The following is a 57,671-nucleotide window of genomic DNA, read 5'->3' as shown; positions in this document are numbered from 1 at the left end:
CGGGGTCCGACGAGCCTCAACTGACGCACATGAGAAGGCCGATGGCGAAGAAGTCGAAGAAGCAGCAGGCGGGTGGCACGCCGGCGACGGTGGCCCTGACGGCGGCGGGCGTGGAGTTCACGGTGCACGCCTACGAGCACGATCCGGCGCATCCCTCCTACGGCGAGGAGGCGGCCGAGGCGATGGGCGTGTCGCCCGAGCGGGTCTTCAAGACCCTGGTGGCGGACGTCGACGGCGCGCTGGTGGTGGCCGTCGTGCCGGTGTCGGGCTCGCTGGACCTGAAGGCGCTGGCGACGGCGGTCGGCGGCAAGCGGGCGACGATGGCCGATCCCACGCTCGCGGAGCGCACGACCGGCTATGTCCGTGGCGGGATCTCCCCCCTCGGCCAGCGCAAGAGGCTCCGCACGGTGCTGGACGCGTCGGCGGAGGCGCACGACACGATCTGCGTGTCCGCCGGCCGCCGCGGTCTGGAGGTGGAACTCCCGCCGGGTGACCTCGCGAAGCTCACGGAGGCGGTGACGGCGGCGATCGCTCGGGCGTGACCCTTCCGGGGGTGCGCCTGCGTGTATGCCGGGTGCGGGTAGGTGGGGCTTCTCGCGCAGTTCCCCGCGCCCCTGAAAAGCAGGGGCTGCGCCCCGTGCTTTTCGGGCCCGCAGGGCCTGGTCTTTGGCTTTAGGGGCGCGGGGAACTGCGCGAGAAGCTCCACCGGAGCCGCACCCGCCGACGAGACCCGCCCTCCCGAGCCCATAGGCGCCCGGCGTCAAGCAACGCCGTACCCGTCCTTGTCCTCCCCGGAGGGCCCCGGCTCCGGATCCCGCGGCCCGAACATCGCCGTCAACCCGAGGTGCACCAGCAACCCCGCGAACGGCCACACCAGCAGCGCCCCCTTCGCCCCGAGCTTCAGCGGCGCCGAGAACGTCACCCCTCGCCCGACCTCCTTCGCCCGCGCGGCGACATCGGTCCCGGGCCCGAGCCACACCCCGAGCCGCCACGCCAGCACGGCCCCGAGCAGCCCACCGACCATGAGCGCCACGACGAGCGGCACCCCGCCGCGCCGGCGCAGCAGGAACACGACGAGCGCGCTGAGCGCACCCGCGCCCAGGGCCAGCAGCGTGAACGTTCCGTCGACCCCCACGGCCTGCTCGCCCTCGGTCTCCTTGAAGTAGACCGCCGACCCGTCGGAGACGAGCGGCACGTGCGGCGCGAGCCACCACCACAGGATGCCCAGCAGCGCGCCGCCGACCAGCGCCATGACCACCGTGACGACGGCGGCCTCGATCAACTCGGTCCTGAGCCCGGGGCCGGCCGGAGGTTCCTCCGGCCCGTACCAGGATTCCGCACCACTCCCACCGCCGGTGGGCGGCGGAGCCCAGGGGTCGTCCGGGGACTGGTTGTGCGGCGGCGGTGGGGGAGTCAACGGTGCGGTCACCCTGCCATCGTGCCAGGCCCGGCCGTGCGCCGCGTCACCGGACGGCGGCCCGCCGGTACGCCCAGGTGGCGACGGCCAGCGAGACGACCCCGACCCCCGCGCACACGGCGAGGTCCCCGAGCACGAACGCCCAGTCGGGGTGCGGCCCGAAGGTCCGCGCGAGGGCCTCCACGCCGTACGTCGACGGCAGCAGGTCCCGGGCGAACTGGACGAACGTCGGCATCCGGTCGGCCGGTAGCACGCCCAGCAGCAGCGCCGCCGACATGCCGAGCTGTCCGAGCACGGTGGCGAGTTCCGGGCGCGGGGCGAGCAGCCCGAGCGCGGCGCCCAGTCCGGCGAGCGCGGCCCCGGCGAGCGGGATCACGGCGGCGAGCACCCAGAGGTGGGTCAGCGGCAGCCCGAAGAGCACACAGCCGAAGACGGCGGTCACGACGGTCCCCGGCACGGTGAAGGAGGCGTAGGCCCCCGCCGCGCCCAGCACCACGGCCGCCGGCGGCACCGGCAGGGTCGCGTAGTGGTCGAGCCCGCCGCTGGACCGCAGCTGCCCGAAGTACTGCGCCAGCAGATTCAGCGCGACGAAGGCGACGACGAGCACCGCCGAACCGGCGACCACGGCGTGCGCCTCGGCCCCGCCGTCCACCACTCCGCGCATCAGGACCATGATCCCGATCGACTGGAAGGTGGCCACGAACAGCAGCGGGATCCGCGCGACCCGCGCCCGGGACAGCTGCGCCCGGTACACCGCGCAGAGCGAGGGCCACAGGCGCGCGCGGGGCCCGAGCTCGGCGGCTCCGCGCTCCACGCGCTCCTCGACGGCCAGGGCCTTGCCCGGCAGGATCTCGGCGGGTACGACACTCACGTCGAGCTGCTCCTCTTCGCTTCGGCTGTCGCCCATTTTCGTACGGCTGCGGCAGCCCCGGCGTTCACTCGCGCACCGACCGTTCTCCCGCTCACGCCCGCGTCCCTCACCCCTTGACCAGCCCCTGCGCACCGCCCGCGCTGCCGCCGAGCGCCAGGTAGACGTCCTCCAGGCTCGGCGTGGCGAGGGTGAAGTCGTCGAGCGCCACGAAGGCGGCGCCCCCGGTCACGGTGGCCACCACGGCACGCGCCTCCTCGGGCGCGAGCCGGAGCGTCCAACGGCGCCCGGACTCCACGGCGCGCGGGCGCAGGGCCGCGACCTCGGGCACGTCCAGCGGCGCCTTCTCCCGCCACACCAGTTCGACCCGCACCTCGCCCGCGACCCGCTCCTTCAGTCCGGTCGGCGTGTCGCAGGCGATGACCCGGCCCTGGTCCAGGACGGCGACCCGGTCGAGCACGGTCTCGGCCTCGATGACGTTGTGGGTGACCAGCAGGACGGTGGTGCCGGACTCGGCGCGCCGCCGGTCGACGGCGGCCCACACGGCGCGCCGGGCCACCGGGTCCATGCCGCTGGTCGGCTCGTCGAGCACGAGCAGCGGACGCTCCCCGACCAACGCGGTGGCGAAGCAGGCGAGCCGCCGCTGCCCGCCGGACAGCTTCTTCAGCGGCCGCGCGGCGAGCCCGGTCAGTCCCAGTTCCTCCAGCACGGCGTCCCGCTCGGCCCGCGCCCGCCGTACCTCCAGCCCGCGCAGCCGTCCGGTGGTCTCCGCGGCGAGGGCCACGGTCAGTTCGTCCAGGGCGGTCGACTCCTGCCCCAGATAGGCGAGGATCCGCGCGGCCCGCTCGGGGTGCCGCACGATGTCGTGGCCCAGGATCTCGACGGTGCCGTCGTCGGGTCGCATCAGCCCGGTCAGCTGCCGGACGAGCGTGGTCTTGCCGGCCCCGTTGGGTCCGAGCAGTCCGAAGATCTCCCCGCGCCCGACCTCCAGGGCCACCGCGTCGTTGGCCCGCACCTCGGGGGTCCCCGGCGTCCCGCGCCGTCCCCGGGTCGCCGGATAGGTCTTGGTGAGCCCCCGCACAGCGCACACGACATCCCCGCCATGCCGGACCGCCGGTGCCGTACGCGTACTCACGAGGGACGAGCCTACGGGGTCCGGAGGGCCCTCCTGTCTTCGGGGCACTGCAGCGCGCCCCCTTCAGGGGCGCGGGGCTGTCACAGATGCGGCTCCGCCGCGTGGGCGCGACCAGCCACGACGAACGCGCACCTGCCCACGAGCAGGCGTCCCGGAGCTGTCAGGCGCCCTACCGCTCCCCCGCCGGCGCGTGCTCGACCCCCGTCCGTACGTCGATCTCCCGCCAGAACCCGGCCCGGATCGCGTACCGGTCGTGCTCGTCGATCTGATCGTCCTTGTGCGCCAGCAACCCGAACCGGGCGGCGTACCGCAGCAACTCCCCGTCCACCCGGTGCGGTACCCGGGGATACATCCCGGACAGCTTCTGCAGATGCGACTGGTCGGTCAGCCGGGCCATCCACCGCCGGGCGAACACCTGCCCGACCTCGAAGGGGTCGCCCCCGACGGTCGTGATGTCCTCCTCGCGGTCGGCCCATCGCTGCTCCGCCGTGGTCAGCTGCGCCAGTGTCGGCATCGCCGCGGCCTCGGGCGGCTCCGCCGCGCCCCCGGGCCGGTCCACCCAGCCCTTGTCGGAGGACCACCTGAGCGTGGCGGTGGCCGGATGCTGCGCGGCGTGGGCCCCCGGCCCGCGCATCGCCGCCAGGTCCTTCGGTGTCGGTACGCCCTTCGGCGCGGCCGTCCGTTCCTCGGCGCCGTTGCGCGCGGCGCCGGCCCCCGACGCGTGTTCGGGCTCTCCGGGCGCCCGATCGGCGGCCGCCGCGAGCGCCGACTCGGGCAGCGGCGCCGACAGGATCGCGGCGATCTCCGGCCGCGGCACCGGCTGGGGCGCGCAGATCCCGCCGAGGTCCTTGGCGCGTACGGCCTTGGTGATCCACATCCGGTCGAGCACCCGCCGCTCGTCGGCCTCGGCCACCAGGTCCTCGGACTGGTTGTAGTCGCCGTCGGCGGCCTGCACAGCCCAGAGGTGGACGGCGACGCCGTGTTCCTTGGCGGCCATCATTCCCGGCAGCAGATCTCCGTCGCCGGTCACGAGGACCACGTCGGAGCAGGCGCGGTTGCGGGCCAGTTCGGTCAGTTCGGCGTGCATGGCGGCGTCCACGCCCTTCTGCGCCCAGCGCCCGTCGCTGCGGGTCAGCGCGCCCAGCCGGACGGTCACCCGGGGCATCACGCGCAGCCTGCGGTGCTCGGGCTGCGGGACGCGGTCGGGGGCGCCGTCGAACCAGTAGATGCGCAGCAACGGCCGTTCGGTGTCGGCCTCGGCGCGCTCGCGCAGCCCCTGGATGAGGGCGGCGTGATCGACGGTGATGCGGGAGCGGGAGGGTTCCCCGGCGAGGAGGCTGGCGGCCGCGCCGAGCAGATACCCGGCGTCCACCAGGACGATGCAGCGGTCCACGCGATCCACCCTCTTTCCGGGAGGTTTGCTTCGGGCTTCCTTCGAGTCTGCCCGACCGCGCGGAGCTTAACGGCCGGAACTCGATCTTCGGCGTGGCGTATCCGGGCGCGCGCCCCCGTGGCCGCGGCCCACGGTCCGACAACTCTCGTCACGGACGGTGATTTTCCGAAATGCGCGTCTTGTCATGCTATGTGAGTCTGGTCGCGGCCCTGGCCCCTAGATCCCCCACAGGAGGCAGATCACCATGGCCAAGAACAAGAAGCAGGACCGTAAGCAGCCGCAGTCCGAGCGTGGTCAGCAGCAGGCCCAGCAGTCCTCGCTGGAGTCGCAGGCCGAGCAGCGCGCGACCCAGGTGACGCCCGGCGACATGGCCCGCAAGGGCCGGCAGAAGCGCTTCGGTCACAACTGACATTTGCGTGAAGGCTGTTGCAGCCCCGATACACCGAGGGGTGCATCCGGAACTTTGGATGCGCCCCTCGCGCGTTCACGCCCGTCGGACCCCGGGCCCGCCCTGGTCCGCCCCTATCCGCTCAGCCGGCCAGGCAGGACGGTCCGAGCAGTACCTTCAGGTCGCCGAACAGGGCCGGGTCGGGCTTGACCCGGTGCCGGTCGAGGCGGAGGACGGTCGTCCTGGTCGGCCCCTGGAGCCTGATCCGGACCTCGCTGTCGCCCTTGTGGTGGGTGAGGATCTCGCCGAGCCGGCTGACCATGGGCGGGGTGACCCGGGTGGCGGGGATGGTGAGGATCACCGGCGCGTTGGTGCCCGCGTTCGACAGGTCGGGGACCTGCATCTCCATGGCGACCAGCCGCGGCACGTCCTCGCGCTTGTCGAGGCGGCCCTTGACGAACACGACGGCGTCCTCGACGAGTTGCGTGGAGACGAGCTGGTAGGTCGCCGGGAAGAACATGCACTCGATGGAACCGGCGAGGTCCTCGACGGTGGCGATGGCCCAGGCGTTGCCCTGCTTGGTCATCTTGCGCTGGAGGCCCGAGATGATGCCGCCGATGGTGACGACCGCGCCGTCCGCGTGCTCACCGCCGGTGAGCTGGGCGATGCCCGCGTCGGCCTTGTCGGAGAGCACGTGCTCCAGGCCGAAGAGGGGGTGGTCGGAGACGTAGAGACCGAGCATCTCCCGCTCCTGGGCGAGGAGATAGGTCTTGTCCCACTCGTCGGTGGTGAACTCCACGTCGAGCCCGAAGCCCGGCTCGCTGCTGTCGTCCTCGCCCATGCCGCCGAAGAGGTCGAACTGACCCTCGGCCTCCTTGCGCTTGACCGCGACCACGTTGTCGATCATCGAGTCGAAGTGCGCGGTGAGGCCCTTGCGGGTGTGCCCCATCGTGTCGAACGCGCCCGCCTTGATCAGCGACTCCGTGGTGCGCTTGTTGCAGGCGACCGCCTCGACCTTGTCGAGGTAGTCGGGGAAGGATGCGTACTTTCCCTTGGCCTTGCGGCTGCGGATGATCGACTCGACCACGTTCGTACCGACGTTGCGCACGGCTTCGAGGCCGAAGAGGATCACGTCGTCGCCCTGGGCGGCGAAGTTGTGCTCCGACTCGTTGACGTTCGGCGGGAGCACCTTGATCTTCATGCGCCGGCACTCGTTGAGGTAGACGGCCGATTTGTCCTTGTCGTCCTTGACCGAGGTGAGCAGCGCGGCCATGTACTCGGCCGGGTAGTTGGCCTTGAGATACGCCGTCCAGTAGGAGACCAGGCCGTACGCGGCGGAGTGAGCCTTGTTGAAGGCGTAGCCGGCGAAGGGGACCAGCACGTCCCACAGGGCCTGGATGGCCTCGTCGCTGTAGCCGTTCTTCTGTGCGCCGGCCTGGAAGATGGTGAAGTTCTTCGCCAGTTCCTCGGGCTTCTTCTTGCCCATCACACGGCGGAGGATGTCGGCCTCGCCGAGCGAGTACCCGGCGATGATCTGGGCGGCCTTCTGCACCTGCTCCTGGTAGACGATCAGGCCGTAGGTGACCGCGAGGACCTCCTGGAGCGGCTCCTCCAGCTCCTTGTGGATCGGGGTGATCTCCTGCCGGCCGTTCTTGCGCTCGGCGTAGTTGATGTGCGAGTTCATGCCCATAGGGCCGGGCCGGTACAGGGCCGAGACGGCGGAGATGTCCTCGAAGTTGTCGGGCTGCATCTGGCGGAGCAGGGAGCGCATCGGGCCGCCGTCGAACTGGAAGACGCCGAGGGTGTCGCCGCGGCAGAGCAGTTCGAAGGTCTTGGGGTCGTCCAGCGGGAGCGAGAGCATCTCCAGGTCGATGCCCTTGTTGGCCTTCACCATCTTGATGGCGTCGTCCATGATCGTGAGGTTGCGCAGGCCGAGGAAGTCCATCTTCAGCAGGCCGAGCGACTCGCACTGCGGGTAGTCCCACTGCGTGATGGTCACGCCGTCGGTGTGCCGCACCCAGATCGGGGCGTGGTCGACGATCGGCTCGCTGGACATGATCACGCCGGCCGCGTGCACACCCATCTGCCGGACCAGGCCCTCGACGCCCTTGGCGGTGTCGATGACCTTCTTCACGTCCGGTTCGTTCTCGTACATCGCCCGGATCTCGCCCGCCTCGCTGTAGCGCGGGTGGGAGGGGTCGGTGATGCCGTTGAGGTCGATGCCCTTGCCGAGGACATCGGCGGGCATGGCCTTGGTGAGCCGGTCGCCCATCGCGTACGGGTAGCCCAGCACACGCGCGGAGTCCTTGATGGCGTTCTTCGCCTTGATCTTGCCGTAGGTGCCGATCATGGCGACCTTGTCGGCGCCGTACTTCTCCGTCACGTACCGGATCACCTCGACGCGCCTGCGCTCGTCGAAGTCGATGTCGACATCGGGCATGGAGATGCGCTCGGGGTTGAGGAACCGCTCGAAGATCAGACCGTGCGGGATCGGGTCGAGGTCGGTGATGCCCATGGCGTACGCGACGATCGAGCCGGCCGCGGAGCCTCGGCCGGGGCCGACCGCGATGCCCTGCTTCTTGGCCCACATGATGAAGTCGGCGACCACGAGGAAGTAGCCCGGGAAGCCCATCGAGATGATGGTGTCCATCTCGTACTCGACCTGCTTCATACGGTCGTCCGGGATGCCGTCCGGGAAGCGGCGGTGCATGCCGCGCATGGTCTCCTCGCGGAACCAGCTGACCTCCGTGTACCCCTCGGGGATGTCGAACTTCGGCATCAGGTTCCGGGCCTCGAACATGCCCGTGGTGTCGATCTGCTCGGCGACCAGCAGGGTGTTGGCGCAGCCCTCCTGCCAGGCGTCCGAGGAGTCGATGGCGTACATCTCGTCCGTGGACTTCAGGTAGTAGCCGGTGCCGTCGAACTTGAAGCGGTCCGGGTCGGAGAGGTTCTTGCCGGTCTGGATGCACAGCAGCGCGTCGTGGGCGGTCGCCTCGTGCGCGTAGGTGTAGTGCGAGTCGTTGGTGACCAACGGAGGGATGCCGAGTTTCTTGCCGATCTCCAGGAGGCCGTCGCGGACCCGGTGCTCGATCTCGATGCCGTGGTCCATCAGCTCCAGGAAGTACCGGTCCTTGCCGAAGATGTCCTGGTACTCGGCGGCGGACTTCAGGGCCTCGTCGAACTGGCCGAGGCGCAGCCGGGTCTGCAGCTCTCCGGAGGGGCAGCCGGTGGAGGCGATGAGCCCCTCGGACCACTGGGAGATGGTCTCCTTGTCCATCCGGGGCCACTTCTGCAACCAGCCCTCGGCGTACGCGTCGGAGGAGAGCTTGAAGAGGTTGTGCAGACCGGTCTTGTTCGCCGCCCAGATCGTCTTGTGCGTGTAACCACCCGAACCGGACACATCGTCCCGCTTCTGGTGCGGCTGGCCCCACTGGATCTTGCGCTTGTTGCGGCGGGACTCGGGGGCGACGTACGCCTCGATGCCGATGATCGGGGTGACGCCGGCCTTCTTCGCGGAGTGGAAGAAGTCGTACGCCCCGTGCAGGTTGCCGTGGTCGGACATGGCGATGTGGGTCATGCCCATCTCGTTGCACGCGTCGAACATGTCCTTGAGCCGCGCGGCACCGTCCAGCAGCGAGTACTGGGTGTGGACGTGCAGGTGCGTGAACGGCGGCTTTGACACGGCTTCGGCCTCCAGGGGACACAGGGAAAACAGGCGTGAACGACTTCCCCACGGGCTGCGGACAGTCTGGGGGACAGCGTCGAAGTCTATGCCTCGGGACTGACACGGCGAGGGCTCTCCCCCGTACCTTTCGGGGAGGAGTCGTGGGCACTCCCGTGCGCGCTCGCACGTTGAGAGGTCGACCCACCCGTGATCCATCAGGAGGCACCCAGCGATGTCGGTTCCGCAGCTCGACGACGAGCGACGCGGTGAGGAGATCCTCGCCGTCTTCGACACCGCCTTCGGCCAGCTCCTGGCCGCCGACCCGGCCGCGTTCCGCGTGAAGTTCCGGAAGATGGCGGCCTCGGCCTTCGCGTTCTACCGGGGCACGGCGTGCCTGTTCTACAACGACCTGGAGGCGGAGAACGCCGGGCGGGGTGGTGGGAGCGAAGGTGCCGGCCCGTACCTGGACGAGCGCACCTCGCGGGTGTGGATCCACGGCGACCTGCACGCGGAGAACTTCGGCACGTACATGGACTCCACGGGCCGCCTGATCTTCAACGTGAACGACTTCGACGAGGCCTACGTCGCCCCCTTCACCTGGGACCTGAAGCGCTTCGCCGCCTCCGTGGCGCTCATCGGGTATGCGAAGGCGCTCAGTGACGAGCAGATCACCGAGCTGGTGGAGACCTACGCGGCCGCCTACCGCGAGCGGATCCACGCCGTAGCGACCGGCGCCAAGCAGGACGAGGTGCCCCCGTTCACGCTGGACACCGCCCAGGGCCCGCTGCTGGACGCGCTGCGCGACGCCCGCTCGCTGACCCGCTTCGGCCTGCTGGACTCGATGACGGAGATCCGCGACTTCGAGCGCCGGTTCGCGCCGGGCGGAGGCTCCATCGAGCTGGACGCGGCCACCCGCTACAAGGTGCTGGCCGCCTTCGACGGCTACCTGGAGACGCTCCCCGAGTCGTCCCTGACCCGCCCGGACTCCTACCGGGTGAAGGACGTCGTCGGCCGCCGAGGCATCGGCATCGGCTCGGCGGGGCTGCCGTCGTACAACATCCTGTTGGAGGGGCAGAGCGACGCCCTGGAGAACGACGTCGTGATCTACATCAAGCAGGCCCAGACCCCGGCCGTCTCCCGGCACATCACCGACCAGCGCATCCGTGACTACTTCGAGCACGAGGGCCACCGCACGGTGATCTCCCAGCGGGCGCTGCAGGCGCACGCGGATCCGTGGCTGGGCTGGACCGAGCTGGACGGCGCCGGACAGCTGGTCGCCGAGGTGTCGCCGTACGCGGTCGACCTGGACTGGAGCGACATCGACGACCCGGAGGAGATCGCGGCGGTCGTAGCCGACCTCGGCCGGGCCACGGCCACGATGCACGCGGCGGCGGACGACCTGACCGGGCAGTCCCTGGTGCCGTTCTCCACGGAGCGGGCCATCGACGCGGCGATCGCGGCCGACGAGGAGGGCTTCGCGCCGCTCCTGGTGGACTTCGCCCACGCGTACGGGGCCCGGGCACGTGCGGACCACCAGATCTTCGTCGACCTCTTCCGCAACGGCCGGATCCCTGGTCTGTAGCCGCCCCACATCCCCGTCGGGCACTCACAGGGGCCTTTTAGCGGTCCCTTACGGGTGTCCGTGGGAGACTCTCCACGCCATGGACATATCCGGGACCCACTTCAGAGCCGTACGCGCGGCGCTGTTCACGGCTGTCGTCGTGACGCTCGGCACCGCGTCGCACGTGCTGCTGTCCGGGGTCCCGCTCCCGCTGACCGCCGTCGCCGCGATCACCGCCGCCGTCTTCGCCGTCTCGTACGCGCTGGCCGGCCGTGAGCGCGGCTTCGGGCGGATCGCCTCCGTACTGATCCCGCTGGAGCTGGCCGCCGACACGGTGTTCACCGCGGGCCAGCACGCCTGTTACGGCGAGGCGGGCGGTCCGGTCACCGGTCCGCTGCGGCAGCTCGGGCTCGATGTGCTGTGCGGCGGCAGTGTCGGCGCACCGCTGGCGCGGGTCACCGGCGGCTCCGAGCGGGCTGCCGCGCTGCTGGCCGGCGCCGGTCCGACCGCCGCCTGGCTGCTGCTCGCCGCCCACGTCGGCGTGGGGCTGCTGGCCGCCGCCTGGCTGCGCCGGGGCGAGCGGGCGCTGGCCCAGCTGTTGGACGCCGCGGTCGCCGCCGGTTTCCGGCCGCTGCTGCTCGCGGTCGCCTCCGTCCTGGTGCGGCCCGCCCCGGCGGAGCACCGGCCGCGGCGCGTGGCGGACCGTACGGCCACCGCCCGCACCCTTCTCTTCGCCCACTCCCTGGGACGGCGTGGACCGCCGTGCTCGGTCACCTTCGCGTGACCGCCTTCCGAGCACGAGCACATCCCCGTCCTACCCATCCGCGCACATCGGGTGCGCGTTTCCCAGGGAGTCACCCTTATGAGCAAGCGGAACAGCAACGCGGCGAAGTCGGCGGCCCGTGAGCGGCTGCGTCTGGAGCGCGAGCGTCAGGCCAAGCGCGCGAAGGTCAGGCGTCAGGCGATCGTGGCGTCGTCGATCGTCGCGGTTCTCGCGATAGCGGGCGGCGTCGGTTACGCCGTCGTCCAGAACAGCAAGCCCACCAAGTGGGAGGCGGCGGCCGACGCCACGGTGGTCGCCCCCGCCAACACCTCGGGCAAGAACGGCACCACCGTGCTGATCGGCGACTCCAAGTCCGACAACGTGGTGCACCTGTACGAGGACCCGCGCTGCCCGGCCTGCGCCAGCTTCGAGCAGACCGTCGGCGAGACCGTCGACAAGGGCATGGAGGACGGCGACTACAAGCTCTCCTTCACCCTCGGCACCTTCCTGGACGGCAACCTCACCGGCGAGGGCTCGAAGAACGCGCTGAGCGCGCTCGGCGCCGCCCTGGACGTCAGTCCCGAGGCCTTCCTCGGCTACAAGGCCGCGCTGTACTCCGCGAAGTACCACCCGTCGGAGTCGACCGACGATTTCGCCAAGGACAGCTATCTGATCAAGGTCGCGAACACCGTCGACACGCTGAAGAACAACAAGAAGTTCCAGGACGCGGTCGAGAAGGGCACCTACGACGCCTGGGCGATGCGGATGAGCAAGTCCTTCGACGACGCCGAGGGGGTCGAGTCGACCCCGACCATCAAGATCAATGACAAGACGATCACCAACCCCTCCTCGGTCGCGGACTGGGAGAAGGCGCTCAAGGACGCGGGCGTCACCAAGTAGGTACCGCGCCGAGCACAGGGCGGGTGGGTGCCCGGGGACCGGCCCCCGGCCACCCACCCGCCCATATCGCGCTACGGCTACGGCTACGGCTACGGCTACGGCGCGATGTACGGCTTGATCCGCTTCCGGTAGTCCTCGGGCCGGACCTCGTTGTAGTACTTGTCGGCGTCCTCGTCGTCCGAGGAGGTGAAGATGTAGGCCGGGCATTCGTCGGACTCGGCCTTGCCGCTGTGCGCGTACTGCTCCTTGCCGGTGCGCGCCTCGACGACCCGCAGCCGGTACGAGGTGTTGTACGTCTTGATCTTCAGCGGCTTGCCGTCGGCCTCCATGTCGCAGACCTTGCCGGTCGCGGTGACCTTGGTGCGCTCGAGGCAGACGACCAGCTCCGTCTGGGCCGGCTTGTCCTCGTAGCCGAGGAACCAGCCCTTGGGGAAGTCGCCGTCGACGGGCACGCTGCTGCTCCAGCCGTCACCGGTGCTGTTCATGAGCTGCGCCGGGTGCACCGTCTTCTTCGTACGGTCGTAGGCCGGCAGTCCCGCGAAGCCGAGTCCGTCCGTGCAGACCCGCTCCAGGTCCTGGGTGGTCAGTGGAACCTCCGGTTCGTCGGCGGCGGCACCGGCGGACGACCCGCCGCCACTGCCTCCCCCGCTGCTTCCGGTGCTGCCGGTGCTCCCGGTGGATGACGAGCACCCGCACAGGACCACGCCCAGCACTCCGGCGGCGACCCACACCTGGGCACGCTGCATCGACGACCTCCCTGCCGCAAAATGAAAAGAAGCAGGCAGGGCATGTCCCCCCGGGTCATGCCCTGTCCCCCCTGCCCTGCCGAGACATCAGCGTGCCGGACTCCGGGGCGCCGGGTATCGGGGAAGAACCCCCATGTAGTTGTGCGGCCCCTGTGCAACTGGGGGCTACTCTGTACGCGCCTCGATGACGCGTGCGAGGAATTGCCGGCGGGGTGTCGTGCGGGGGCGGCGCCCCTGACGCATACCGGGGGGACGTACGCGAGGCGTACGGGGGCGTGCGGGGGTTGCCACGACCATCCCAACAGGGCGCAGGGGGCCTGGAGTTGCCGTCTTTCTCTTTGGAGCCGTCGTTCTCCGCGGAGCCGTCGTTCTCGTCGCTGTCCTCGCCCGCCCTGATCGGCAGGGAGGCGGAGCGCGAGCTTCTGGCGGCCGTCGTCCGGGCGGCCCGGGACGGGCGGGGTTCGTCGGTCTTCGTGCTGGGCGAGCCCGGCATCGGCAAGTCCCGACTCGTCGAGGAAGCCGCGTCCGCCGCCGCGCACGCCGGGACGCGTGTCCTGCGCGGACGAGCCGCGTCCGCCGGGCGCGCGGTGCCGCTGCGCCCTCTGGCGGAGGCCGTGTTCTCCGGGTTACGGGGCGACGGGGCCCCCTCGGACGGTGAACTGGGCCTCTACGAACCGCTGTTGACCCGGCTGTGCGGGCTGGCACCGCAGGACGGCGCGCCCCTCGTCGGATACGCCGAGGCGGTGCTGCGACTCCTGCACGTCCTCGGCCGGGAGGGCGGCTGTGTCCTGGTGCTGGAGGACCTGCACGACGCGGACGCCGACACGCTCGCCATCGTCGACTACCTGACGGACAACCTCGCCGGGCAGCGGACGGTCCTGCTGGCGACCCTGCGCGGCGAGTCCGGCCCGGCGCTCGACCTCGCCGGGGCCGCCGCGTCCCGTCGTACGGCCCGGACCGTCCGCCTCGCCCGCCTCGGGCCGGCCGGCACCGCCGAGCTGGCGGCCCGCTGTCTGGGCCACGACTCCACCGAGGACGTCCCGACCGCGGTACTGAACCGGCTGCACACCGTGTCCGAGGGCGTCCCCTTCGTCGTGGAGGAACTGCTGCGCGCCATGGTCGACGGCGGCGGTCTCGTCCGGGGCACGGACTCCCGCTGGACGGTGACCGGCTCCCTCGACGCCGGGGTCCCCGCCACCGTCGCCGCCGCCGTCCTGCAACGCGTGGACCAGCTGCCGCCCGCCGGTGTCGCCCTCCTGGAGGCGGCTGCGGTCCTCGGCCGGCGCTTCCCCGTCGAGATCGCCGCCCGCGCCGCCGGCCTGGACCGCGCGACCGCCCTCACCCAACTCCGTCACGCCTCCCACGCCCACCTCGTCTCCGGCGCCACCACCCCCGCCGACCCCGGCTGGCACACCTTCCGCCACGCCCTGACGGCCGACGCCATCACCCACCGCCTGCTCCCCGCCGAACGGGCGGCCCTGTGTCTGGCGGCGGCGGACGCGATCGAGGGGGCGTGGGGAGCGGGCGAGGCGGAACCGGGCCCCGACGGGACCTACGCCGCCCCGGGCATCCCGACACGCCCGCACGACCCGAGCCCACCGGCCCCCGACACGCCGAGCCCGGGCAACGCCCCCGCCTCGAAGTCACCCGGCACACCCGGCCAACGGCACCGCGTGCCCGGGCCGGCCGACCTCCCCGACACACCGAAGCGCTCCCCCCACCGCCCCCTCGGCGAGGACGCCGGTGACGATCTGTACCGGCTCGCCGCGGAGTTGTGTGTCGCCGGGGGACGGCCCGCGCGGGCGGCCGTGCTGCTCGCCCGGGCCGGTCGGCAGGCCGTCGCGCGGGGCGCGCTGCTGACCGCCGTCCAACTCCTCGACCGGGGCCTGGAACTGATCGCCGACACGCCGGACGCACCTCCCGAAGCCGTGGCCCGGCTGCTGGAGGAACTGCTCGGCACGCTCGTCCTCACCGGCGACGTACGGCGCGTACCCGAACTCGGTGACCGGCTGGACCGTGTCCTGACGGTGTCCGGCGCGCCGGCCGGCCGTCGGGCGGCGGGCTTCCTGACCCGGGCCCGGGCCGCGGCGACCGCCCAGCAGTGGGAGGAGGGCCTGACCGCCGTGCAACGGGCGAGGGACCTGCTCGGCGACACTCCCGACCCGGCGTCCCGCGCCGCCCTGGACGCGGTCGCCGCCCACCTCGTGCTCAACTCGCAGCGCCCGGACCGACTGGAGAGCGCCCGCGCGCTCGCCGAGGGTGCCGTCGCGACCGCCGAGGAGGTGGGCCTGCCGGAGGTGGCGTGCAAGGCGCTCAACATGCTCGGCTACTGCCTGCGCCCCCGGGACCTGGGCGAGGCGGAGGACGCGTTCGCCCGGCTGGTCGCCACCGCCGAGACACACGCGCTGCCGGTGTGGCGGATCCGCGGTCTGCTGGAACTGGGCGTGCTCGACCGCGTTCGGTTCACCGGCACGGACCGGCTGCTCGCCGCGCGCGGGGCCGCCGAGGACACCGGCGCGGTGCTCATGACCGCCTGGGCCGACATGCATCTGACCCTCGCCCACATTCTGCGCGACGAACAGGACCGGGCCACGGAGTCCGCGCGTCGCCTCCGGGAGACGGCAGGCCGACTGCGGTTGCGCGAGGTGGAGTTGATCGGCGCCGGCGTGGACGGCATCATCGCCGCCTCGCTCGGGGAGCGCGAGAAGCTCGACGCGACCCTGCGCACGCTGGAGCGCGCGCTCGCCGGGCGCAGCGCCGGGGCGCTCTGGGGGTACGCCGACACCTCCGTGTGGGGCTGGGCCCAGGGCATCTGCTCCCTGCTGCGGGAGGAACCCGACCGCGCACTGGCCGAGTTCACCGAGGCGGACGCCGTCATGCGGGCCCTGCCCAGCACCCGTGGCGTCACCGGCTTCCTCGGCCCGTACCTCCTGCTGCGCACCCTGCACGGCACGGCCGACTGGGGCGAACTCGGCGGTCCCGCCGCCGAACGGCTCGCCCAGGTCCACTGGGACCGTCCCTTCGCCGGCTGGTCCCGGGCCGTCCTGCTGGGCCGCGAAGGGCGGACGGCCGAGGCCGCCAAGACGGCGGAGGAGGCCCTGACCGGCACCGCCGCGATCCCCCTGGCGGCTCACCTCTGCATGCGGCTGGGCGCCCAGGCCGCGCTCGTCGACGGCTGGGGCCGGCCCGTCGAATGGCTGCGCGCCGCCGAGCAGTACTTCCACGAGCGGGGCACCACCCGTGTGTCCGCCGCGTGCCGGGCCCTGCTGCGCGACGCCGGCTCTCCCGTCCCGCGCCGCCGCCAGGGCCACGACACGATCCCGGGAGAACTGCGCCGCGTGGGGGTGACCGCCCGGGAGTACGAGGTGCTGCGTCTGCTCGCCGCCCGGCTCGGCAACCAGGAGATCGCCGAGCACCTCTTCCTGTCCCCCCGCACGGTCGAGAAGCACCTCGCCAGCCTCCGCCACCGCACCGACAGCGCCGACCGCGCGGCCCTGATCGCCCTGGCCAGACGCTACGCCGAGAACCGGTGACCGACACGGGGCGCGGGCTCACCGAAGCCCTGACAACCCCTCACGACGACCGCCCACTTGGGCGGCGTTCGTCCGCTCCCGCCGTGCGCGATCCGACGAACAGCGCACGACCGTCTGAACATTGAGCGGATTTCGGACTTCTGCCTTACATCCGGCCCTACCCATCAGTAATCTCATCGGCCGTGACCAGTCGCAGATCTCACTCCAGACCCGACTCCCCCACTCAGCCCACGAGTTCGTCCGCCCCGAGCCGCCGTGCGGTGGTCAAGGCGGCCACGGCCGGAGCCGTCCTCGCGGCACCGCTGGCGGCCGCGATGCCGGCGCGCGCGGCCGAGTCCCCCGCCTTCCTGCACGGGGTCGCCTCCGGTGATCCGCTGCCCGACGGTGTCCTGCTGTGGACCCGGGTGACGCCCACCGCCGCCGCGCTGCCCGGCTCCGGTGTCGGCCCGGACGTCGAGGTCGGCTGGACCGTCGCCCTGGACAAGGCGTTCACCCAGATCGTCGCCAAGGGTTCGACGACCGCGAGCGCCTCCTCCGACCACACCGTCAAGGCGGACGTACGCGGCCTCGCGCCCGCCACGGACTACTGGTTCCGTTTCTCGGCCGGCGGCACCGACTCCCCGGCCGCCCGCACCCGCACCGCCCCGGCCGCCGACGCCGCCGTCACCGGCCTGCGCTTCGGCGTGGTGTCCTGCGCCAACTGGGAGGGCGGCTACTTCGCGGCCTACCGTCATCTCGCCGCGCGCGGCGACCTGGACGCGTGGCTCCACCTCGGCGACTACATCTACGAGTACGGCACCGGCGAGTACGGCACCCGCGACAAGGTCGTACGACCCCACGCGCCCGCCCACGAGATCCTCTCCCTCGCCGACTACCGCGTCCGGCACGCCCGTTACAAGACCGACCCGGACCTCCAGGCCCTGCACGCGGCCGCTCCGGTCGTCGCCATCTGGGACGACCACGAGATCGCCAACGACGCCTGGTCGGGCGGCGCCGAGAACCACACCGAGGGCGCGGAGGGCGCCTGGACGGCCCGTTCGTCGGCGGCCAAGCAGGCCTACTTCGAGTGGATGCCGGTGCGCCCGGCGGTCGCGGGCACCACCTACCGACGGCTGCGCTTCGGCAAGCTCGTCGACCTCTCCCTGCTCGACCTGCGTTCCTTCCGGTCGCAGCAGGTGGGCATAGGCGACGGCGAGGTCGACGACCCGGACCGTACGCTGACGGGCCGGGCCCAGCTCGACTGGCTGAAGGCCGGGCTCAAGTCCTCCGACACGACCTGGCGCCTGGTCGGCAACTCGGTGATGATCGCCCCGTTCGCCCTCGGCAACCTCACCGCCGACCTCTTCGAACCCCTCGCCGAGCTGCTCGGTCTGCCCAAGGAGGGGCTCGCCCTCAACCCGGACCAGTGGGACGGCTACACCGACGACCGCCGCGAACTCCTCGCCCATCTGCGGCAGAACGCCATCCGCAACACCGTCTTCCTCACCGGCGACATCCACATGGCCTGGGCCAACGACGTGCCGGTCAACGCCGGTACGTACCCGCTGTCGGCCTCCGCCGCCACCGAGTTCGTCGTCACGTCGGTCACCTCCGACAACCTCGACGACCTCGTCAAGGTCCCCGAGGGCACCGTCTCCGCCGTGGCCTCCCCGCTGATCCGCGCCGCCAACCGGCACGTCCACTGGGTCGACACCGACCGGCACGGCTACGGCGTCCTGGACATCACCGCCGCGCGGGCGCAGATGGACTTCTACGTCCTGTCCGACCGCACCAAGGCCGGCGCGACCTCGTCCTGGGCTCGGTCGTACCGGACGCGGAGCGGGACGCAGAAGGTGGAGCGGACGTACGACCCCGTGTGATCCCGCCCGGGCCTCAGAGGGTTTCGAGGAAGCCGAGAGCCACGTGCCAGGTGGCCTCGGCGGCCTCCTCGTCGTAGTCGGGGAGGTCGGGGTCGGTGTAGAGGTGGCCGGCGCCGGCGTAGCGGTAGACCTCGACGTCGGCACCCGCCTTGCGCATCTGCAGGTACCAGGCGCTCAGCCAGTCGTCGGGCTCGAAGGGGTCGGGCTCGGCGACGTGCAGTTGAACGGGCAGCTCGTCCACGGAGGCACTGGCGGCGATGTCCGACGTGCCGTGCAGGAGCAGCAGTCCGCGCGCGTTCTTGTCGCCCAGGGCGAGGGTCTGCGCGACGGCGGCACCGAGCGAGAAGCCGGCGTAGACGAGCCCTCGCTCCGAGTAGGGCGCGGCGGCCAGGACCGCCCGCTTGAGGAGTTCTTCCCGGCCCAGTTCCTCGTTGAGGTCCCTGCCCTCCTCGACCGTGTCGAACGTCCGGCCGTCGAAGAGGTCGGGGGTCCACACCTCGTGACCGGCGTCACGCAGCCGGTCTGCGGCCCGCCGTACGGCGTCACGCAGACCGTAGATCGAGTGGAAGAGCATGATGTTCATGGGGCCATGGTGCCAGCCGGGTCCGACAGCGGGTCCGCCGCCCGGCCCCGGCGCCCGTACCCAGAGCGCGGCCGAAGTCACATGTTCATGACCCCGCGCGGCCGGTTACGTTCGAAGACATGGAGAACCTACTCCGCCCATTGATCGTCATCGGTGGCTCGGTCGTCCTCACGCTGCTCATCGGCTGGACGACCGACCTGCTGCTGCGCAAGGCGGACCAGCGGCACCACGAAACTCCCTTGTGGGGCCTGCTGCGCCGCGGTCGCATCCCCTACCAGCTGGTCCTGTGCGCGGCCTTCCTCAGAGCGTCGTACGACGAGGCGCAGCTGCTGGAGCAGCACCGCACCGCCATCGGGCGCACCCTGACGCTGGTGCTGATCGGCGCCACGGCCTGGCTGGTGATCCGCATCGCGGCCGCGATAGTGGAGACGACGTACAGCCGTTACGCGCGCGCCCACCGCGATCCGGCCCGGGTGCGCCGGGTTCGGACCCAGGTGACGCTCATCATGCGGGTCGTCTCGGCGATCGTCGGTGTGGTGGCCGCGGCCGCGATGCTGCTGACGTTCCCGGCGATGCGCGCGGCCGGCGCCTCACTGCTGGCCTCGGCCGGACTCCTGGGCATCGTCGCCGGTATCGCCGCGCAGTCCACGCTGAGCAACCTCTTCGCCGGGCTGCAGATCGCTTTCGGCGACATGGTCCGCCTCGGTGACGTGGTCGTGGTGGAGGGCGAGTGGGGCACGGTCGACGAGATCACCCTCACGTTCCTGACGGTCCGCACCTGGGACGAGCGCCGGATCACGATGCCGGTGTCGTACTTCACCTCGAAGCCGTTCGAGAACTGGTCCCGGGGCGGCGCGCAGATGACCGGCACGGTCTTCCTGCACGTCGACCACGCCGCGCCGCTGGCCGCGATGCGCGAGCGGCTGCGCGACATCCTGCGTTCCTGCCCTGCCTGGGACGGCCGCCACTACGACCTGGCAGTCACGGACTCGACGCCCTCCACCATGGAGGTCCGCGCCCTCGTCACCGCCAAGGACCCTGACGACCTGTGGACCGTCCGCGTCTCCGTCCGCGAGCAGCTCATCCACTGGCTCACCGAGACCCACCCCTACGCCCTCCCCCGCGTCAACACCGCCGACGCGGTCCTCCCCCCGGCCCACCCCCACTCCCACTCCCACTCCCCCAACGGCGACGGCACGGCCCCTCGCATCAACCGAGCCCGAGTCCACGAGCCCCCGAGGACCCCGGGCAGAGGCTGAACACTCCTCACACCGACCCACCAGTGGGGCGGCCCCGAACCCGGAGCCGCCCCACACTCACGACCCACAACGAACCCGCAACCGCCAACGGCGACCAATCTCCACAAGAAACCCGCACCTTTCCGCCAAGGAGGCACGGGCGGTGCGCGGGTGGGCAACGTCTTGAACCCGCAGCCGCCGACGGCGACAAGCCCCCACAGGAGACCCGCACTTCACCATCAAGGAGTCACGGGCGGGCGCGGGTGGGCAAAGGGGGGCCGCCCAGCTCACCGCAGGCTCCGCACATCCAAATGCCGCAACACCCGATCCACCACCTCAGGATCCGCCCCCGCCTCACTCCGCGCCGCCAGCACCTCATGCCGGGCCGCGCTCAACATCTCCCCCTGGATCCGCCGCATCCGGCGAAGCCGGCGCACCCGCTGCTCATGCCCCTCGCGGCGCTCCTCCTCCCCCACCTCCGGACTGATCCGCACCCCGATCTCGAAGGCCCGCCGCAGCAGCCGCTCGGACATCTCCTCCGGCAGCTCCTCCGTCTCCTCGATCTCCTTCAGCCGCCGCTTCGCCGCCTTCGCCGCCCGCACGGCCAATGTCTTCTCGAACTGCTTCCCGGCCCCTTCGTCCGCGCACACCCCCAACCACCGCGCCAGCCGCGGCAGCGTCAGCCCCTGCAGCACCAACGTCGCCATGATCACCCCGAACGCGATGAACACGATCTCGTCCCGGTCCGGGAACGGCGCCCCACTGTCCGTCTCCAACGGAATCGCCAGCGCCAGCGCCACGGACGCCACCCCCCGCATCCCCGACCACCACATCACCACGGTCTCGCGCCACGACATCGGGATCTCCTCGTCGTAGTCCCGCTTCGCGTGCAACCGCCGCGCCAGCCACGTCGCCGGCAGCAACCACAGCAGCCGTACGAGCACGACGACGGCCACGACGGCCGCCGCCCAGCCGAGCATCTCGCCCCACCGCCCCGACGCCGTACGGATCGCGTTGTGCAGCTCCAGCCCGATCAGCCCGAAGGCGACACCGGTGACCAGCGTGTCCACGACGTCCCAGACCGTGTGCCCGGCGAGCCGCGTCAGGACGTCGTCAGCGCCGAGCGCGTACTCCGCGAGGAACAACGCGGTCGTGAGCACCGCGAGCACCCCGGACCCGTGGAGTTCCTCGGCCATCACGTACGACGCGTACGGCACGAGCAGGGTCAGCCCGATCTGCAGCGTCGCGTCCTCCAGGAAGTCCATCAGCTTGTTGGCCGCCCAGCCGAGCCCGATGCCCACGGCGAGGGCGACGACGGCGGACAGCACGAGCTGGAGCGCGGCGCTGGGCCAGGAGAACGATCCGCTGACGACGGCGGCGATGGCCACGTGGTAGAGCACGATGGCGGTGACGTCGTTGAAGAGGCCCTCGCCCTCCAGTATCGACACCAGTCGGCGCGGCAGCCCGAGTTGCCCGGCCACGGCGGTCGCCGCCACCGGGTCGGGCGGCGCGACGAGGGCGCCGAGCGCCACGGCCGCCGCGATGGGCAGTCCGGGCACGATCGCGTGCGCCATGGCGGCCACCGCGGCGGTGGTCACGAACACCAGGGCCACGGCCAGCAGGAGGATCGGCCGCAGGTTCGCCGTGAACTGCCGCCAGGAGGTCCGCCGGACCGCCGCGTACAGCAGCGGCGGCAACAGCAGCGGCAGGATGAGGTCCGGCGGGATCTCGACATTGGGCACGAACCCGGGGATGGCCAGCGCGATACCGAGCAAGGTCATCAGCACCGGCGCGGGCAGCTTCAGCCGCTCCCCCACCGGCACACTGACCACGGCCCCCACCAGCAGGACGAAGAACAGGGCCAACTGATCCATGGGGGCGCTCCGCTGGTGCTAGACGATCACGACCGACCGGATGCCCAGGGTGCCCCACCCGCACCACGGAACGCTAAAGCCTGCACCCCGTCAAAGCCTGCGCCGCATCGCGCGATGAGGTATGCCCGCGTCCAGGAACTCCGGCCCGTACGCCGCATACCCCAGCCGCTCGTAGAAACCCAGCGCGTGTGTCTGCGCCCCCAGGTCCACCGCGGTCAGCCCGCGCTCCCGGGCCGCCTCCTCGACGGCCCGCACCAGCGCGACCCCGACGCCCAGCCCCCGGGCCTCCGGCACGACCGCGAGCCGCCCCAGGGACCCGACCCCGAACTCCCCACCGGTCTTGCCGGCGGCGGCCTCCCCGTACAGCAGCCGCCCGGCCCCGAGGGGCACCCCGTCGTCCCGTACGGCGAGGACGTGCACTGCCCCGGCGTCGTACGCGTCGTACTCCAGGTCCTCCGGCACCCCCTGCTCGACGACGAAGACCTCCTTGCGCACCGCGAAGCACGCCTCGCGATCGGCGGGGCCGTCGGCGACGCGCACCTCGTAGGACACCGGTACGGGGCTCACGCGTACGTCTCCTCCCGAACCTTGTCCAGGGCCTTCTGCAGATCCGCCGGGTAGTCGCACTCGAACTCGACCCAGCTCCCGTCCCCGGGGTGCTCGAAGCCGAGCCGGACGGCCTGCAGCCACTGGCGGGTGATGCCGAGCCGCTTGGCGAGCGTCGGATCGGCGCCGTACGTCAGGTCGCCGACGCACGGGTGGCGGTGGGCCGACATGTGGACGCGGATCTGGTGCGTGCGCCCGGTCTCCAGCTTGATGTCGAGCAGGGAAGCGGCACGGAACGCCTCGATGAGGTCGTAGTGCGTGACCGACGGCTTGCCCTCGGCGATGACGGCCCACTTGTAGTCGTGGTTGGGGTGCCGGCCGATGGGCGCGTCGATGGTGCCGCTCGTCGGGTCGGGGTGGCCCTGGACCAGCGCGTGGTACCGCTTGTCGACCGTCCGCTCCTTGAACTGGCGCTTCAGGGAGGTGTACGCGTACTCCGACTTGGCGACCACCATGAGGCCCGAGGTGCCCACGTCGAGCCGGTGCACGATGCCCTGGCGCTCGGCGGCGCCGGACGTCGAGATCCGGTACCCGGCGGCGGCGAGCCCGCCGATCACGGTGGGCCCGGACCAGCCGGGGCTTGGGTGCGCGGCCACACCGACCGGCTTGACGATCACGACCACGTCGTCGTCGTCGTGCACGATCTCCATGCCCTCGACCGGCTCGGCGACGACCTGCACCGGCGCGGGCGCCTGCGGCATCTCGACCTCCAGCCAGGCCCCGCCGTGCACCCGCTCCGACTTGCCGACCACCGACCCGTCGACCGTGACCTTCCCCGCGGCGGCGAGCTCGGCCGCCTTGGTGCGGGAGAAGCCGAACATGCGGGAGATGGCGGCGTCGACGCGCTCGCCCTCCAGGCCGTCGGGCACGGGCAGGGTACGGATCTCGGGAATCGTGCTCACCCGACGAGTATGCCGGACCGTCACGACACGCCCGACCGCGCCTGTGGAAAACCCGGTCGGCCCCCGCCTCGGTCCCGCCTGGGCCCCGCCCTCGCCCCGTGGACTCAGTCCTTGTGGACGGTCCCGTCCGGGTCGAGCCCCCGGAACGACAGCAGCACGATCAGGATGCCGCCGCACACGATGGCCGAATCCGCGAGGTTGAAGACCGCGAAGCCCTTCGGCGCGATGAAGTCGACGACCGCGCCCTCGAAGACCCCCGGCGACCGGAAGATCCGGTCGGTGAGGTTGCCCAGCGCGCCGCCGAGCAGCAGACCGAGCGCGATCGCCCAGGGCAGGCTGTAGAGCTTGCGGGCGAGCCGGGCGATCACCACGATCACGATCGCCGCGATCATCGTGAAGATGATCGTGAAGGCCTCGCCGAAGCCGAAGGCCGCGCCCGCGTTGCGGATCGCCTCGAACTTCAGCCAGTCTCCGATGATCTCGATCGGCTCATGGTGCTCCAGCTTCGCGACCACGATCATCTTGCTGACCAGGTCGAGCGCGTACGCCAGCGCGGCGACCCCGAACAGCACGGCGATCCGGCGCCGCCCGCGCGGCTCGGCCGCCGCCTCGGTCCGCTGCGCCGCGGCGTCGCCGCCGTCGGACTGCTCCGGGTCGGCCCCCGCCGCGTCTGGAATGTCCGGCGTACCGATGATGCGCTCCGCCTCTGCCACGTGAGTCCCTCAACCTAGGTTCCTGACTGAGGACAAAGGTACGACACGCCCCGGCGGACCAGCGGCTCAGTCGGCGATCGCTAGCGGCGTTCCTGCTTCTGCTTGCACTCGACGCACAGTGTGGCCCGGGGGAAAGCCTGCATTCGCGCCTTTCCGATCGGATTGCCGCAGTTCTCGCAGAGCCCGTAGGTGCCCGAGGCGAGCCGGTGGAGGGCGCGCTCGGTCTGGTCGAGCATCTCGCGCGCGTTGTGGGCGAGGGACAGCTCGTGCTCGCGCGTGATGTTCTTGGCCCCGGTGTCGGCCTGGTCGTCGCCCGCGCCGTCCCCGGAGTCCCGCATCAGACCCGTCAGGGCCCGCTCGGAGGCCTCCAGCTCGGTCCTCAGCCGCATCGCCTCGGACTGCAGCTCCGTCCGGGCCTCGTCCACCTCGTCGAGGCTCCAGGGATCCTCGCCGGGGCGTACCGCGAGCTCGCCGGGCTCCACCGCGGCGGGCCGTGCCTTGGGGACGGCGGTGGGCTTCTTCTTCGCCGCCGTAGCCGTACCAGGAGTGTTCTTCGCAACCACCGTCGTGGCTCCCGTCGTCTCGGCGGCCTCGGCCGCGCCCGCCTTCTTGACCGTGCTCTTCGTCGCAGAGGTGCGCTTCTTGGCCGTCGTCTTCTTGGCCGCGGGCTTCCCGACGGCCGACTCACCACCGACCGACTTCCTGCCCGCCGGCTTCCCGACGCCCGACTTCCCGACGCCGGACTTCCCGGCGACCGACTTCCCGGCGACCGGCTCCTCGGCCGCGTTCTTCCTGGTCACCGCGCGCTTCGCCCCCGCCTTCTTCGCCACCGCCTTCGTGGCCACCGCCTTCTTCGCCACCCTCTTCTTGCCGGCCGCCTTCACTGCCGCGGCCTTCTGCCCCTCGTCCCCACCGCCGGAGGCCACCGTGGATCTGCCGGACGCCGACTGCTGTACGGCCGTCTTCTTCGCCACCATGGCCGCGCCCCTTCACATATTGTGATCTTGCACGCGTATCGTGCTGGGACGATAAATCGCCCCGAGTCCCGCGGCAACGGGGCAGACCACTCATTCCGCCCATCACACGACCGTCGCGCGACGAGCCTGCAAGCGTTGTGCCCAGCTCCCCGCCGGGTATTCCGCCACGCCGCACGTCCCAGGATCCGGACGCCCCACCCGCTCCATTCGGGTCATCGCGCAGGTCACCCCGCTCCCGCCCGACAACGCCGGCCGAGGTCCCGCCGAGCCCCTCCCACGGCCGCCGGAAATCCGGTCGGCCGCTGTCCGTACGGCGCCGTACACTGGGCGGAGCGAGAAGCGTGGATGGGGACGAGTAGCGTCGTACGCAGCCCAGAGCGACCCGGGGACGGTGGAAGCCCGGGGGCGAGCGCGATGTGAAGATCACCCCGGAGCCGCCGGAAGAAAGCCGCACCGCATGGCGCAGTCCGTGGGACGTGGCGAGTAGACCCGGCATCGCGACCTCAATGAGGGGGCTCACCGGCGCACACGGCGCACAGGCGAGCCAAGGAGGGTGGTACCGCGGGAGCGCGCCGCACACGGCGTACGAAGGATCGAAGCTCTCGTCCCTCCGACGGAAGGCAGCAAGTCCGTTGGAGGAAGCCCGCTCATGACAGAGCCGACGTACCGCCAGGTGCCCGCCCAGGTCGATCTGCCCGCGCTCGAGCACGCGGTGCTCGACTTCTGGCGCGAGCAGAAGATCTTCACCAAGAGCCTGGAGCAGTCCGAGGGCCGCCCCGAGTGGGTGTTCTACGAGGGCCCGCCCACCGCCAACGGCATGCCGGGTGCCCACCACATCGAGGCGCGCGTCTTCAAGGACGTCTTCCCCCGCTTCCGCACGATGCGCGGCTACCACGTGGCCCGCAAGGCCGGCTGGGACTGCCACGGCCTCCCCGTGGAGCTGGCGGTCGAGAAGGAACTCGGCTTCAACGGCAAGAAGGACATCGAGGCGTACGGCATCGCCGAGTTCAACGCCAAGTGCCGTGACTCGGTGACCCGGCACACCGACGCCTTCACCGAGCTCACGACCCGCATGGGCTACTGGGTCGACCTCGACGACGCCTACCGGACCATGGACCCCGAGTACGTCGAGTCCGTCTGGTGGTCGCTCAAGGAGATCTTCGACAAGGGCCTGCTCGTCCAGGACCACCGCGTCGCCCCCTGGTGCCCCCGCTGCGGCACCGGTCTGTCGGACCACGAGCTGGCGCAGGGCTACGAGACGGTCGTCGACCCCTCGGTGTACGTCCGTTTCCCGCTCACCTCCGGTCCGCTCGCCGGTGAGGCAGCGCTCCTGGTGTGGACGACCACGCCGTGGACACTGGTGTCCAACACCGCGGTCGCCGCCCACCCCGAGGTCACCTACGTGGTCGCCACGGACGGCAGCGAGAAGCTCGTCGTCGCCGAGCCGCTCGTCGCCAAGGCGCTCGGCGAGGGCTGGCAGACCACCGGCCAGACCTTCACCGGCGCCGAGATGGAGCGCTGGACCTATCAACGACCGTTCGAGCTCGTGGAGTTCCCGGCCGAGGCCCACTACGTCGTCAACGCCGAGTACGTGACGACCGAGGACGGTACGGGTCTGGTCCACCAGTCCCCCGCCTTCGGTGAGGACGACCTCAAGGTCTGCCGCTCGTACGGCCTGCCCGTGGTGAACCCGGTCCGCCCCGACGGCACCTTCGAGGAGGACGTCCCCCTCGTCGGCGGCGTCTTCTTCAAGAAGGCGGACGAACAGCTCACCGAGGACCTCCAGCAGCGTGGCCTGCTCTTCAGGCACATCCCGTACGAGCACAGCTACCCGCACTGCTGGCGCTGCCACACCGCGCTCCTCTACTACGCGCAGCCGTCCTGGTACATCCGCACCACCGCCGTCAAGGACCGCCTCCTCCAGGAGAACGAGAGGACCAACTGGTTCCCGGACTCGGTCAAGCACGGCCGCTTCGGCGACTGGCTGAACAACAACATCGACTGGGCGCTCTCCCGCAGCCGCTACTGGGGCACCCCGCTGCCGATCTGGCGCTGTGAGGAGAACCACCTGACCTGCGTCGGCTCCCGCGAGGAGCTGAGCCGGCTCTCCGGCACCGACCAGTCGGAGCTGGACCCGCACCGCCCGTTCATCGACGCGGTCACCTTCCCCTGCCCCGAAGACGGCTGCGGCAGCACGGCCACGCGCGTCCCGGAGGTCATCGACGCCTGGTACGACTCGGGCTCGATGCCGTTCGCGCAGTGGGGCTACCCGTACAAGAACAAGGAACTCTTCGAGTCCCGCTACCCGGCCCAGTTCATCAGCGAGGCCATCGACCAGACCCGCGGCTGGTTCTACACGCTGATGGCCGTCGGCACCCTGGTCTTCGACAAGTCCTCCTACGAGAACGTCGTCTGCCTCGGCCACATCCTCGCCGAGGACGGCCGCAAGATGTCCAAGCACCTGGGCAACATCCTGCAGCCCATCCCGCTCATGGACCAGCACGGCGCCGACGCCGTCCGCTGGTTCATGGCCGCCGGCGGCTCCCCCTGGGCGGCCCGCCGCGTCGGCCACGGCACCATCCAGGAGGTCGTCCGCAAGACACTCCTCACGTACTGGAACACGGTCGCCTTCCAGGCCCTGTACGCCCGTACGTCGAACTGGGCGCCCAGCGCGGCGGACCCGGCCCCGGCCGAGCGCCCGGTCCTGGACCGCTGGCTGCTCTCGGAGCTGCACGCCCTCACCGACCAGGTGACCGGGGCCCTGGAGGCGTACGACACCCAACGCGCAGGAAAGCTCCTCTCGGCGTTCGTCGACGATCTGTCCAACTGGTACGTGCGCCGGTCGCGCCGCCGCTTCTGGCAGGGCGACAAGGCCGCGCTGCGCACCCTGCACGAGGTCGTCGAGACGGTCACCAAGCTGATGGCCCCGCTGACCCCGTTCATCACCGAGCGGGTCTGGCAGGACCTGATCGTTCCGGTCTCCCCGGGCGCCCCCGAGTCCGTACACCTGGCCTCCTGGCCCGAGGCGGACCTCTCCGCGATCGACCCCGACCTGTCCAAGCAGATGGTCCTCGTCCGCCGCCTGGTGGAGCTGGGCCGGGCCACGCGCGCGGAGTCCGGTGTCAAGACCCGTCAGCCCCTGTCCCGCGCCCTGGTGGCGGCGACGGGCTTCGACGCCCTGAACCCCGAGCTGCACGCGCAGATCACGGAGGAGCTGAACGTCAGCTCGCTGGCCTCGCTCTCCGAGGTCGGCGGCTCGCTGGTGGACACCACCGCCAAGGCCAACTTCCGCGCGCTGGGCAAGCGCTTCGGCAAGCGCGTCCAGGACGTGGCCAAGGCCGTGGCGAACGCCGACGCGGCCGCCCTGTCCCTGGCCCTGCGTGAGGGCACGGCGACGGTCGAGGTCGACGGCGAGACCGTCACCCTCGCCCCTGACGAGGTCATCATCACGGAGACCCCCCGCGAGGGCTGGTCGGTGGCCTCCGACTCCGGTGCGACGGTCGCCCTCGACCTGGAGATCACGGAGGAGCTCCGCCGGGCCGGCCTCGCCCGGGACGCCATCCGGCTCATCCAGGAGGCCCGCAAGAACAGCGGCCTCGACGTGGCCGACCGGATCGCGCTCCGCTGGACGGCGACTGACCCGGCGGTGACCGCGGCGCTGACCGAGCACTCGGGCCTGATCGCGGACGAGGTCCTCGCGACGGACTTCACCTCCGGCGAGGCCGACGACACGTTCGGCAAGCCCTTCACGGACGAGGCACTGACGCTGACCTTCAGCCTGCGCAAGGCCTGACCGACAGGCGCAGCGGCACCCTGTCAGCGCCGGTAAGCGCCTCCTACCCCCGCCCAGCCACAGCCGCCGGGCACCCCGAAGGCCTGGGACACCGAAAATCTCGGCGCCCCAGGCCTTCGGCGTTGCGTACGCAGGACACCTGCCCCTCCACGCCCCGCCCGCGCACAGCAAAAGGGCGGGGCCCCGGATCGAAATCCGGGGCCCCGCCCTGAACGCTGCCGACGCCTACGGCGTACCAGTAGTCGTCAGTTGTCGTCCTCGTCGATGAGGAACCCGCGCATCGGCGAGGGAGCCTGCCCCATCGGAGAGGGGCCCTGCGGCCGGACCGGAGCCATCGGCTGGGTCATGGCCGGAGACATCTGCTGCTGACCGCCGTAGGAGGGCGCGGCCGGAGCCGGGGCACCGCCCATGCCTCCACCCATGCCTCCCGGGTTGCCGCCGTACGACGGGGCGCTCGCGCCGGCCGGAGCCATGGAAGGCGCCGGGGACGGCGGCAGCGACGCGGTCGCCGGGGTACGCGGCGGGGCCAGCGAGTCGTCCGCCTGGGTCTCCAGCTGACGCAGCTGCGACTCCAGGTAGGACTTCAGACGCGTGCGGTACTCGCGCTCGAAGCCACGCAGGTCCTCGACCTTGCGCTCCAGCGTGGCGCGGGCGGACTCCAGGGAGCCCATCGCGACGCGGTGCTTCTCCTGCGCGTCCCGCTCCAGCGCGTCGGCCTTGGCACGGGCGTCCCGCTCCAGACCCTCGGCGCGGCTACGGGCCTCACCGACGATCTTGTTGGCCTCGGAACGGGCCTCGGCGATCGCCTGGTCGGCCGTCTGCTGGGCCAGCGAGAGCACGCGCGCGGCGCTGTCGCCGCCGGGACCCTGACCGGGGCCGCCCATCGGACCACCCATGGGGCCGCCCATCGGGCCACCCATCTGCTGCATGGGAGGCTGGCCGCCCATGGGACCCTGGCCCATCTGGCCCTGGCCCATCTGCGGCTGCATCTGGCCCTGACCCATGGGGCCCTGGCCCATCGGTCCCTGACCCATCGGGCCGGGACCCTGCTGCCCACCCTGGCCACCGGGGCCGGCGGGCAGCTGCGGAGCACCGCTCGGCAGCTGGGGCGGGCCACCCATGGGGCCCCCCATCTGCTGCGGCGGGCCCGATATGCCGGCGGGTACGGGTCCACCGGGACCTCGCATACCCTGCTGCTGCATACCGCCCTGTTGCTGCATGCCGCCCTGCTGCATGCCGCCCTGCTGGTCCTGCGGCTCCGGCGGCTTGCGCATGTTCTGCTGGTTCTGGGCAGCGGCGCGCGTGGCCGCGGCCAGTTTGGCGCGCAGGTCCTCGTTCTCGCGCAGCAGGCGCGTCAGTTCGGCTTCGACCTCATCGAGGAAGGCATCGACCTCGTCCTCGTCATAGCCTTCTCGGAGGCGGACGGTCGTGAACTGCTTGTTCCGCACGTCCTCGGGGGTCAACGGCATCTCTTCACCTCAACGTAGTCGTCGGCATTCGGCAAGACCGCATCTCTCACACCGCTCCCATCCCGCTGGCTACCACCGCACGCAGGATGAAAACGATGATCATCAGCACGAAGAAGGACAGGTCGAGCGCCACGCCCCCGAGACGCAGCGGCGGAATGAACCGCCGCAGAAGCTTGAGCGGTGGATCGGTGACAGTGTAGGTGGCCTCCAGAACGACCACCATCGCCTTGCCGGGTTGCCATGAGCGGGCGAACTGGAAGACGTAGTCCATGACCAACCGGAAGATCAACACGATGAAGAACACCGTCAGCGCGATGTAGAGGATCGTCAAGACCACGCTCATGTCCGGTGTTTCCCTCTCCCCAATGCCGTGTTGCTCTACCGCTGTTTTCGGTCGTACGTCTCAGCTCTGGTTGAAGAACCCGCCCTCTGCGATGCGGGCCTTGTCCTCCGCCGTGACATCGACGTTAGCAGGCGACAACAGGAACACCTTCTGCGTCACCCGCTCGATGCTGCCGTGAAGACCAAACACCAAACCGGCCGCAAAGTCGACAAGTCGCTTCGCATCTGTGTCATCCATCTCAGTCAGATTCATGATCACCGGGGTGCCCTCACGGAAGTGTTCCCCGATGGTACGGGCCTCGTTGTAGGTCCGCGGGTGCAACGTGGTGATCCGGTAAGGCTCTCGTTCGGACACGACCTTGGGCATGATCACCGGCGCGTTCTTCTCCAGACTCGAACGTTCTTGTGTGATGGACGCCACGGGCGCGATCCGGGCGGGTCGCACCGATTCCGCGGGGAGCGAAGCGGCGTGCGACACCGGCTCGCGCTGCACCGGGGGCTGCACCACTCGTACCGATTCATCCCTTTGGGACTGATGTGACTGGTGTGACTGGTGCACCGGCTCGTGCCGGCGGTGGTCCCGCTCGGGCTCCGGGTCGAGCTCGGGCTCGAAGTCGTCATCGGGGTCGAATCCCCTGCCGTCGTACCCATCGTCCTCCACGAGGCCGAGGTAGACCGCCATCTTGCGCATCGCGCCGGCCATGCTCTGAGTCCTCCGCTCTGTGGTGGATCGACTGACGACTTCCCAAGTGCCCGCGATCCACGAGGTCGTTGCGCCCGCCTCTCGACGGAATGACCATATTTTCTGCTGTGGTCCGACTTCTTGGCGACGTTACCCGAGCCCGGGACGGACTCCGAGTACCGCAGTGCCGACGCGTACATGTGTCGCTCCGGCCGCCACGGCATCCTCGAGGTCCGCACTCATCCCTGCGGAGACCATGTTCGCAGCCGGATGGGCTCGGCGCAGGTCGGTCGACAAATCCATCAACCGCTCGAACGCGGCCCGTTGGCGTCCGGCGTACTGCCCGGTGAGCGGCGCGACGGTCATCAGACCATCGACCCGCACTCCCGGCGACCGGGCCAGGAGGTCGGCCAGCTCTTCGATTCCGCCCGGACCGACACCTCCTCGCTCCCCCCGGCCGCTCTCGTCGGCGTCGAGCGCGACCTGGATGAGACATCCCACCTCACGTCCGGCCCGAACGGCTTCTTTCGACACAGCCGTGACAAGCCTGGAACGATCGACGGACTGCACGAGATCCGCGTAACGCACCACAGAACGGACCTTGTTGGTCTGCAACTGGCCCACGAAGTGCCACACAAGGGGCAGATCCGAGCATTCGGCCGCCTTGGGCGCCGCGTCCTGGTCCTTGTTCTCGGCGACGTGGCGCACACCGAGTTCCGACAGGATCCGCACATCGCTCGCCGGGTAGGTCTTGGTGACCACGATCAGGGTCACCTCTTCCCGTTTGCGGCCCGCGGCCACGCAGGCCGCGGCGATGCGCTCCTCCACCTTCGCCAGGTTTCCGGCGAGTTGTGTCTTACGGTCGGTCATGCCTCTCAGTCCAGCCAGACATATCCCGCGAGTCGCCCTGTGGCGCGGTCGCGACGGTACGAGAAGTGATCGCGCGACTCCAGCGTGCACACGGGCGACTGCTCCCGGTCGCGCACCCCGAGGCGCTCCAGCTGTGCGTGCACTCCGGCGCACACATCCACGGAGGGCGTGCCCCAACTGGTCTCGGCGTACGCCGTCGGCTCGACGGAGGCCACCTCGGCGCGCATCGCCTCGGGCACTTCGTAACACCGGCCGCAGACGGCGGGTCCGGTGCGGGCGACGATCCGGGCGGGGTCGGCGCCGAGTTCGGCCATGGCCCGTACGGCCGCGGGGACGACCCCGGCGATCATGCCGGGCCGGCCCGCGTGAGCGGCGGCGACGACCCCGGCGACGGGGTCGGCCAGCAGCACGGGCACACAGTCGGCGGTGAGTACGGCGAGCGCGAGACCGCGCCGGGTGGTGACGATCGCGTCGACGGGCGGAATGTCGCCGGAGGCGGAGCCGGAACCAGTGCCGGAGCCGGACTCCCACGCTCCGTCGACCACGGCGACATCCGCGCCGTGCACCTGGTTCATCCAGACGACCCGGTCGGGTTCCAGACCCAGCGACTTGGCCGCCAGCTCCCGGTTGGTCGTCACAGCGGACGCGTCGTCCCCGACCGCCCCGCCGAGATTGAGCTCCTCATACGGAGCGGCGCTCACCCCGCCCCACCTGTCGGTGAAGGCGAAGTGCGCGCCGCTCACGTTCTCGCGCCGTCCTATCACTTGAGGAAGTCCGGCACGTCCAGCTCCTCCGCGGCGCTGTCCGAGTAGGACCGGGACGGCGGGACCGGCGGAGCGACCGGAACCTCGTTCACCGGTTCCGGGGCGGGCGCCGGCGGCTCCTCCTTCGGCTTGACGCTGCCGAGCGAGCCGAAGGACGGGCGGTTCTCGGCGGGCCGCGCCGGAGCGGGCTCCTCGCGCTTGGCCGCGGCCGAGCCGAGGATGTTGTCCCGCTTGGCCGGGGGCTGGCCGCCGTCGAAGCCGGCCGCGATGACCGTGACGCGGACCTCGTCGCCGAGGGCGTCGTCGATGACCGCACCGAAGATGATGTTGGCCTCGGGGTGGGCGGCCTCGCTGACCAGCTGGGCGGCCTCGTTGATCTCGAACAGACCGAGGTCCGAGCCGCCGGAGATGGAGAGCAGGACGCCGCGGGCGCCGTCGATGGAGGCCTCCAGGAGCGGCGAGGAGATCGCCATCTCGGCGGCGGCCACCGCGCGGTCGTCGCCGCGGGCCGAGCCGATGCCCATGAGGGCCGAACCGGCCTCGGACATGACGGACTTGACGTCGGCGAAGTCGAGGTTGATCAGACCGGGGGTGGTGATCAGGTCGGTGATGCCCTGGACACCGGAGAGCAGGACCTGGTCGGCCGACTTGAACGCGTCCAGCACGGAGACCTGGCGGTCCGAGATGGACAGCAGCCGGTCGTTCGGGATGACGATGAGGGTGTCGACCTCTTCGCGCAGCTCGGCGATGCCGTCCTCGGCCTGGTTGGCGCGGCGGCGGCCCTCGAAGGTGAAGGGGCGGGTGACCACGCCGATGGTGAGGGCGCCGAGGGAGCGGGCGATGTTGGCCACGACGGGCGCGCCGCCGGTGCCGGTGCCGCCGCCCTCGCCGGCCGTCACGAAGACCATGTCGGCCCCCTTGAGGACCTCCTCGATCTCCTCGCGGTGGTCCTCGGCGGCCTTCCGGCCGACGGCCGGGTTGGCGCCGGCGCCGAGTCCGCGGGTGAGTTCACGGCCGACGTCGAGCTTGACGTCGGCGTCGCTCATCAACAGAGCTTGCGCGTCGGTGTTGATGGCGATGAACTCGACGCCCTTGAGACCGACCTCGATCATCCGGTTGATGGCATTGACACCACCGCCGCCGACACCGATGACTTTGATGACTGCGAGGTAGTTCTGTGGTGCTGCCACGTCGAAGGCCTCTCGCCTCGAGTTACGTGTCGCCGCTTCGCGGGGTACCCGCGAGCCGACGACTGATGCCGAAGTGGGACGGTCCGAACGCCGACCCGAACCCTAACGCTGAAGTTTAGGGTTACCAGTGTGACTGTTCCTTGGACTCTTCCGAACAGGACACTAAGTCGACAAGTGGCGCACGTTCAACGAACACGCCGAACCTCCCGTTTTTCTTTTCACCCTATGTGATCAGCCGTAGCGGTGCCCAACCAGGGTGCTGGCCTGCGCGGATGTGCGTCAACTCCCCGATGACGCGGGCGCGGTGGGGACACTCACGTCGAAGTGCCCCGCATCGGGCGCCGCTTTCATCAGGGCGGTGAGCGCGCGGCCCTTCGCGCGCCCCCTCTCCGCACTGCCCCAGGCGACCGTACGGTCTCCGCTCAGCTCCAGCGAGATGGCGTCGTAGGAACGGACCTTGACGACCAGGGTCTGGGGCGCGATCGCGGCCGGAATCGCGTCGGCGACCCGTACGGCCTCCCGTACGAGCCGGTCCTCGCCGAATCGCCGCAGACTGGCGGCGGACGAACCGGACCTGGAGACCGTCAATTCCAGGAGGGGAACACCTTCCGGGGCACGTGAAACCGTGGCAAAACGCACACCCTTCGCGTCCACTTCGACGTAGTTGCCCGAATTTCCGGTCGCTTCGACAATCAGAACCGGAGTACGTTCACTCACTTTCAGCCCGATTCCATGGGGCCAGGAACGGGTTACCTCGACGGAGTCGATTCGGGGCAATCTCGCGAGCAGCCGTGACTCGATCGCGTCGAGGTCGACGGAGATCAGCGGGTCGCCGAGCGGGACGGCAGCCACCTCGCGCACCTGGGCCTCCGTCAGCACCCGGGTGCCCGACACGGAGACCCGCTCGACCCTCAGCCACGAGGAGCCGTACAGGGTCCAGACGCAGGCGCCTCCGATGAGGACCAGGGCGACCGCGGCGGCGATCAACGCCCGGCGGCCGGGGAGTCGCCGCCGGGGCGGCGGGCCGGAGTCCAGATCCTCGTCTGCGCCACGTTCGGCGGTGGTCGGTCCGGCCACGCTCCCCTGCCTCCTGCCGCGCCCTTAACGGCGCGACGCGATCGCCTCGTACACCATCCCGACGAGCAGGTCGTCGGCGTCCCGGCGGCCGAACTCGCTGGCGGCGCGGGACATCTCGTACAGCCGGTGCGGGTCGGCCAGGACGGGCAGCACGTTCTGCTGGACCCACTGGGGGGTCAGTTCCGCGTCGTCGACCAGCAGTCCGCCGCCGGCCTTGACCACCGGCTGGGCGTTCAGCCGCTGTTCGCCGTTACCGATGGGCAGCGGGACGTAGGCGGCCGGGAGCCCTACGGCGGAGAGTTCGGCGACGGTCATCGCGCCCGCGCGGCAGAGCATCATGTCGGCCGCGGCGTACGCGAGGTCCATCCGGTCCACGTACGGTACCGGGATATAAGGGGGCATTCCCGGCATCTGGTGCACCTGCGGCAGTTCGTTCTTCGGGCCGACCGCGTGCAGGATCTGGATCCCGGCCTGCTGGAGGTAGGGCGCGACCTGCTGGACGACCTCGTTGAGCCGACGCGCGCCCTGGGAGCCGCCGGAGACCAGCAGGGTCGGCAGGTTGGGGTCGAGGCCGAACAGCGCGCGGGCCTCGGGGCGCACGGCGGCCCGGTCGAGCGTGGCGATGGAGCGGCGCAGCGGGATGCCGATGTAGCGGGCGTCGCGGAGCTTGCTGTCCGGGGTGGAGACGGCGACCTGGGCGGCGTACCGGGAGCCGATCTTGTTGGCGAGGCCGGGGCGGGCGTTGGCCTCGTGGACGATGATCGGCACGCCGAGCCGCTTGGCGGCCAGGTAACCGGGCAGGGCGACGTAGCCGCCGAAGCCGACGACCGCGTCCGCCTTCGTGCGCTCCAGGATCTGCTCGGTCGCCTTGATCGTGCCGCGCAGCCGACCGGGCACGGTGATCAGCTCGGGGGTGGGCTTGCGCGGCAGGGGTACGGCGGGGATCAGCGCGAGTTCGTAGCCGCGCTCGGGGACGAGGCGTGTCTCGAGGCCGCGCTCCGTGCCCAGGGCCGTGATGCCCACGGTCGGGTCCTGCCTGCGCAGGGCGTCCGCGAGGGCGAGCGCGGGCTCGATGTGACCGGCGGTTCCGCCACCGGCGAGTACGACATGCACCGAAATTCACCGCTCTCCGGACGAACGTGCCGAGACACGCCGTCGCATCGTGTTCCATCTCCCGGGCCCCGAAGGACCGCCGCCCCGTTTTCTACCAAAGCGAGGTTGCCGCATCGCAAGCGCCGCCCGCGCAGCGGGTTCGTCGCGCGCGAACGCGATCAGCAACCCGATGGCGAACATGGTCGGCAGCAGGGCGGATCCCCCGTAGGAGAACAGCGGGAGCGGGACTCCGGCGATCGGCAGCAGACCGAGCACCGCACCGATGTTGATCACCGCCTGAGCGGTGATCCAGGTGGTCACGCCTCCCGCGGCATACCTGACGAAGGGGTCCTCCGTGCGTCCGGCCACGCGGATACCCGCATAGCCTAGAGCCGCGAAGAGGGCGAGCACCGACAGCGTCCCCGCGAGGCCCAGTTCCTCACCGGTGACGGCGAAGATGAAGTCGGTGTGCGCTTCCGGGAGTTGGCCCCATTTTTCCACACTGGCACCGAGCCCGGAGCCGAAGATTCCGCCCGAGGCCAGGGCGTAGATGCCGTGCACGGCCTGCCAGCAGTCGGCGCCGGTCCGGGGCTCGGTGGCTCCGATGCAGGCCAGGCGGCCCATCCGGTTCTCGCTGGTGGTGATCAGGACGAACCCGAGGAGTCCGGCGACCGACAGCACGCCCGCGAAGAGCCGGGTCGGGGCGCCCGCGAGCCACAGCAGGCCGAACAGGATCGCCGTGAGAATGATCGCGGTGCCCATGTCACCCCCGAGCATGATCAGCCCGAGGAGCAGGAACGCGACCGGAACGAGCGGCACCAGCATGTGCTTCCACTGCGTGAGCAGCCGCTTGTCCTCCTTGCGGGCCAGCAGGTCGGCACCCCACAGCACGAGCGCCAGCTTGCCGAACTCGCTGGGCTGGATCTGGAAGGAGCCGCCGACGGCGATCCAGTTCTGGTTGCCGTTGACCGACTGCCCTATCCCGGGCACTTGAACCAGGGCCATCAGGAACACACAGCCGGCCAGGATCGGATACGCCAGCGCACGGTGCAGCTTGACCGGCATCCGCGAGGCCACGAGCAGCAGCAGGGCGCCGATCGAGGCCGAGAGGAACTGCTTGCGGAAGAAGAAGGTCCCGGGCAGCGACTTCTGCAGGGCGGTGATCTGCGAGGCCGAGTAGACCATCACCAGCCCCAGCACGGTGATCAGCAGACTGCCGCCGAGGATCAGGTAGTACGCGGTCAGCGGCCGGTCCCAGGCCTTGCGGGCCCGGGTGTGCAGCCGCCGCAGGGGGTTCTCGCGCGGCGGCCGGGGGACGGGGGGCCGCCGGGTGACACGCTGGAGGGGCGCACGGCTCGTACGGCTACTCGGCATCGGGGGCGCCCTCGCCGCCGACCGACCAGTTCCGTGTCACGCGTCCCTCCCAGTCTCACCCGGCGCCGCCAGGCGAAGCCGGGCCGGGTCAGCCGTCCGTGGAGGCCAGTTCGCGCACAGCCTCCGCGAACGCGTCCCCACGCCTGTTGTAGTTGACGAACATGTCCATCGACGCACAGGCCGGCGCCAGCAGCACCGTGTCGCCCGTCCGTGCCAGCGTCCGCGCCTCGCGGACGGCGGCGAGCATCGCCCCAGTGTCGGTCCGGTCGAGGTCGACGACCGGCACTTGGGGCGCGTGTCGCGCGAGCGCTTCCCGGATCAGCGCGCGATCCGCGCCGATCAGCACGACGCCCCGCAGCCGCCCGGCGGCACCGGCGACGAGTTCGTCGAAGGTGGCTCCCTTGGCGAGTCCGCCGGCGATCCACACGATCGACTCGTACGCCGCCAACGAGGCCCCCGCCGCGTGCGTGTTGGTGGCCTTGGAGTCGTCGACGTACGCCACACCGTCCACGTCGGCGACGTGCGCGATGCGGTGGGCGTCCGGGGTGAAGGCCCGCAGACCGTCGCGTACGGCCGCGGCGGGCACCCCGTAGGCGCGGGCGAGGGCGGCGGCCGCGAGGGCGTTGGCGATGTTGTGCGGGGCCGGCGGGTCCACATCCGAGAGCTCGGCGAGTTCCTGGGCGTTCTTCTGCCGGTTCTCGACGAAGGCGCGGTCGACCAGGATGCCGTCCACCACACCGAGTTGGGAGGGGCCGGGCGTGCCGAGCGTGAAGCCGACGGCCCGGCAGCCCTCCTCGACGTCCGCCTCACGCACCAGATCCTCGGTGGCCTTGTCGGCGACGTTGTAGACGCAGGCGATCCGGTTGCCCTCGTAGACGCGGCCCTTGTCGGCGGCGTACGCCTCCATGGAGCCGTGCCAGTCGAGGTGGTCGGGTGCGAGGTTGAGGACGGCGGCGGAGTGGGCGCGCAGCGAGGGCGCCCAGTGCAACTGGTAGCTGGAGAGCTCGACGGCCAGGACGTCGTACTCCTCGTCACCGAGGACCGCGTCCAGCAGCGAGACCCCGATGTTGCCGACGGCGGCCGTGCGCAGGCCCGCGGCCGTCAGGATCGAGGCGAGCATCTGGACGGTGGTGGTCTTGCCGTTGGTGCCCGTGACAGCCAGCCAGGGGGCGGCGTCGGGGCCCCGCAGCCGCCAGGCGAGTTCGACGTCGCCCCAGATCTCCAGGCCGGCCGCGCGGGCGGCCGTGAAGAGCGGCTTGTCCGGCTTCCAGCCCGGGGCGGTGACGACGAGTTCGGTGCCCTGCGGCAGGGTCGCGCCGTCGCCGAGGCGCACGGTGATGCCGAGCGCCTCCAGTTCGGCGGCCTGGGCGCGGGCGCGTTCGTCGTCGCCGTCGTTGACGACCGTGACCACCGCGCCGAGGCCGTGCAGGACCTTGGCCGCCGGGATGCCCGAGACGCCCAGCCCGGCGACGGTGACGTGCTTGCCCTGCCACTCGGTCACTTGTCCGCTGCCCATCCCGCGTAGAAGAGGCCCAGTCCGACGATCACACAGATGCCCTGGATGATCCAGAAGCGGACCACGACCAGGACCTCGGACCAGCCCTTGAGCTCGAAGTGGTGCTGGAGCGGGGCCATCCGGAAGACCCGCTTGCCGGTCAGCTTGAACGAACCGACCTGGATGACGACCGACATGGTGATGAGGACGAACAGCCCGCCGAGGAGCGCGAGGAGCAGCTCGGTGCGGGAGCAGATCGCGAGACCGGCGAGCGCGCCGCCGAGGGCCAGCGAACCCGTGTCGCCCATGAAGATCTTGGCCGGCGAGGTGTTCCACCACAGGAAGCCGAGGCAGGCGCCCATCAGCGCCGAGGCCACGATCGCCAGGTCGAGCGGATCCCGTACCTCGTAGCAGGCGGTCGGGTTGGTCAGCGTCTCCGTGTTGGCGCAGGACTCCTGGAACTGCCAGACGCCGATGAACGTGTACGCGCCGAAGACGAGCACCGAGGCACCGGTGGCGAGGCCGTCCAGACCGTCGGTGAGGTTCACGCCGTTCGACATGGCGAGGATCATGAACAGCGCCCAGATCACGAACAGCACCGGGCCGATGGACCAGCCGAAGTCCTGCACGAACGAGAGCTTGGTGGAGGCCGGCGTCTGGTCGCGGGCGTCCGGGAACTGCAGCGCGAGGACCGCGAAGGCGATACCGACGATCAGCTGGCCGGCCATCTTCGCCTTGGCCCGCAGACCGAGCGAACGGCGCTTGACGATCTTGATGTAGTCGTCGAGGAAGCCGACGAGGCCCATGCCCGCCATCAGGCCGAGCACCAGCAGACCGGAGAAGGTCGGCGGCTGGCCAGAGATCACCTTGGCCAGGAAGTACGCGACGATCGTCGCCAGGATGAAGGCGATACCACCCATGGTCGGCGTACCGCGCTTGCTGGCGTGCTCGCGCGGGCCGTCGTCCCGGATGTACTGGCCGTAGCCCTTGCGGGCCAGCAGCTTGATCAGCAACGGGGTACCGACCAGGGTCAGGAAGAGACCGATGACTCCTGCGAACAGGATCTGATTCATCATCGCGCGGCAACCTCACCCTCGTTGCCGCTGTCGAGCAGCGCCTGCGCCACGCTCTCGAGCCCGACCGACCGGGACGCCTTCACGAGTACGACGTCCCCCGGGCGCAACTGACTGCGCAACAGGTCGACCGCCGCCTGTGCGTCGGACACGTGCACCGACTCCTCACCCCACGAACCCTCGTTGTATGCGCCCAGTTGCAGCCAGGACGCTTCCCTGCCCCCGACCGCGACGAGCTTGCCGACATTGAGCCGGACGGCGAGCCGTCCGACCGCGTCGTGCTCGGCGAGCGATTCGTCCCCGAGCTCGGCCATCTTGCCGAGCACCGCCCAGGTCCGCCGCCCCTTGCCCATGGCTGCGAGCGCGCGCAGAGCGGCCCGCATGGACTCGGGGTTCGCGTTGTAGGCGTCGTTGACGACCGTCACGCCGTCCGGGCGCTCGGTGACCTCCATGCGCCAGCGGGAGAGGGAGCCCGCCTCGGAGAGCGCGGTGGCGATCTCACTTGCGGACATGCCCAGCTCATGGGCGACGGCGGCCGCGGCGAGCGCGTTCGACACGTGGTGCTCACCGTACAGGCGCATGGTCACATCACTTGCACCGGAGGGTGTGTGAAGCCTGAACGAGGGCTGTCCGGCCTCGGTGAGCGTCACGTTCTCGGCGCGTACGTCCGCTTCGCCGGACTCTCCGAAGAGGATCACCCGGGCCTTCGTACGGGAGGCCATGGCGCGTACCAGGGGGTCGTCGGCGTTGAGGATCGCGGCGCCGCCGTCCTCGACGGGGGGCAGGGCCTCCACCAGCTCGCCCTTGGCCTGGGCGATCTGTTCGCGGCCGCCGAACTCGCCGATGTGGGCGGTGCCGACGTTGAGCACGAGACCGATTCTCGGCGGGGTCAGCTCGGTGAGGTACCGGATGTGGCCGATGCCGCGGGCGCCCATCTCCAGGACGAGGAAACGGGTCTCCTCCGTGGCGCTGAGGGCGGTGAGGGGCAGCCCGATCTCGTTGTTGAGGGAGCCGGGCGTGAACACCGTCGGCGCCTTGCGCCGGAGCACCTGGGCGATCAGGTCCTTGGTGCTGGTCTTGCCGGCGGAGCCGGTGAGGGCCACCAGGGTCGTGCCGAGCCGGCGCACGACGTGGCGGGCGAGGGCGCCGAGCGCCGCCTGCACATCGGGGACCACGATCGCGGGCACGCCGACGGGGCGGGACGCCAGCACCGCTGCCGCGCCCGCCTCGACGACCGCGGCCGCGAAGTCGTGTCCGTCCACGCGCTCGCCCGCGAAGGCGACGAAGAGGCTGCCCGGTTCCACCTCACGGGAGTCCCGGACGACCGGTCCGGTGACCAGCGCCGACGGATCCGGTATGTCGTGCGTCTGCCCGCCGACGACTTCTGCGATCTCGGCGAGAGAGAGGGCGATCACAAGTTCATCCCTGGGTCTGCTGGATAGCTTCGCGGAGCACCTGGCGGTCGTCGAAGGGACGGACCACGCCGGCGATGTCCTGGCCCTGCTCATGGCCCTTGCCCGCGACGAGCACGGTGTCGCCCGGCCGTGCGCGGGCCACGGCCGCGGCGATCGCGGCGGCCCGGTCCTCGAAGAGGAGGACCTCGCCGCGCTCGTGGGCCGGCACGGACGCCGCGCCTTCGAGCATGGTCGCGAGGATCGCGAGGGGGTCCTCGGAGCGAGGGTTGTCGGAGGTCAGTACGGCGGTGTCGGAGAGCCGGGCCATGGCGGCGCCCATCGGTCCGCGCTTGGTGGTGTCCCGGTCGCCGCCGCAGCCGAGCACGACGTGCAGCCTGCCCTCGGTGACCTTGCGCAGCGCTTTGAGGACCGACTCGACGGCGTCCGTCTTGTGGGCGTAGTCGACGACCGCGAGGTACGGCTGCCCGGCGTCCACCCGCTCCAGCCGGCCCGGCACACCCGGTACGGCCGCGATGCCGTCGGCGGCGGTCTGCGGGTCGATCCCGGCGACGGCCAGCGTGGCGACGGCGGCCAGGGTGTTGGCGACGTTGAAGGTGCCCGGCAGCGGCGACCTGGCGACAATCCGCTCACCCTTGGGTCCGACCGCGGTGAACGTCGAGTCCAGCGGGCCGACCCGGACGTCCTCGGCGCGCCAGTCGGCGTCGGGGTGGCCCTCGGCGGAGAAGGTGACGACCGGGACGGTGGCCTCGTCGACGAGCCGGCGGCCGTACTCGTCGTCGAGGTTGACGACGCCGAGCCTGCTGCGCTCCGGGGTGAAGAGCTGCGCCTTGGCCTGGAAGTAGTCCTCCATGCCGGAGTGGAACTCCATGTGCTCCGGGCTGAGGTTGTTGAAGACGGCGACGTCGAAGACGCAGCCGTCGACCCGGCCGAGGACCAAGGCGTGGCTGGAGACCTCCATGACGACCGAGTCCACACCGCGTTCGCGCATGACGGCGAACAGGGCCTGGAGGTCGGTGGCCTCGGGGGTGGTCCGCTCGGACTTGATGCGCTCGTCGCCGATGCGCATCTCGACGGTGCCGATGAGTCCGGTGGAGCGGACGGTCCGCAGGCCGCCCTCCACGAGGTAGGCGGTGGTGGTCTTGCCCGAGGTGCCGGTGATGCCGATCTGCAGCAGGTCGCCGCCCGGCCGGCCGTAGATGGTGGCCGCCAGCTCGCCCATCCGCGCGCGCGGGTTGTCGACGACGAGGGCCGGCAGCCCGGCCGCGGCGGCGCGCTCGGCGCCGCCGGGGTCGGTGAGGACGGCGACGGCACCGAGGCCGACGGCCTGGTCCACGAAGTCGGCTCCGTGCAGACGGGCACCGGGCAGGGCGGCGTACAGGTCGCCGGGGCGGACGGCGCGCGAGTCGTGGGTGATGCCCGTGACCTGGGTGGCGTCCGCGCTCGCCGGCTGCTCGGCACCCAGCTGGCCGGCGAGTTCCGCGAGGGGTGTGGCGGAGACGTGGGCCGGCCTGGGCGGTCCCGGATATGTCACGGGAACGTCCTTCTGGGTGGTTTGGGACTGATCAGCGTGTGGCACGGCGGTGAGCGTACCGGGCGCACCCCCGCGGGAGCCAAAGGGCAGCCCGCGCGAAGCGCGGTCCGGCAAGGGCGGTGGTGGGTGACGGGTGGGAGAGGGTTTGTGCGAGCGGGGCTCGGGGGCGTGGTTCCCGGGGTCGGGAGTGATCATGGTCACGAGTCGGTTCCTGGCTGTTGCGCTGATCGGCGGGCGGATCGGGGTGGGACGGGGCGGGTCAGGGGGCGAAGGTGACGGGCAGGTTCGCGGGCTTGGCCCCGGTGGGCGGCACCTGGAGGGTCTTCAGGGCGAACTCCATGACTTCCTTGTAGATGGGGCCGCAGATCTGGCCGCCGAAGTAGTTGCCCTTGGTGGCGTTCTGGATCGCGCAGTAGACGGTGATCCGTGGCTTGTCGGCGGGCGCGAACCCGGCGAACGACGAGGTGTAGCCCCGGTATCTGCCGGTGGCGGGATCCACACGGTTGGCCGTACCCGTCTTGCCCGCGACCCGGTAGCCGGGGATGCGGGCCTTGGTGCCCGTGCCCTCCTCGTCGTCCACGACGGACTCCAGCATCCGGGCGAGGGTCTTCGCCGTCTTCTCGCTCACGACCCTGGTCTTCCCGGGCTTCGGGGCGGGGGTGAAGCGGCCGTCGGGCCCCTTGGTGCCCCGCACGAGGGTCGGTTCGACGCGTACGCCGCCGTTGGCGATGGTCGAGTAGACGGAGGTCGCCTGCATGGCGTTCATCGACACGCCCTGGCCGAAAGGGATCGTGTACTGCTGCGAGGTCGACCAGTCGCCGGGTGCGGCGAGGATGCCCTTGGTCTCGCCGGGGAAGCCCAGGCCGGTGTACTCGCCGAGGCCGAACTTGCGCAGGTAGTTGTAGAGGATCTTGTTGGACTCCTGCTGGTTGCGGCCGAGTTCGCCGGTGGCGAGGATCGTGCCGATGTTGCTCGACTTGGCGAGGACGCCGTTGAGCGTCAGGTACCAGGTCGGGTGGTCGATGTCGTCCTTGAAGAGCCGGTCGCCCCGGTGCAGCCGGTTGGGCACGGTGACATGGGTGCCCGGGGTGGCGACGTTCTCCTCCAGCACGGCGGCCATCGACATGACCTTGGCGGTGGAGCCGGGTTCGTAGGCGTCCTGGAGGGCCGCGTTGCCGAGCGCGTCCGGGTTCGCCTTGGTGAGGTCGTTGGGGTCGAAGCCGGGCGAGTTGGCCATGGCGAGGATCTCGCCGGTGCGGGTGTCCTGCACCATCACGTAACCGCGGTCCGCCTTGGACTTCTTCACCTGCTCGGTGATGGCGTTCTGCGCGGCCCACTGGATGTCGCGGTCGATGGTCAGCTCGACGTCGGAGCCGGCGACCGCGGGCGTCTCGGTGGAGCCCGCGGTGGGCACGAGACGGCCGCCCGACTGGGCGTAGCGGATCTTGCCGTCCTTGCCCGAGAGACGGTCGTTCCACTGCTGCTCGATGCCGCCGCCGCCCTTGCCCTCGGCGTTGACCCAGCCCAGTATCCCGGCGGCGAGGTCACCGTTGGGGTACACGCGCTTGCTGCTGGGCTCCTGGAAGACGCCGGCCAGGACGTTGACCGTGTCCTTCTCGTCCGCGGCCCGCTTGACGAGCGCGGTCTTCAGGTCGCTGATCTGGTTCCACACCTGGGGGGTCTGGCGGCGGGCGAGCAGCACATAGCGCGTGTTCTTGGTGCGGAGCTTCTCGGTGAGCGTCTCCTGGTCCGCGCCGAGGATCGGCTCGAGGAGCGCTGCCGCCTGCTCGGGGCCGTCGTCGACCTTCAGCTCTTCGCGCGTGAACATCGTCGGGTCGGCGGTGATGTCGTTGGCGTCGGTGCTCATCGCCAGGGCGACGCCGTTGCGGTCGGTGATACCACCGCGCTCGGCGGCCAGCACCCTGCCGACGTAACGGTTCTGGTCGGCCTTGGCGGCGTACTCGCTCGCGTCGACGGCCTGCACCTGGAGCAGCCGTACGACGAAGGCGATCATCACCAGGGTCAGCGCGAGGCTCACCATGCGCAGCCGGGGGCGGGGGCTGCCCAGCCGGATGGTGCGCCCGGGCGGCTGCCGGGGCGCGGCCGGACGGCGCTGTGCGGCGGGGCGGGCGCCAGGTCCCGGTCGGCGCTGCTGGCCGCCGGGTCGTGCGGGCCGGGCTGGTCCGGGTACGCGGCGGCGGGGGGGCTGCCTGCCTGAATCGGCCACTTCCGTCACCTGCCGGGGGTCGTCGGGAGCTGGGTGGGCTGTGCGGGCGGTGTGGTGGGGGTCGCGGCGGGGGCGGCCGGGGGCTGCGGCGTCCGCGCGTGCGACTGCGGCTCGGGCCCGGTCGGCGTCGGCGTGGGGGGCGGTGTCGGGGAGCCGGAGGACGTCGGGCTCCCGGGGTGTGTCGGGCTCCCGGAGGGCGTGGGGCTCGCGGGCGGGCCGGGGTCGAGGATCTCGGGTGCGAGGACGAGCGGCATCCGGGCCGCGGTCTGCTGGGCGGCGCTCGGGACGCCCTTGACCGTGCCGTCGGGGTCGAGGAAGGCCGGGTCGCCGCCGGGGACCATGCCCAGCTCACGGGCGCGGCGTTGGAGGGCGTCGGGCGCGGAATAGGCGTCCACGTCCCGTTGGAGCGCCTGTTCCTCGTCGGTGTAGCTCTTCACGTCGTCCTGGAGGTCATCGAGCTTGAACGACCCTTCGCTGAGCGCGGAGTTCAGCACGAGGAGGCCGATGAGGCCGCCGCCCAGGAGAAGGACGACCAGGAGGACGAAGGGGGTGCGGGCGGCGCCCTTGGGCCGCGTGGGCAGGAGCCGCGCGAGACGGGCCGCCCGGCCCCTCAGTTCGGGTTTCCTGCTCACGCGCCCTCCCTGTGGGGTCGGGTGCCGGACTCGCCCGGCGTCCCCGCGAGTTCGTTTGTCGGACTCACTCACCGTCCCCTTCACACCGTGTGCGGTCGCCTCGTCCGCCTCGTGCGTCGCACGCGGCCGATGCGCGTCACGCGTCTCATGCGACGTCCTCCCGCACGCGTTCCGCCCCGCGCAGACGCGCGGGGGCGGCGCGCCGGTTCTCGGCGACCTCTTCCTCGGTGGGAAGTTCGGCACCACGGGTGAGGAGCTTGAGCCTCGGCTGATAGCGCTCGGGGACGACGGGCAGTCCGGGCGGGGCGGTGGTGGCGGCTCCGGCCGCGAGGACCTGCTTCACCAGCCGGTCCTCCAGCGAGTGGTACGACAGCACGGCGATCCGGCCGCCGACCGCGAGGGCCTTCACCGCGGCGGGGATCGCCCGTTCCAGGACGGTGAGTTCGCCGTTGACCTCGATGCGCAGGGCCTGGAAGGTGCGCTTGGCGGGGTTGCCGCCGGTGCGCTTGGCGGCCTGCGGCAGGGAGTCGCGGATCAGCTCGACGAGTCGGGCGCTGTTGGCGAACGGCTCCTTGTCGCGCTCGCGCACGATCGCGGACACGATCCGCTTGGCCTGCTTCTCCTCGCCGTACGCCCGGAGGATCCGGACGAGTTCGCCCGCCGGGTAGGTGTTGAGGACCTCGGCGGCGCTGATGCCCGTCGTCTGGTCCATGCGCATGTCGAGGGGCGCGTCCTGGGCGTACGCGAAGCCCCGGTCCGCCTCGTCGAGTTGCATGGAGGAGACGCCCAGGTCGAACAGGACGCCCTGGACGCGCGGGAGGCCCAGGCGGTCGAGCACGTCGGGGAGTTCGTCGTAGACGGCGTGCACGAGGGTGGCGCGGTCGCCGAAGGGGGCGAGGCGCTCGCCGGAGAGGCGCAGGGCCTCCTTGTCCCGGTCGAGGGCGACGAGGCGGGCCTCGGGGAACCGGGTCAGGAGCGCTTCGCTGTGGCCGCCGAGGCCGAGCGTGCAGTCGACCACCACCGCGCCGGGCGCCGTGAGGGCCGGGGCCAGCATGTCCAGACACCGCTGGAGCATGACGGGGACGTGGCGGCTGTTGCTCAAGGGGCCCTCTCAGGTCCGGCGCGAGCCGCACGTACGCGCCGCGCACGCGGGGAGACGCCGGGCTCTCGCCGGTTCTCCTTGGGTTTCGGTCCAGCGGGGGACGTGGGGCCCGTCGTCACCTTGCCGTCCGGCCCCGCCTCCCGCTCGGCGTCACTTTAGTCCACGGCCCCACGCGGTCAATCAACCGGCCTGCGCGTCGCGGCGCCGGTCCGGACGAAGCCGCGAGTCCGACCAAATCACCCGTACAGCCGTGATCCCGCCACTCCTGTGGGTTACCTCACAACAAGGCTCAATGACGTTCTTTGTCCTCTCTCACAGAGCGCCCTCGGCGGCCGTGACCAGTACCGTCTTCGCTATGACGACCTCCGCAGCAGTTCCCACCGGCCCCGAAGGCGCCATAACCGACGGCACCGTCACCGACCGCCTCGTCGAGGCGAACCAGCGCTACGCCGCCGCATTCACCGACCCCGGGATGGACGCCCGCCCCGTCCTGCGTGTCGCGGTCGTGGCGTGCATGGACGCCCGCCTCGACCTGCACGACGCGCTCGGCCTGGAGCTGGGCGACTGTCACACCATCCGCAACGCGGGCGGTGTGGTCACCGACGACGTGATCCGCTCCCTCACCATCAGTCAGCGCAAGCTCGGCACCCGCAGCATCGTCCTCATCCACCACACCGGCTGCGGCCTGGAGTCCCTCACCGAGGACTTCCGCACCGAACTGGAGGCCGAGGTCGGCCAGCGCCCGGCGTGGGCGGTGGAGTCCTTCCGGGACGTCGACCAGGACGTACGGCAGTCCATGCAGCGGATCCGCACCAACCCGTTCCTGCTGCACTCCGACGACGTGCGCGGCTTCGTCTTCGACGTGAAGACCGGCCTGCTCCGGGAGATCGACGCGGCCTGAGCCCCGTCGAAACCGTAGGGTCGGAACCGCCCTCCTGCCGCCCGAGGGCGGTTCCGCGCAGCCCCGCTTTGCTGTCAATCTGCCGGCATCTCGCCCGGCAGAACGCCGCAAACCTGACATATCACGGACGGTTATCCACAGGCGAGTGACACGGATTGGTAACGGCAGCAAGAATGCGGGTGTGGCGTCACGCTGAGCAGTTCACGCGTGGTGTCCGTGTTTCGGGGTGGGCCGGTCCGCATCGCAGAGCGACGGCCCGGAGAAAGAACGGGCCGAGGAGGGCCGGGTGACGACCTATGACGATCGAGCGAGCCTCACTGATCTGACCAGCACTGTGGAGCGAGTCCGCAGTTCTGTCGAACAAGTGATCGAGGGCAAGCCTGAGGTCGTACGGCTTTCGCTGACAGTGCTGCTCGCCGAGGGACATCTTCTGATCGAAGACGTACCCGGCGTCGGCAAGACCATGCTGGCCAAGGCACTGGCGCGGTCCATCGACTGCTCGGTGCGGCGTATCCAGTTCACACCGGACCTGCTGCCGTCGGACATCACGGGTGTGTCCATCTGGGACCAGCAGCGCAAGGAGTTCGAGTTCAAGCCGGGCGCGATCTTCTCGCAGATCGTGATCGGCGACGAGATCAACCGCGCCTCGCCGAAGACGCAGTCCGCGCTCCTGGAGTCCCTGGAGGAGCGCCAGGTCACGATCGACGGCACCACATACGAGCTGCCGAGCCCCTTCATGGTGGTGGCCACGCAGAACCCGGTGGAGATGGAGGGCACCTACCCGCTGCCGGAGGCCCAGCGCGACCGCTTCATGGCCCGCGTCTCCGTCGGCTACCCGAGCCCGGAGGCCGAGCTGCAGATGCTCGACATCCACGGCGGGGTCTCGCCGCTGGAGGACATGCAGCCGGTGGCGCACGCGCACGAGATCGTGAAGCTGATCGAGGCGGTCCGGGGCGTGCACGTCGCGGAAACGGTGCGGCGGTACGCGGTGGATCTGGTCGGCGCCACCCGCACCCATCCGGACCTCAGACTCGGCGCCTCGCCGCGCGCCACGCTGCATCTGCTGCGTGCGGCGAGGGCGACCGCCGCCCTCAGCGGCCGGGAGTACGCCCTGCCGGACGACATCCAGTCGCTGGCCGTGTCCATCCTCGCCCACCGGCTGCTGCCCACCGCCCAGGCGCAGCTCAACCGGCGTACGCCGGAGCAGGTGGTCCAGGAGATCCTGCAGCGCACCCCCGTGCCGCAGGCCCCCCAGGCGCAGAGCGGGTACGGCTCGGTCCACGCCACGCCCGCGTACCCGCAGCAGCCGCCGCGGAGGCTTGGATGAGCACCGGAGGGCCGGCGCCCGCCCCGGAACAGGACAAGGGCGGGCTGCGCACGGCCCTCGCCGGCCTCACCACGCGCGGACGCTCCTTCCTGGCGGCCGGCGTGGCGGCCGCGGTCTGCGCCTACGTCCTCGGGCAGAGCGATCTGCTCCGGGTCGGCCTGCTGCTCGCCGTGCTGCCGCTGGTCTGCGCGACCGTGCTGTACCGCACCCGGTACCGGGTCGCGGGCAGCCGCCGCCTCTCCCCCGGACGCGTGCCCGCCGGCAGCGAGGCGCGTGTCCATCTGCGGATGGACAACGTCTCGCGGCTGCCCACCGGGCTGCTGATGCTCCAGGACCGGGTGCCGTACGTGCTCGGTCCGCGCCCCCGGTTCGTGCTGGACCGGGTGGAGGCAGGCGGGCGTCGCGAGGTGTCGTACCGGGTCCGCTCCGATCTGCGCGGCCGCTATCCGCTGGGCCCGCTGCAGCTGCGCCTGACCGACCCGTTCGGCATGTGCGAGCTGACCCGGTCCTTCTCGACGTACGACACGCTGACCGTCGTCCCGCGTGTGGAGGCCCTGCCGCCGGTACGGCTGAGCGGCGAGGCCAAGGGGTACGGCGACGGGCGGCAGCGCTCGCTGGCGCTGGCCGGCGAGGACGACGTGATCCCGCGCGGCTACCGGCACGGCGACGACCTGCGCCGGGTGCACTGGCGTTCGACCGCGCGCTACGGCGAGCTGATGGTGCGCCGCGAGGAACAGCCGCAGCGTGCCCGCTGCACGGTGCTGTTGGACACCCGGGCCGAGGCGTTCCTCGGCGCGGGCCCCGACTCCGCCTTCGAGTGGGCTGTCTCCGGCGCCGCCTCCATGCTGGTCCACATGCTCGAACGGGGCTTCTCCGTCAGGCTGTTGACGGACACCGGCAGCTCGGTGCCCGGCGAGGGCGCCGACGGGTTCGCGGGCGCCAGCCAGGAGTCGGCCGACGCGGCCGGACTGATGATGGACACCCTCGCGGTGATCGACCACTCCGCCGGCACGAGCCTGTCGCCCGCGTACGACGTGCTGCGCGGCGGGAACGAGGGGCTGCTGGTCGCCTTCCTCGGCGACCTCGACGACGAGCAGACGGCGGTGCTCGGCAAGATGCGCCGGCGCGGCGGTGGGGCGGTCGCCTTCCTGCTGGACAGCGAGGCGTGGACGACCGAACCGGGCGAGGTGCCCGGTGCCGGGAGCGCGAGCGAGGAGTCGCTGCGGCTGCTGCACGAGGCGGGCTGGACGGCGCTGACCGTGCCGCGCGGCGCCTCGCTGACGGACCTGTGGCGACAGGCGGACAGACAGCGCACCGGAGTGCTGTCCGGGAGCGGCACGGAGGGACGGTCATGAGCGGGCGGGCGAGACTGGCGCTGTGCGCCTGGGCCGCCACGATCATGGCGGCGTGCGCACTGCTGCCGCTGGTGGACCCGGCGACGTGGATCATCCAGGCGGCGCTCATGCTGGGCGTGCAGACCGGTGTGGGAGCGCTCACCCGGCGCGTCCCGCTGGCCCGGCCGCTGACCGTGGCCGCCCAGGCCCTGGTCACCCTGATGATGCTGACGCTGGTCTTCGCCCGGGAGCGGGCGGTGGCCGGGATCGTCCCCGGCCCCGAGGCCTTCCAGTACTTCGCGACGCTGCTGCAGAACGGCGGTGAGGACGTCGGGCGGTACGCCATCCCGGCGCCGCTGACCGACGGCATCCGCCTGATGATCATCGGCGGTGTGCTGGTGATAGGCCTGCTGGTGGACGCCCTCGCGGTGACGTTCCGCAGCGCCGCCCCCGCCGGCCTCCCCCTGCTCGCGCTGTACTCGGTCGCGGCGGGACTCTCCGACGGCGCCGCGTGGCTGTGGTTCGTGCTGGCCTCGGCCGGTTATCTGCTGCTGCTCCTGACCGAGAGCCGCGACCGGCTCTCGCAGTGGGGCAGGGTCTTCGGCGGCGCGCCCCAGGGCCCCCAGCGCCCGGAGTCCGCGGGCGGCCCCGTGGCGCCCGTGCGCACCGGGCGGCGCATCGGCGCGGTCGCGCTGGGCATCGCCCTGGTGGTGCCGCTCGGGCTGCCCTCCCTCGACGGGGGCCTCCTGGACGGCACGGGCGCCGGTCTCGGCGGGGGCTCCGGTGGCGGCGGCACGATCGCCGCGGTGAACCCGGTGGTGCAGCTGCGCGGCAGCCTGAACGTGGACGAGGACCGCCAGGTCCTGTCGTACCGCACCAACACCGACAACGTGCAGGAGATGTATCTGCGGATCGTCTCCCTGGACAACTTCAACGGGACCTCGTGGACCCCGACCGAGCGCTCCATCACCGGGGTCCCGGACGACTTCGGCACCCCGACCGGTCTCGCCTCCGACGTCAAGCGGACGTCGATCGAGACCCGGATCGTCGCGTCGGAGGACTACGAGCAGAACTGGCTGCCGATGCCGTACCCGGTGACCAGCGTGGACATCGACGGCGACTGGCGGTACGAGCCCGTGGGGCGCACCCTCGTCGGTGACCACGGCCAGGACACCAAGGGCGCCCAGTACAAGGTCGAGAGCCTGATCGTGGAGCCCACGGCGGAGCAGCTGGCCACGGCACCGGAGCCGCCGCCGTCGCTGCGGCGGGAGTACACCAAGGTGCCGGCCTCGCTGCCGCCGGTGGTGGCGCGGACGGCGCTGGAGGTCACCGAGGGCGCGAAGAACGACTACGAGCGCGCGGTGAAGCTCCAGGACTGGTTCGCCTTCAGCGGCGAGTTCACCTACGACACGGAGGTGCGGTCGGGCACGGGCGCTCGGGCGATAGCCCGGTTCCTGCAGGACAAGGAGGGCTTCTGCGTCCACTTCTCCTTCGCGATGGCGTCCATGGCCCGCACGCTGGGCATACCGGCCCGGGTGGCGGTGGGCTTCACCCCCGGCACCCCGCAGACGAACGGCACGATGTCGGTGGGTCTGCGCGACGCGCACGCCTGGCCCGAGCTGTACTTCGAGGGCGTGGGCTGGACCCGTTTCGAGCCCACTCCCAACCGGGGTTCGACGCCCGAGTACACGGTGCCCGAGGACACCGGCACCGGTGGGCTGCCCGAGGTGCCCCGTCCCTCGTCGTCGGCGTCCACGGCGCCCTCGGCCGAGCCGTCGGCGAGCGAGAGCTGCACGCCGCAGGAGGCGAAGCTGGGGGCCTGCGAGACCGAGTCGGCGGCGGCCGTACCGGGTTCGGACGACGAGGAGCGCTCGTTCTGGGGGCTGGTGTTCTTCTCACCCTGGACGCTGCTGATCCTCCCGGGAGCGCTTCTGTTGCTGGCGATCCCGCTGCTGCCGATGCTGTGGCGGCTGCGGGTCCGGTCCGTGCGGCTGGGCGCGCACCAGGGCGCGGTGCCGAAGGGGGCCCAGGAGCCCGCCGCCGCGCGGGAGGTGACCCACGAGGGCAGCGAGGCGCCGGGCTCCCCGGCTCCGCCGGACAGGGCCACCTCCTACGGCCGCACGGAGGCCGCGGCAGCTCATGCGCTGGCCGCCTGGCAGGAGGTGGCCGACACGGCGTGGGACTACGGGATCGCGCCCGACGAGTCGCAGACGCCCCGTAAGGCCGCCGCGCGGATCGTGCGGCTCGGGGAGCTGGAACCGGCCGCCGCCGAGGCGGTGCACCGGGTGGCGGCGGCGGTGGAGCAGGTCCTCTTCGCTCCGCGTCCGCAGGTTCCGGCGGGTCTCGCCCGGGACGCGCACCAGGTCGGGGCCGGTCTCAGGGCTCACGCGGGCCGCCGCGCCAGATTGCGGGCACTGCTGCTGCCGCGTTCGACCGTCCGGGTGGTGTGGGCCCTCGCGGCCCGCTGGGCGGACACCAGGGACGAGCTGCTGTCCCGGCTCCCCACGCCACGCCTGCCGTGGCGACGCCCCGCACCGAGTCGGAACGGATAGCGCCGACGCGTCACGGTCCTGTCCCCGCCGGGTTCGCCCGGCGGGGACAGGACCGTTCGTCCGTCCGGGGGTCGCGACAGCAAGGCGGCGGCCGGTGGTCGATCGCCGGTGGGCGTTCGCCGGCTTCCGGTGACCGGCCCGGCTGTGGCCGGTGTGCCCCCCCACATGCAGCCCCTGAGGGGCGTGCCCTGATGCGCGGGCGTTCGCGTGCGGGCATGCCCGAAGGGCGACCGCCGCTGGGGTGGTCACCCTTCGTCCGTGTTCAGCTGTGGCTGTCGGGTCGGCGTCCCGGCCGGCTCAGTGGCCGCCCTGCTCGTCACGACGGCGCTGCCAGCGCTGTTCGATTCGGTCCATCATGGAGCGGCGCTGTCGCGTCTGCCGACGCGCACCGGCGGAGCCTGAGGCATCGGCGGGCTGTTCACCCGGCTTGGGGGCCTTGCGCCAACCGGTGACGGCGAGCACGGCGCAGCCCAGCATGACGAGGAATCCCACCACGCTGACCCAGATCTGCTGTGCGACCATTCCGGCCATGAGGAGCGCGATACCCACCAGAAAGCCCGCGACCGCCTGGTAGACCCGCCGCCGGGTGTACGTACGCAGCCCGCTTCCCTCAAGCGCTGACGCGAACTTGGGATCTTCGGCGTACAGCGCTCGCTCCATCTGCTCGAGCATGCGCTGCTCGTGCTCTGAGAGCGGCACGGAGTCCTCCTCATCGTGCGGTCGCCGGGGCGACCCGGGGGGTCCTCTTCAGGATAGGCAGGGAATCGCCCCCTTGAAACCCGCCCCTCTACGCCAATTCGCCAACCGGAACCCGCCATGGCACCCCGACTCGCTGAGGTGTGAATTCCCCAGCGAACGGCCCGTCATGCCGGAACGGTCTCCCTCGATCATACGGCTCCGAGCGCCCGATCGGGGGGCCTGTGGCGTACTCCATCCGCCGCCGAGCCCCTGATCAGCGGGGCAGGCTCGTCCGCCGCGGGAGATGGCTCAGGACTCGGCGGCCCCTCGCGTCTCACCCAGCACATGAAGTTGGGTGGCCACGGAGTGGAAGGCGGGCAGCTCGGCGGCCGCCGCCTCCAGCTGGAGCAGGGCGTCCAGGGCGCCGGGCTCGGTGTCGACGAGCACCCCGGGGACGAGATCGGCGAAGACCCGGACGCCGTGCACGGCGGCGACCCGGAGGCCCGCGCCCTCGACGAGCCCGGTGAGCTGTTCGGCGGTGAAGCGGTGGGGAACCGGATCACCCTCGCCCCAGCGTCCGTTCGGGTCGGCGAGCGCCTGCCGCGCCTCCTTGAAGTGCCCGGCGAGGGCGCGGGCGAGGACGGCGCCGCCGAGGCCGGCGGCGAGCAGGCTGAGGACGCCCTCAGGGCGCAGCGCGGCCACCGCGTTTCCGATGCCCTCGGCGGGGTCGTCCACGTACTCCAGGACGCCGTGGCAGAGCACGGCGTCGTACCCGCCGCGCTCGACGACGTCGAAGAGGCCGTGGGCGTCGCCCTGGACGCCCCGGACACGGTCGGCGACGCCGGCCTCGGCGGCCCTGCGCTCCAGCGCGAACAGCGCGTTCGGGCTGGGGTCGACGACGGTGACCCGGTGGCCCAGGCGGGCGGCGGGCACCGCGAACCTGCCGCTGCCGCCCCCGGTGTCCAGTACGTCGAGCGACTCACGCCCCGTCGCCTTCACCCGGCGGTCGAGGGCGTCCTGGAGGACCTCCCAGACCACGGCGGTACGGAGAGAGGCGCGGGGTCGCATCGGGTCCGACACGGCAGTTGACTCCTCGGCACGGCACCGCCCGGTGTGCGGCGGAGCGATGGGCTTGCGTCTCCGTCGGGCCGGTGGCCGTGACGGAGGGTGCTGGTGACCCCAACCCTAATGGGCGGCGCCGGGACGGTCGCTCAGCCCGCGTCCGGGACCTCCGGGCCGCTGTCCTGCCGGGGTTGGGGCAGCACCGGCTGGAGCACCAGCATCCGCTCGACCAGGCGCAGGAACATCGCCACGTCGCGTATGAGGTCGTCGGCGTCGCGGGCGCTCGCCGCGCCCTGGATGCCCGCCTCCGCGCGGGCCCGGCGGGCGGCGCCGGAGGCGAACAGCGCGCTCCACTCGGAGAGTTCGGGCGCTATCTCGGGGAGCACTTCCCAGGCGCTCCGGATCTTGGCCCGGCGCTTCGGGGTGGGTTCGGGGCGACCCCGGGCGGCGAGCACCGCGGCGGCGGTGCGCAGGGCCGCGAGGTGGGCGGTGGCGTACCGCTCGTTGGGCGTGCGGAGTCCGGACGCCTCGTCGAGTCCGGAGCGGGCCTGGGCGAGCAGGTCGAGGGCGGCGGGCGGGGCCGTCGCCCGGCGCAGCACGGGGTGCACGTCGCTCGCCGGGCCGGTCAGTGAGGGGGCAGGGCCGGTGGCGCGGCGCCGGTTGGCGGCTGCTGCGTGGTAGCTGGCCATGACGAACCTCCTGTCGTCTGCGGACGGCACGCTCTGTCGCGAGGTGCCGTATGTGCCCATCGTGAGGTATGCCACTGACAATCCGTTCTGACCTGCGCTTTTGCTTCGTTCAAAGGTTCGGGGTAGTTTTTGCACTGACCAGTCAGTTCAAAGGCAGGGCAGAGGGGTTTCGGGGCATGACAGAGGCAGGGGAAGCGGGCCCCGGGCGGGGGGCGGCCCGCGGTGTCGCCGTCGGCGCGGAGGGGTTCGGGCTCGAGGGGCCGCGCGGCTGGGCCTTCCGGGGCGTCGGGTTCGACGCGGAGGCCGGCTCGCTGGTCGCGCTCGCGGGGCCGTCCGGGTCGGGGCGGACGTGTCTGCTGCTCGCGCTCACCGGCCGGATGAAGCCGAGCGAGGGCCGGGCCACGGTCGGCTCCCTGCACCTGCCGAAGCGCATGGCGGCCGTGCGCCGCGTCAGCGCCCTCGCCCACGTCCCCGGGGTGACGGACCTCGACCCGGCCCTGACCGTCGGAGAGCACCTGCGTGAACGGGCGCTGATGCAGCGGCGCTTCGACGGCACCCTGCGCGGGCTGCTGCGCTCCCGGGCCGATCGCGACGCCGAGCTGAAGGACCGGATCGAGGCCGCCACGACCGCCGCCGGGCTCGACCGCGAGGCGCTCCCCAAGGGCTCCCGGACGGCCGTGCGCGACCTCGACCGGATGGAGGCCCTGCGCCTGTCGGTCGCCCTCGCCCTCGTCGGCCGGCCCCGGCTGCTCGGCGTCGACGACACCGACCTGAAGCTCTCCGACGCCGAACGGACGCAGATGTGGGCCCTGTTGACGTCCCTCACCGAGTCCGGACTCACGGTCGTGACGGTGTGCAGCGAGGCCCCGAAGGGCGCGGTAGTGGTCTCGACGACGCCCGGGGAACCGAGGAGCGACGAGAGTCCCGGAGAAGAGCGCACCGACGACGAAGACTCCGAGGACGAGCAGGACGAGCGATCCGACAGCCGGAGCGGCGACCACCGGAACAGCGGTCGCGAGACCACCGACGGCAACACATCCGACGACACATCCGACGACGACGAGGAGACGGCCGATGCGCTCGCCGAGACTGGCCGCGCTTGAGCTCAGGCGGTTCGGCCGGGGGAAGCTGCCGCGCGCCGCGCTGGTCTCGCTCCTGCTGCTGCCGCTGCTGTACGGCGCCCTGTACCTGTGGTCCTTCTGGGACCCGTACGGCCGCCTGGACCGCATCCCCGTGGCGCTGGTCAACGACGACCGGGGCGCGTCGGTCGGCAAGCAGCGGCTGACCGCGGGCGACGACATCGCCAAGGGGCTGCGGGACAGCGACACCTTCGAGTGGCACCGGGTGAGCGCCTCCGAGGCCCGCTCGGGCGTCGAGGACGGCACGTACTACCTGTCGCTGACCATGCCGAAGGACTTCAGCGAGCGGATCGCGTCCAGTTCGGGGGACGTGCCGGAGACGGGCGCCCTCCAGGTGCGGACGAACGACGCGAACAACTACATCGTCGGCCAGATCTCCCGGACGGTGTTCTCGGAGGTGCGGACGGCGGCGTCGACGAAGGCCTCGCGGTCGTTCCTGGACCGGATCTTCATCTCGTTCTCGGACATCCACGGCAGGACCGAGGAGGCGGCGGACGGCGCCGACGACCTCAAGGGCGGTATCGACAAGGCGGAGCAGGGCTCCAAGGACCTCGCGGACGGGCTGCGGACGGCCAAGGAGGGCAGCGGCAAGCTGTCCGGCGGGCTGAAGGACCTGGACGAGGGCGCGGGCGATCTGGAGGACGGTGCCCAGCAGGTCGCGGACGGCACCGGGAAGCTCGCCGACAAGGTGGGCGCCGCGGCCGACCAGGTGCGGCCCTTCCTGAACGAGAACGGCGACAC

47 protein-coding genes (2 of these 47 cut by a window edge) are annotated in these 57,671 nt (G+C 71.3%); 16 read left to right on the top strand and 31 right to left on the bottom strand.

Annotated features, from left to right (window positions below):
- Positions 1–24, top strand: the 3' portion of a protein-coding gene (locus tag P8T65_RS35480) for an LON peptidase substrate-binding domain-containing protein (protein WP_316729238.1). 717 nt of this gene lie to the left of the window's left edge; only the last 24 of its 741 coding nucleotides appear in the window; the start codon falls outside the window, past its left edge; it ends in the stop codon at positions 22–24.
- Positions 25–41: 17 nt separating this feature from the next.
- Entirely contained in the window at positions 42–542 is a 501-nt protein-coding gene (gene ybaK, locus P8T65_RS35475) for a Cys-tRNA(Pro) deacylase (RefSeq protein ID WP_316731829.1), read from the top strand.
- A gap of 218 nt (positions 543–760) precedes the next feature.
- On the opposite strand, the gene P8T65_RS35470 is transcribed toward ybaK, so the two are convergent.
- The 4 genes from P8T65_RS35470 to P8T65_RS35455 form a co-directional block, all read right to left on the bottom strand.
- The gene (locus P8T65_RS35470) at positions 761–1,429 is read right to left on the bottom strand and encodes a DUF2567 domain-containing protein (protein WP_316729236.1); all 669 of its coding nucleotides are present in this window, start codon (positions 1,427–1,429) and stop codon (positions 761–763) included.
- Positions 1,430–1,463: 34 nt separating this feature from the next.
- Positions 1,464–2,288 carry an ABC transporter permease gene (locus tag P8T65_RS35465; protein ID WP_316729235.1) on the bottom strand — a complete coding sequence of 275 codons (825 nt, stop codon included), beginning with the start codon at positions 2,286–2,288 and terminating at the stop codon, positions 1,464–1,466.
- Between the two features lie 106 nt (positions 2,289–2,394).
- Positions 2,395–3,420, bottom strand: a complete 1,026-nt coding sequence (locus P8T65_RS35460; protein WP_316729234.1) for an ABC transporter ATP-binding protein — start codon at positions 3,418–3,420, stop codon at positions 2,395–2,397.
- Between the two features lie 169 nt (positions 3,421–3,589).
- Positions 3,590–4,813 carry an NYN domain-containing protein gene (locus P8T65_RS35455; RefSeq protein WP_316729233.1) on the bottom strand — a complete coding sequence of 408 codons (1,224 nt, stop codon included), beginning with the start codon at positions 4,811–4,813 and terminating at the stop codon, positions 3,590–3,592.
- A 244-nt stretch (positions 4,814–5,057) separates the two neighbouring features.
- Here P8T65_RS35455 and P8T65_RS35450 point away from each other — a divergent pair, with 244 nt between their 5' ends.
- Positions 5,058–5,222 (top strand): hypothetical protein, encoded by a 165-nt coding sequence (locus tag P8T65_RS35450; protein ID WP_086785843.1) that lies wholly within the window; start codon positions 5,058–5,060, stop codon positions 5,220–5,222.
- Positions 5,223–5,343: 121 nt separating this feature from the next.
- Here the strand turns inward: P8T65_RS35450 and dnaE are convergent, their stop codons facing one another.
- Positions 5,344–8,883 carry a DNA polymerase III subunit alpha gene (gene dnaE / locus P8T65_RS35445; RefSeq protein ID WP_184895247.1) on the bottom strand — a complete coding sequence of 1,180 codons (3,540 nt, stop codon included), beginning with the start codon at positions 8,881–8,883 and terminating at the stop codon, positions 5,344–5,346.
- Between the two features lie 214 nt (positions 8,884–9,097).
- On the opposite strand from dnaE, the gene P8T65_RS35440 reads away from it, so the two are divergent.
- From P8T65_RS35440 to P8T65_RS35430, 3 genes are all read left to right on the top strand, one after another.
- Positions 9,098–10,447, top strand: coding sequence for a DUF2252 domain-containing protein (locus tag P8T65_RS35440; protein ID WP_316729232.1), 1,350 nt, complete (start codon positions 9,098–9,100; stop codon positions 10,445–10,447).
- 79 nt (positions 10,448–10,526) lie between these two features.
- Positions 10,527–11,210 (top strand): hypothetical protein, encoded by a 684-nt coding sequence (locus P8T65_RS35435; RefSeq protein WP_316729231.1) that lies wholly within the window; start codon positions 10,527–10,529, stop codon positions 11,208–11,210.
- Between the two features lie 78 nt (positions 11,211–11,288).
- Positions 11,289–12,089 carry a thioredoxin domain-containing protein gene (locus P8T65_RS35430; RefSeq protein WP_316729230.1) on the top strand — a complete coding sequence of 267 codons (801 nt, stop codon included), beginning with the start codon at positions 11,289–11,291 and terminating at the stop codon, positions 12,087–12,089.
- Positions 12,090–12,184: 95 nt separating this feature from the next.
- Here the strand turns inward: P8T65_RS35430 and P8T65_RS35425 are convergent, their stop codons facing one another.
- The gene (locus P8T65_RS35425; RefSeq protein WP_316729229.1) at positions 12,185–12,835 is read right to left on the bottom strand and encodes a hypothetical protein; all 651 of its coding nucleotides are present in this window, start codon (positions 12,833–12,835) and stop codon (positions 12,185–12,187) included.
- Between the two features lie 323 nt (positions 12,836–13,158).
- Between P8T65_RS35425 and P8T65_RS35420 the strand changes: the two genes are divergently transcribed.
- Together P8T65_RS35420 and P8T65_RS35415 are read left to right on the top strand one after the other, a co-directional pair.
- Positions 13,159–16,368: an AAA family ATPase gene (locus tag P8T65_RS35420; RefSeq protein ID WP_316729228.1), complete on the top strand. Its 3,210-nt coding sequence runs from the start codon at positions 13,159–13,161 to the stop codon at positions 16,366–16,368.
- A gap of 182 nt (positions 16,369–16,550) precedes the next feature.
- The gene (locus P8T65_RS35415; RefSeq protein WP_316729227.1) at positions 16,551–18,227 is read left to right on the top strand and encodes an alkaline phosphatase D family protein; all 1,677 of its coding nucleotides are present in this window, start codon (positions 16,551–16,553) and stop codon (positions 18,225–18,227) included.
- Positions 18,228–18,240: 13 nt separating this feature from the next.
- Here P8T65_RS35415 and P8T65_RS35410 read toward each other — a convergent pair whose 3' ends face one another.
- Positions 18,241–18,810 carry a dienelactone hydrolase family protein gene (locus tag P8T65_RS35410; protein WP_316729226.1) on the bottom strand — a complete coding sequence of 190 codons (570 nt, stop codon included), beginning with the start codon at positions 18,808–18,810 and terminating at the stop codon, positions 18,241–18,243.
- Positions 18,811–18,929: 119 nt separating this feature from the next.
- Here P8T65_RS35410 and P8T65_RS35405 point away from each other — a divergent pair, with 119 nt between their 5' ends.
- Positions 18,930–20,069 carry a mechanosensitive ion channel domain-containing protein gene (locus P8T65_RS35405; RefSeq protein ID WP_316729225.1) on the top strand — a complete coding sequence of 380 codons (1,140 nt, stop codon included), beginning with the start codon at positions 18,930–18,932 and terminating at the stop codon, positions 20,067–20,069.
- A 266-nt stretch (positions 20,070–20,335) separates the two neighbouring features.
- Here the strand turns inward: P8T65_RS35405 and P8T65_RS35400 are convergent, their stop codons facing one another.
- The 5 genes from P8T65_RS35400 to P8T65_RS35380 form a co-directional block, all read right to left on the bottom strand.
- Positions 20,336–21,922, bottom strand: coding sequence for a Na+/H+ antiporter (locus P8T65_RS35400; RefSeq protein ID WP_316729224.1), 1,587 nt, complete (start codon positions 21,920–21,922; stop codon positions 20,336–20,338).
- Between the two features lie 90 nt (positions 21,923–22,012).
- Entirely contained in the window at positions 22,013–22,489 is a 477-nt protein-coding gene (locus P8T65_RS35395) for a GNAT family N-acetyltransferase (RefSeq protein ID WP_316729223.1), read from the bottom strand.
- Positions 22,486–23,430 (bottom strand): RluA family pseudouridine synthase, encoded by a 945-nt coding sequence (locus P8T65_RS35390; RefSeq protein ID WP_316729222.1) that lies wholly within the window; start codon positions 23,428–23,430, stop codon positions 22,486–22,488. Before P8T65_RS35390 ends, P8T65_RS35395 begins: the two co-directional genes overlap by 4 nt.
- A 104-nt stretch (positions 23,431–23,534) precedes the next feature.
- Complete coding sequence (gene lspA / locus P8T65_RS35385) at positions 23,535–24,143, bottom strand: signal peptidase II (RefSeq protein ID WP_316729221.1); 609 nt, start codon at positions 24,141–24,143, stop codon at positions 23,535–23,537.
- Between the two features lie 80 nt (positions 24,144–24,223).
- Positions 24,224–25,120 (bottom strand): TraR/DksA family transcriptional regulator, encoded by an 897-nt coding sequence (locus P8T65_RS35380; protein WP_316729220.1) that lies wholly within the window; start codon positions 25,118–25,120, stop codon positions 24,224–24,226.
- Between the two features lie 649 nt (positions 25,121–25,769).
- Here P8T65_RS35380 and ileS point away from each other — a divergent pair.
- On the top strand, positions 25,770–28,913 hold the full coding sequence (gene ileS, locus P8T65_RS35375; protein ID WP_316729219.1) for an isoleucine--tRNA ligase: 3,144 nt from the start codon (positions 25,770–25,772) through the stop codon (positions 28,911–28,913).
- A 245-nt stretch (positions 28,914–29,158) separates the two neighbouring features.
- On the opposite strand, the gene P8T65_RS35370 is transcribed toward ileS, so the two are convergent.
- The 16 genes from P8T65_RS35370 to rsmH all read right to left on the bottom strand — a co-directional run bounded on the left by P8T65_RS35370 (position 29,159) and on the right by rsmH (position 47,248).
- Entirely contained in the window at positions 29,159–30,382 is a 1,224-nt protein-coding gene (locus P8T65_RS35370; RefSeq protein ID WP_215454649.1) for a DivIVA domain-containing protein, read from the bottom strand.
- Positions 30,383–30,428: 46 nt separating this feature from the next.
- Positions 30,429–30,725 carry a YggT family protein gene (locus P8T65_RS35365; RefSeq protein WP_033528111.1) on the bottom strand — a complete coding sequence of 99 codons (297 nt, stop codon included), beginning with the start codon at positions 30,723–30,725 and terminating at the stop codon, positions 30,429–30,431.
- 60 nt (positions 30,726–30,785) lie between these two features.
- A complete protein-coding gene (locus P8T65_RS35360) occupies positions 30,786–31,427 on the bottom strand; it encodes a cell division protein SepF (protein WP_316729218.1) in 642 nt (213 codons plus the stop codon).
- Between the two features lie 129 nt (positions 31,428–31,556).
- Entirely contained in the window at positions 31,557–32,276 is a 720-nt protein-coding gene (locus P8T65_RS35355) for a YggS family pyridoxal phosphate-dependent enzyme (RefSeq protein WP_316729217.1), read from the bottom strand.
- A 5-nt stretch (positions 32,277–32,281) separates the two neighbouring features.
- Positions 32,282–33,040 carry a peptidoglycan editing factor PgeF gene (gene pgeF / locus P8T65_RS35350; protein WP_316729216.1) on the bottom strand — a complete coding sequence of 253 codons (759 nt, stop codon included), beginning with the start codon at positions 33,038–33,040 and terminating at the stop codon, positions 32,282–32,284.
- Positions 33,037–34,230 (bottom strand): cell division protein FtsZ, encoded by a 1,194-nt coding sequence (ftsZ, locus tag P8T65_RS35345; RefSeq protein ID WP_184895212.1) that lies wholly within the window; start codon positions 34,228–34,230, stop codon positions 33,037–33,039. The genes pgeF and ftsZ overlap by 4 nt, the downstream gene beginning before the upstream one ends.
- Before the next feature lie 279 nt (positions 34,231–34,509).
- On the bottom strand, positions 34,510–35,307 hold the full coding sequence (locus P8T65_RS35340) for an FtsQ-type POTRA domain-containing protein (RefSeq protein ID WP_316729215.1): 798 nt from the start codon (positions 35,305–35,307) through the stop codon (positions 34,510–34,512).
- Between the two features lie 24 nt (positions 35,308–35,331).
- Positions 35,332–36,420 carry an undecaprenyldiphospho-muramoylpentapeptide beta-N-acetylglucosaminyltransferase gene (gene murG / locus P8T65_RS35335; RefSeq protein ID WP_184895208.1) on the bottom strand — a complete coding sequence of 363 codons (1,089 nt, stop codon included), beginning with the start codon at positions 36,418–36,420 and terminating at the stop codon, positions 35,332–35,334.
- Between the two features lie 6 nt (positions 36,421–36,426).
- Positions 36,427–37,773, bottom strand: coding sequence for a putative lipid II flippase FtsW (ftsW, locus tag P8T65_RS35330; protein WP_316729214.1), 1,347 nt, complete (start codon positions 37,771–37,773; stop codon positions 36,427–36,429).
- Positions 37,774–37,861: 88 nt separating this feature from the next.
- A complete protein-coding gene (gene murD, locus P8T65_RS35325) occupies positions 37,862–39,289 on the bottom strand; it encodes a UDP-N-acetylmuramoyl-L-alanine--D-glutamate ligase (protein ID WP_316729213.1) in 1,428 nt (475 codons plus the stop codon).
- Positions 39,271–40,344, bottom strand: a complete 1,074-nt coding sequence (gene mraY / locus P8T65_RS35320; RefSeq protein ID WP_230212254.1) for a phospho-N-acetylmuramoyl-pentapeptide-transferase — start codon at positions 40,342–40,344, stop codon at positions 39,271–39,273. The genes murD and mraY overlap by 19 nt, the downstream gene beginning before the upstream one ends.
- The gene (murF, locus tag P8T65_RS35315; protein ID WP_316729212.1) at positions 40,341–41,756 is read right to left on the bottom strand and encodes a UDP-N-acetylmuramoyl-tripeptide--D-alanyl-D-alanine ligase; all 1,416 of its coding nucleotides are present in this window, start codon (positions 41,754–41,756) and stop codon (positions 40,341–40,343) included. Before murF ends, mraY begins: the two co-directional genes overlap by 4 nt.
- Before the next feature lie 4 nt (positions 41,757–41,760).
- The gene (locus P8T65_RS35310) at positions 41,761–43,488 is read right to left on the bottom strand and encodes a UDP-N-acetylmuramoyl-L-alanyl-D-glutamate--2,6-diaminopimelate ligase (protein WP_316729211.1); all 1,728 of its coding nucleotides are present in this window, start codon (positions 43,486–43,488) and stop codon (positions 41,761–41,763) included.
- Between the two features lie 58 nt (positions 43,489–43,546).
- Positions 43,547–45,328: a penicillin-binding protein 2 gene (locus tag P8T65_RS35305; RefSeq protein ID WP_316731828.1), complete on the bottom strand. Its 1,782-nt coding sequence runs from the start codon at positions 45,326–45,328 to the stop codon at positions 43,547–43,549.
- Positions 45,329–45,519: 191 nt separating this feature from the next.
- Positions 45,520–46,146: a hypothetical protein gene (locus tag P8T65_RS35300; RefSeq protein ID WP_316729210.1), complete on the bottom strand. Its 627-nt coding sequence runs from the start codon at positions 46,144–46,146 to the stop codon at positions 45,520–45,522.
- A gap of 145 nt (positions 46,147–46,291) precedes the next feature.
- Positions 46,292–47,248: a 16S rRNA (cytosine(1402)-N(4))-methyltransferase RsmH gene (rsmH, locus tag P8T65_RS35295; RefSeq protein ID WP_230212248.1), complete on the bottom strand. Its 957-nt coding sequence runs from the start codon at positions 47,246–47,248 to the stop codon at positions 46,292–46,294.
- A gap of 355 nt (positions 47,249–47,603) precedes the next feature.
- Between rsmH and P8T65_RS35290 the strand changes: the two genes are divergently transcribed.
- From P8T65_RS35290 to P8T65_RS35275, 4 genes are all read left to right on the top strand, one after another.
- Positions 47,604–48,149 (top strand): carbonic anhydrase, encoded by a 546-nt coding sequence (locus P8T65_RS35290; RefSeq protein WP_316729209.1) that lies wholly within the window; start codon positions 47,604–47,606, stop codon positions 48,147–48,149.
- A 286-nt stretch (positions 48,150–48,435) separates the two neighbouring features.
- A complete protein-coding gene (locus P8T65_RS35285; RefSeq protein WP_316729208.1) occupies positions 48,436–49,476 on the top strand; it encodes a MoxR family ATPase in 1,041 nt (346 codons plus the stop codon).
- On the top strand, positions 49,473–50,831 hold the full coding sequence (locus P8T65_RS35280) for a DUF58 domain-containing protein (RefSeq protein WP_316729207.1): 1,359 nt from the start codon (positions 49,473–49,475) through the stop codon (positions 50,829–50,831). Before P8T65_RS35285 ends, P8T65_RS35280 begins: the two co-directional genes overlap by 4 nt.
- Positions 50,828–53,362: a DUF3488 and transglutaminase-like domain-containing protein gene (locus P8T65_RS35275; protein ID WP_316729206.1), complete on the top strand. Its 2,535-nt coding sequence runs from the start codon at positions 50,828–50,830 to the stop codon at positions 53,360–53,362. Before P8T65_RS35280 ends, P8T65_RS35275 begins: the two co-directional genes overlap by 4 nt.
- 297 nt (positions 53,363–53,659) lie before the next feature.
- On the opposite strand, the gene P8T65_RS35270 is transcribed toward P8T65_RS35275, so the two are convergent.
- The 3 genes from P8T65_RS35270 to P8T65_RS35260 form a co-directional block, all read right to left on the bottom strand.
- Positions 53,660–54,061 (bottom strand): DUF3040 domain-containing protein, encoded by a 402-nt coding sequence (locus tag P8T65_RS35270; protein ID WP_316729205.1) that lies wholly within the window; start codon positions 54,059–54,061, stop codon positions 53,660–53,662.
- A gap of 288 nt (positions 54,062–54,349) precedes the next feature.
- Positions 54,350–55,120 (bottom strand): methyltransferase, encoded by a 771-nt coding sequence (locus P8T65_RS35265; RefSeq protein WP_230212236.1) that lies wholly within the window; start codon positions 55,118–55,120, stop codon positions 54,350–54,352.
- A gap of 131 nt (positions 55,121–55,251) precedes the next feature.
- The gene (locus tag P8T65_RS35260) at positions 55,252–55,791 is read right to left on the bottom strand and encodes an SAV_6107 family HEPN domain-containing protein (protein WP_316729204.1); all 540 of its coding nucleotides are present in this window, start codon (positions 55,789–55,791) and stop codon (positions 55,252–55,254) included.
- A 176-nt stretch (positions 55,792–55,967) separates the two neighbouring features.
- Here P8T65_RS35260 and P8T65_RS35255 point away from each other — a divergent pair, with 176 nt between their 5' ends.
- Together P8T65_RS35255 and P8T65_RS35250 are read left to right on the top strand one after the other, a co-directional pair.
- Positions 55,968–56,894 (top strand): ATP-binding cassette domain-containing protein, encoded by a 927-nt coding sequence (locus P8T65_RS35255; RefSeq protein ID WP_316729203.1) that lies wholly within the window; start codon positions 55,968–55,970, stop codon positions 56,892–56,894.
- A protein-coding gene (locus tag P8T65_RS35250) for a YhgE/Pip domain-containing protein (protein ID WP_316729202.1) crosses the window boundary here: on the top strand, positions 56,866–57,671 show its 5' end (the start). It continues 1,279 nt past the right edge of the window; the window shows 806 of its 2,085 coding nt (coding positions 1–806); the start codon lies at positions 56,866–56,868; the stop codon falls past the right edge of the window. The genes P8T65_RS35255 and P8T65_RS35250 overlap by 29 nt, the downstream gene beginning before the upstream one ends.

The organism is Streptomyces sp. 11x1, from assembly GCF_032598905.1.
GTDB lineage: Bacteria > Actinomycetota > Actinomycetes > Streptomycetales > Streptomycetaceae > Streptomyces.
This window is presented reverse-complemented; position numbering and strand designations above follow the sequence as displayed.

Coding starts and splice junctions, on each gene's coding strand:
- P8T65_RS35450 (WP_086785843.1), top strand. CDS start 5,058: ATGGCCAAGAACAAGAAGCAGGACCGTAAGCAGCCGCAGTCCGAGCGT.
- P8T65_RS35275 (WP_316729206.1), top strand. CDS start 50,828: ATGAGCGGGCGGGCGAGACTGGCGCTGTGCGCCTGGGCCGCCACGATC.
- mraY (WP_230212254.1), bottom strand. CDS start 40,344: ATGATGAATCAGATCCTGTTCGCAGGAGTCATCGGTCTCTTCCTGACC.
- P8T65_RS35435 (WP_316729231.1), top strand. CDS start 10,527: ATGGACATATCCGGGACCCACTTCAGAGCCGTACGCGCGGCGCTGTTC.
- P8T65_RS35365 (WP_033528111.1), bottom strand. CDS start 30,725: ATGAGCGTGGTCTTGACGATCCTCTACATCGCGCTGACGGTGTTCTTC.
- ileS (WP_316729219.1), top strand. CDS start 25,770: ATGACAGAGCCGACGTACCGCCAGGTGCCCGCCCAGGTCGATCTGCCC.
- P8T65_RS35400 (WP_316729224.1), bottom strand. CDS start 21,922: ATGGATCAGTTGGCCCTGTTCTTCGTCCTGCTGGTGGGGGCCGTGGTC.
- P8T65_RS35355 (WP_316729217.1), bottom strand. CDS start 32,276: ATGACCGACCGTAAGACACAACTCGCCGGAAACCTGGCGAAGGTGGAG.
- P8T65_RS35370 (WP_215454649.1), bottom strand. CDS start 30,382: ATGCCGTTGACCCCCGAGGACGTGCGGAACAAGCAGTTCACGACCGTC.
- P8T65_RS35430 (WP_316729230.1), top strand. CDS start 11,289: ATGAGCAAGCGGAACAGCAACGCGGCGAAGTCGGCGGCCCGTGAGCGG.
- P8T65_RS35440 (WP_316729232.1), top strand. CDS start 9,098: ATGTCGGTTCCGCAGCTCGACGACGAGCGACGCGGTGAGGAGATCCTC.
- P8T65_RS35380 (WP_316729220.1), bottom strand. CDS start 25,120: ATGGTGGCGAAGAAGACGGCCGTACAGCAGTCGGCGTCCGGCAGATCC.
- P8T65_RS35305 (WP_316731828.1), bottom strand. CDS start 45,328: ATGGTGAGCCTCGCGCTGACCCTGGTGATGATCGCCTTCGTCGTACGG.
- P8T65_RS35260 (WP_316729204.1), bottom strand. CDS start 55,791: ATGGCCAGCTACCACGCAGCAGCCGCCAACCGGCGCCGCGCCACCGGC.
- P8T65_RS35255 (WP_316729203.1), top strand. CDS start 55,968: ATGACAGAGGCAGGGGAAGCGGGCCCCGGGCGGGGGGCGGCCCGCGGT.
- P8T65_RS35280 (WP_316729207.1), top strand. CDS start 49,473: ATGAGCACCGGAGGGCCGGCGCCCGCCCCGGAACAGGACAAGGGCGGG.
- ftsW (WP_316729214.1), bottom strand. CDS start 37,773: ATGCCGAGTAGCCGTACGAGCCGTGCGCCCCTCCAGCGTGTCACCCGG.
- P8T65_RS35425 (WP_316729229.1), bottom strand. CDS start 12,835: ATGCAGCGTGCCCAGGTGTGGGTCGCCGCCGGAGTGCTGGGCGTGGTC.
- P8T65_RS35290 (WP_316729209.1), top strand. CDS start 47,604: ATGACGACCTCCGCAGCAGTTCCCACCGGCCCCGAAGGCGCCATAACC.
- murD (WP_316729213.1), bottom strand. CDS start 39,289: ATGGGCAGCGGACAAGTGACCGAGTGGCAGGGCAAGCACGTCACCGTC.
- P8T65_RS35360 (WP_316729218.1), bottom strand. CDS start 31,427: ATGGCCGGCGCGATGCGCAAGATGGCGGTCTACCTCGGCCTCGTGGAG.
- P8T65_RS35405 (WP_316729225.1), top strand. CDS start 18,930: ATGGAGAACCTACTCCGCCCATTGATCGTCATCGGTGGCTCGGTCGTC.
- P8T65_RS35410 (WP_316729226.1), bottom strand. CDS start 18,810: ATGAACATCATGCTCTTCCACTCGATCTACGGTCTGCGTGACGCCGTA.
- ybaK (WP_316731829.1), top strand. CDS start 42: ATGGCGAAGAAGTCGAAGAAGCAGCAGGCGGGTGGCACGCCGGCGACG.